This is a genomic window from Pseudomonas alkylphenolica (assembly GCF_016009175.1).
GTDB lineage: Bacteria > Pseudomonadota > Gammaproteobacteria > Pseudomonadales > Pseudomonadaceae > Aquipseudomonas > Aquipseudomonas alkylphenolica_B.
In genome coordinates, this window is the sequence record NZ_JADUCM010000016.1 from 56,869 (window position 1) to 112,521 (window position 55,653).

Sequence of the window (55,653 nt, forward strand, 5' to 3'; positions counted from 1 at the left end):
ACCGAGGTACGGCTGACCTTGAACAGTTCCGCCAGCGAAGACTCGCCCAGTTTCATGCCGGGGCGCAGGGTGCGCTTTCTGATCGCCTCGTGGACTCCCAGGTAGACACGCTCAACCGTCGAGGCGGGGAGTTTTTCCGTCATTGCCAGCTCCGTGATTCCTTGATTGCCCCAGCATGCCGGAAATGTGTCGTGACCAAAAGTTTCGTTGCGAAATGAGCGTGAGGGCATCGCGCCTGCACGCTATCTCGTGTCAGTCGTGCCGCAGTGTCACTTAACTTGATTGTGTGTACATAAGTAGCGATTAAGTGGATACATGTTTCCGCCTGGCGTTACTCATGTTCTCACTGCGGTGGGCATTCTCGCTGACCGTTTGGTCAGGTTAAAGGGGCTTTCAACAGCCTTTATCAAAATTTTAAATTGATAAAAAACAATAGTTTGCATTTGTTTTGCGCATTCTCGCAACGGCCGTTCGGTACCCGTTTGGCACACATATTGTTCCTCGAAAATCGTCATACGAAAATTGTATGCAATCTTTGCATGCAGCGCCTTCCAGGCGTCGACAGCGGTCCCAACTCTTCAAGTCCAACAATAATTTGCTGCAGCGCCACCGGTGCTGCGGCAGGAGCCCGGGGAACATGCAATTGGATACTTCCAAACCTCTGGATACCGCGTACCTGTCACCCGATCCCGCCGTTACTGTGCAGGTTCCGGGGCACGCCAGCTTGAGCCCGAAACTGCATAACGCCGACCTTGCCCCGACCAAGGCCGCCGGCCGGCGCTGGGGCGGCTACAGCATCTTCGCCTTGTGGACCAACGATGTGCACAACATCGCCAACTACTCCTTTGCCATGGGCCTGTTTGCCCTCGGCCTGTCCGGCTGGCAAATGCTCGCGGCCCTGGCAGTGGGGGCGGCGCTGGTGTACTTCTTCATGAACCTGTCGGGCTACATGGGGCAAAAAACCGGGGTGCCGTTCCCGGTGATCAGCCGCATGAGTTTCGGCATCTATGGTGCGCAGTTGCCGGCGGTTATCCGCGCCGTCATTGCCATTGCCTGGTTCGGCATCCAGACCTACCTGGCTTCGGTGGTGTTGCGGGTGCTGCTGGTGGCGATCTGGCCGCAGCTGGCAAGTTTTGACCACAACGCCATTCTCGGTCTGTCGAGCCTGGGCTGGGCCAGTTTCGTCGCCATCTGGATGGTGCAACTGGTGATCCTGACCTTCGGCATGGAGATGGTGCGCAAGTACGAGTCGTTTGCCGGCCCGGTGATCCTCTCGACCGTGCTGGTGCTGGCGGTGTGGATGTACCAGCGGGTGGATGGCAACCTCGCCTGGTCGGTGGGTGAGCCATTGACCGGGGTGAAGATGTGGACCCAGGTGTTTGCCGGTGGTGCCCTGTGGCTGGCGATCTACGGCACGCTGATCCTCAACTTCTGTGACTTTGCGCGCTCGTCGCCGTGCCGCAAGACCATTCGCGTCGGCAACTTCTGGGGCCTGCCGGTGAACATCCTGGTGTTTGCGGTCATCAGCTTTGTGTTGTCCGGGGCGCAGTTCAGCATCGACGGTACGGTGATCGACAGCCCGACCCAGATCATTGCCGCCATTCCCGACAAGACCTTTCTGGTGCTCGGTTGCCTGGCGTTCCTGATTGTCACCGTGGCGGTGAACATCATGGCCAACTTCGTCGCCCCGGCGTTCGTACTTTCCAGCCTGGCCCCCAGCCGCCTGAACTTCCGCCGCGCCGGCCTGATCAGTGCAACGCTTGCGGTGCTGATCCTGCCGTGGAACCTCTATAACAGCCCGCTGGTGATCGTCTACTTCCTCTCCGGCCTCGGCGCGCTGCTCGGCCCGCTGTACGGGATCATCATGGTCGACTACTGGCTGATCCGCAAAGCGCAGGTGCATGTCCCCGATCTCTACAGCGAGGCGGCCACCGGCACCTACCACTACACCCGCGGGATCAACTACAAGGCCATCGCCGCCCTGGTGCCTTCGGCCATTGCCGCGGTGCTGCTGGCGCTGGTGCCGGCGTTCAGCGACCTGACGCCGTTCTCCTGGCTGTTCGGTGCGGCCATTGCCGGCGGCGTGTACTACCTGATTTCCGATCGCAAAAAACATTATGTGGACTGTTCCGGCGAGCACTTTGCCGTCGACAGCGCCCAGCACTGAGCGTCACGCACAAGGAACCGACCCATGAGAATACTGGTAGTCAACGTCAACACCACCGCATCGATCACCGAGGCCATTGCCCGCCAGGCACGCAGCGTGGCTTCGCCCGGCACCGAAATCGTCGGCCTGACCCCGCGCTTTGGCGCCGAGTCGGTGGAGGGCAACTTCGAGAGCTACCTGGCGGCGATTGCCGTGATGGAGCGGGTGCTCAGCTACGACCAGCCCTATGACGCAGTGATCCAGGCCGGTTACGGCGAGCACGGTCGCGAAGGCCTGCAGGAACTGCTCAATGTGCCAGTGGTGGACATCACCGAAGCGGCCGCCAGTGTCGCCATGCTGCTGGGGCATCGCTACTCGGTGGTCACCACCCTCGATCGCACCGTGCCGTTGATCGAGGACCGCCTGAAACTGGCCGGGCTGGAGAGTCGTTGTGCCTCGGTACGGGCCAGTGGCCTGGCGGTGCTGGAGCTTGAAGAAGACCCCGAACGGGCCATCGAGGCAGTGGTGGCGCAGGCTGAGGAGGCCGTGCGTATCGACAAGGCTGAAGTGATCTGCCTTGGTTGTGGCGGCATGGCCGGGCTGGATGAGCGCATCCAGGCCCGTACCGGCGTACCGGTGGTGGACGGTGTGACGGCGGCGGTGGCCCTGGCCGAGTCGCTGGTGCGCCTGAAGTTGAGCACCTCCAAGGTCCGCACCTATGCGACGCCGCGGCCCAAGCAGATTCTGGGCTGGCCACGGGCCCTGCTCGGCTGAGCACGACCCGCTTTACCGAACACTACCCCGCTTGCCGGGGTAGTTGGCTTTCAACTCAGCGACGCAGTTTGGCGCAATGATCCTGCGCCGGCTGCGCTGCCGTGTACCAGACATAGTCGGCACTTTCGGCGCTCACGGTTTTGCCCGCTTCGGCCAGAATCAGCACCTGATTGCCGTCGCCAGCCCCCAGGTCGCTCAGGTGCAGCGGCACCCCGAGGTCCTTGCGCACATGGAACTCACCGGCCAGCAATACCGCCGGGGTCGGGGCTGCGAGCAGGCTTTCGGCCATGCGCCGGTCGCGCTGTTGTTGCACGGCAAGCATGGCCGGCATCTGGGTTTCGGGCAGCAGGCCGCAATGCGATTCGCGGATATCATCGAGCAGCGTGGCTTGCACCTCGGGGCGCGTCGAGGCTGCGCCTTCAAGCACCGGGCGCTGCTTGTAGATCTGCATGATTTGCGCACGGTTCAGGTTGGCCGACAGCAACGGATAGGGTTGGCGCAGGGCATAGGTGACCAAGGCCCCGTACACGCTCCAGTCCCAGTTGGCCTGCCAGGCCAGGGCCTGGAACGCATCGCCGGGCGGCTGGCCGGCACGGGTCGCGGCCTGCGCGGCATTGACCTTGTCCTGTTGGTCGGGGTTGATCATTTCCATCAACAGGCTGCCCTGGGCGCGCTGGCTGGCCAGTTCGCGCAACAGCCACAGCTGTACGGCATGGTGATCGGGGTTGTCATGCTGTTCGCCAACCAGCACGCGCGGCGCGCTCGCCAGACGTTCGATGAGTTGTTGTGGGGTCAGGGTACGGCCGGTGGCCAGCTCGCGGATCACGCCAAGGTCGGCGTGATCGCGCCCTTGCGGGGCAATCGGCGCCGGTGGCGGCAATACAGAATGGGATTGGCAGGCCGCCAACAGGCTGACCAGGCAAAGCAGCAGAAGGCGCATCGGGATTCCTTGCTCAGTAGTTGCCCCTCGATCTGCGGGTGACGAGGGGAGTGGTATCAGCGCGCGATGATCAAAGGGTGTCCGCGTTCCGGGTGCTGGTGAATGAGCACCTGCAAGCCGTACACCGCTGCCAGCGCATCGGCAGTCAGCACCTCGGCCGGTGGGCCGTAGGCGTGGGGCAGGCCGTCTTGCAGCAACAGCAGTTGATCGCAATAGCGCGCGGCGAGGTTGAGGTCGTGGAGGATCACCATCACAGCGGCTCCGCGTTCGGCAAAGTCGCGCACCGCTTGCAAAATGGTGTGCTGGTGCAGCGGGTCAAGCATCGAGGTGGGTTCGTCGAGCAGCAGCGTCTGCCCCTCGGCGCCCGGCCAGAGCTGCGCCAGTACTCGCGCCAGGTGGACGCGCTGGCGCTCACCGCCGGACAGTGCCAGGTAGCTGCGTTCGGCCAGGTGCTGGGCATCGGCGGCGCGCAGGGCCTCGCTGACGATTTCGGCGTCACGCACGCGGCCACTGGCATGCGGCAGACGCCCCATGCCCACCACTTCGTTGACCGAAAACGCGAAGTTCAGGCTCGAACTTTGCGGCAGTACCGCCAGCCGTCTGGCCCGCTCCTGGCCTGGCCAGTCGGCAAGCGGGCGCTGATCGAGGCTGACATGACCCTCGGTAATCGCCAGCTCACCGCACAAGGCAGCCAGCAGCGTGCTTTTGCCGGCGCCGTTAGGCCCCAGCACCCCGAGCACTTCGCCGGGGCGCAACTGGACATTGATGTTGGCCAGCACGGTGCGGCGCCCGCGCTCTACCAGCAAGTTGTCTGCTACCAGCATCAGGAACGCCCCCGTACCAGCAAGAAGAGGAAGAACGGCGCGCCAATCAGGGCGGTGACGATACCGATCGGCAGTTCGGCCGGAGCCAGCAGCAGGCGCGCGATCAGATCGGCCAGCAACAGCAGCCCGGCACCGGCCAGCAGCGAGGCGGGCAGCAACACGCGATGATCGGGGCCGACCAGCAGGCGCATCAGGTGCGGCACCACCAGGCCGATAAAGCCGATCAGGCCGGCTGCTGCGACGGCGGCGCCGACGCCCAGGGCGGTGCACAGCACCAGCTCCAGTTTGATCCGCTCGACATCAAAGCCCAGGTGACGCGCTTCCGACTCGCCAAGCAGCAACGCGTTGAGCGCTGCGGCGCGGCGTGGCAGCCACAAGGCCACCGCCACCACCACGATCAACAGTGGCCACAAACGCTGGTAGCTGGCGCCGTTGAGGCTGCCCAGGTTCCAGAAGGTCAGGGTACGCAGGGTGGCGTCATCGGCGAGGTAAGTGAACAGACCGACACCGGCACCGGCCATGGCAGTCATCGCCACTCCTGCCAGCAACATGGTGGCGACGTTGGTCTGCCCGTTGCTGCGGCCAAAGCGATACACCACGAAGGTGACGATCAGGCCGCCGCCGAAGGCGCAGACCGACAGCACATAGGGCTCGATGGCCGGCGGCATGCCGCCCATCAAACTGCCGCCGACGATCGCGATGGCAGCGCCCAGCGCTGCCCCGCCCGATACACCGACCAGCCCCGGGTCGGCCAGGGGGTTGCGAAACAACCCCTGCATGGCCACCCCGGACAGCGCCAATACCGCACCCACGGCAATACCGAGCAACGTGCGCGGCATGCGGATCTGCCCCAGGATCAGGTCGGCCTGCTGCGTGACGTCGCCGTCCAGCTTCAGGCCGGCCAGACGCAAGCCGGCCTTCAGGGTTTCGCCCAGGGGCAGGCTGACCGGCCCAAGGGCCAGGGACAGCCAGATGACCAGCAGCAACACCAGGCCCAGCGCGATCAGCATCGGCCGCGGTCGGACAATCGCCGTCATTGGCCAGCCTCGGCACTCAGCGCCTTGGCCTTCGGGTAGAAGGCTGCGGTCAGCGTTGCCAGGGCATCTGGCACCCGTGGGCCGAGGCCGCCGATCAACAACGTCGGGTCAATCACCAGCACACGACCGTCACGACCGGCCTGGGTTTGCGCCAGCACCGGGTTTTGCTCGAGCAGCGCGGCGCGTGCCGCATCGCCTTGCAGACGGCTGCCGGCCAACAGGATCACCTGGGGGTTGAGGGCCAGCATGGCTTCGCTGGACACCGGTTTGTAGCCGATGTGGTCGCCCAGGCTCTGACCGCCGGCCTGTTCGATCATCCACGCCGCCAGGGTGTCCTTGCCCGCCACCTGCAAGTTGCCGCCGGAGTGGCTGAGCAGCATCAGCACCCGTGGTGCCGGGCTTTGCTGACGTGCCTGCTGCACCGCTGCCGCCTGTTGTTGCAGGCGTTGCTGGTAGTCGTTGAGCAGGGCTTGCGCCTGGGCCTGATTGCCCAGCAACTGGCCCAGGGTGGTCAGGTTTTGCTGCAGCGCCGGCACATCGGCCTTGGCCGACAGCAACTCGATGCGCACGCCGGCGGCCTTGAGCTGTTCCAGTACCGGCGGCGGGCCCATTTCATTGCTGCCGACCAGGATATCCGGGCGCAAGGCCAGAATGCCCTCGGCCGCCAGCTGCCGTTGATAGCCGACGCCGGGCAGGTTGTGCAGCGAACGCGGGTACTGGCTGGTGCTGTCGACACCGACCAGTTTGCTTTCGCCACCGAGCGCTACTACCCATTCGCTGAACGCACCGCCAGCGCTGACCCAGCGCTGGGGGAGGGCGTCACTGGCACTGGCCAGCTGGCTGAAGAGTATGCCGGCGCAGGCCAGCAGGAGTTTCTTACGCATCTAGGGACTTCCTCAGGCGCTCATCGGGGTCGCGGATTCTGCCAGTGCACGCCAGTCGTCACGCTCGGGAACACCGGGCTTGCGCACACCGAACAGCTGGATGACCAGTTCGCCGTCGGCATCGAAGCCCTCGTAGCTGGTGACAATGCCATCGACGCTTGGCTTGCGCACACGCCACAGCTCGGTGATGCCGGTGGTTTTCAGGTGCAGGTTGAACGCAGGATCCAGCACATTGAACCAGGTGTCCATCCAGCGCAGGTTGCTGACCGGGCCGGAGTGAATCTGGATGCAGTGCTTGTTGCCGACGAACACCATGATCGGCACTTCGCGCTTGCCGGCTTCTTCAATCACATTAGTCAGTTCTACCGTGGCCAGCGGTTCGGCCCATTGCTCGCCAGCCAGGCGCAAGGCTTGGGTACGCGCGACATCGTTGCGCTTGAGCAGGGCGAAGAAGTCGTGGGTGTCCTTGAGTTGCGACCACTCGCTGCGCAGGGTCTCGGCATCCACCTCGGCATCGGTGCGCGGCGCCTTGGCGGCCGGCAGCGGTTGCAGGTCGAGCTCTGCGCTCTGCGCTTCGGCACGGAAACGCTCGACCAGCGGCGCCCAGGCGGCGGCTTCGCTGGTGGCGGTGAGGAACACTTTGTGTACGGCGGTGCCCTGGCGGTCGAAGACCTGGATGCTGCGCTGCGGGCCACGTGCGGTGTTTTCGTCGACGGCAAAAACGCTCGCCCAGCCGCTGAGGAACAGGCGCAGGTCGATGTCTGGCGACAGCACCATGCCCATCTGGCCGCTGCCCATGATCGTCACTTCGTGGTAGATGCCTTTGCGCTCGTGAACGCAATGTTCGTTGCGGGTCAGGGCCATGATGTAGCCCAGTTCGCCGAGCGCCGGCAGCAGCGTCGACCATTCCGGGCGCAGGCGCACGGTATCGACACCCAGGCGGCTGGCGGTCAGTTCGGCTTCGCTGACGCCAAGCTTTGCGGCGGCATCGCGGGCGCGCAGGCCCGATTGTTCGGCGCGCAGCTGTTGCCATTGCTGGTACAGCGCAGGGCCACTGGTTTGGGCGCGAGGGGTGGCAGTCATGGTGAACTCCTTCAGGGTCATCGGTTCGCCGTAAGGGCGAATTCTATTGGTATTTGCACGCGGCTGGGTACGGCCCGGCCATCGACAATTTCGGGGCGGAAACGCCAGCGGGTGACGGCGTCGAGTGCTGCCTGGTCGAGACTTTCAATCCCCGACGAGCGAATCAGCGTGAGCTTGAGTTGCTGGCCGCGCTCATCCAGACACACCTCGACCTGCACCACGCCTTGCTGGTTGCGGCGGCGGGCCTGCGACGGATAGCGCGGCGGCGGGGGTGGGCTGACAAAACTCGGGCGCAGGCTCAGTACCGGCGATGTCGGTGGCGCAGGGGGGGCCGGAGCACGCGCGATTGCGGTGTTTACAGGAGCTGATGCCACTGCCGGTTGGCTGGGTGCTTGCTGCAGCGGCTTCGGCGCAGTGCTGGGCTGGGCTGGGCGTTGCCTGGCTTCTGGCGGTGGCGCTTTGGCGAGTGTCGGCTGTGTCTTGGCCGGCAGTGGTTTGGCGGCGGCGACAGGCTTTGTCGGGGCGGGTGCCTTGGGCGTTGGCGGCGCGTCGGCAGCGATGGGAAGCGGACGGGCAGGGCGTACGCGCGCAGGCTCGGCGGCCGACGCCAGGCTCACCAGTTGAATGGCCATCGGTGTTTGCCACGCCAGTGGTTCGGGCGCTGCCCGTAGCGAGTACAGCAGCCAGCCAGCGCTCAGATGCAGCGCGACTGACAACAGCAGACAGCCCCAAGGTTGCTTCATGCACGGTCGGTTCTTATTAAATTAGAATGCATATGGTAATAATTTGCATTTGTAAGTCAAGCTGGTTATTGTCGCCGCCGCTGCCACATGAAGCGTTTTCAGCGACCCGCCTTTCCCTGGAAAAGGGCCAATCGCCGAGCTCATAACAAAATCAAACACATCCCCGTCAGCCCCGACGGTGAGCGCAGGCGCGCCGCTAGGCCGGCCTGCAAGCACCGCGGCCTGACCATCAGGAGTCAGTTAGATGTCGATCCGCCCGCCATTTCCCCAGCGTTCCTGGCTTGCCTTGTTGCTGCTTTCGCCATCGCTGGCCCTGGCTGCCGAGCCCGTTACCCAGTTCGATACCATCAGCGTGACCGCCACCCGCACCGAGCAGACCCTGCTGCAAGTGCCGAGTACGGTGTCGGTGCATAACGAGCGTGAAATCGATCAGCACAACGACAAGAACCTCAAGGATCTGGTGCGTTACGAACCGGGCGTTTCGGTGAGTGGCACCGGCAGTCGCTTCGGCCTCTCCGGCGCCAACATTCGCGGTATCGACGGCAATCGTGTGTTGACCCAGGTCGACGGCGTGCGGGTTCCGCAAAGCAACTTCTTCAGCCCGTTCCAGGACGTGCGCAGCAACTACGTCGACCTCGACACCATCAAGCAGGTCGAAATCATTCGCGGCCCGGCGTCTTCGCTGTACGGTAGCGATGCCATTGGCGGTGCCGTCAGCTTCCTGACCAAGGACGCCGCCGATTACCTGGAAGAGGGCGACGACGCCTATGCCCGGTTCAAAACCGGCTACGACGGCAGTGATGACAGCTGGCAGCGCAGCGCCACTTTTGCCGGCCGCACCGGCACGGTCGACGGCCTGCTGCACCTGGGGCGCCGCGACGGTCAGTCGACCGACACCTGGGGCGGCAACGGCGGGGTGGGCAGCGCGCGTGAAGAGGCCAACCCGCTCGACTACACCACTGAAAACCTGCTGGCCAAGCTCGGCTGGGACTATGCCGATGGCGACCGCCTGCAGTTCACCTACGAGCGTTATCAGGACGATGCCGACAGCAACCTGCTGAGCGACATCACCTCGCGGGCGACCCTTACCAGTCCCGCAATTCGCGGCTCGCAATCCCGAGACAGCATCGACCGCGACCGCTACAGCCTCGAGCACACCCTGAGCCTGGACAGCCTGTTGGCCGACCAGCTGAAATGGCAACTCAACTATCAGGAAAGCAACAACAGCCAGAAAACCCTGCAGCAGCGCCAGACCGTTAGTGGCGTGAACCGCGGGCGCACGCGCGACTCGCAGTACGATGAGCGCCTGTGGAGCCTGAACACCCAGGCAGACAAGCAGTTTGTTGTCGGCGATACCCGTCATCACATGATCTACGGTGCCGAAGTCAAACGCATCGAGGCCAGCAACCTGCGCAAAGGCAATGAAGTACGCCTGGACACCGGCGCCAGCGTGCCGGCCACCGAGAACTTCCCGGTGAGCGACTTCCCGGACCCGACCAGCGAATCGCTGGGCCTGTTCGTGCAGGACAACATCGAGATCGGCCGCTGGACCTTGTTGCCGGGCCTGCGTTACGACTACTACCGCCAGACCCCGCACGTTACCGACGAATTCCTAAATGGTCTGCCGTCCGAAACCGACCCGTCGCGCATCACCGACGATCACATCTCGCCGAAGTTCGCCGTCACCTACCAGCTGACCGAGCATGAAAGCGTTTATGGCCAATACGCCGCCGGCTTCCGCGCGCCGAGCCCGGTCAACATGTACGGCGAGTTCAGCAACCCGCAGTTCGGTTACCAGCAGATCGGCAACCCGGACCTGAAGCCGGAAACCAGCGACAGCTACGAAATCGGCCTGCGGGGTCGCTACGACCAGGGCAGTTTCGGTGTGGCGCTGTTCTACAACAAGTACAAGGACTTCATCGCCACCGATACCGTGCCTGATCCTGATGGCAACGGCTTGCTGACCTTCCAGCCACGCAACCTGGGCAAGGTCACCATCCGTGGTGCCGAGGCCAAGGGCGACATCAAGCTGGATGCCTTCATGCCGGTCGGTACCCGTGCCCTGGGTTCGATTGCCTATGCCCGTGGCAAGGATGAAGAAACCGGTCAGGCGCTCAACAGCGTCGACCCGCTCAAGGCTGTGATTGGCCTGGGTTACGATGCCCCGAGCGGTATCTACGGTGGCCAGCTGACCTGGACCCTGGTGCAGGCCAAAGACCGCGTCGACCACACCGGCGATGCCGATCTGCTGATCAACCGTCAGTTCGAAACCCCGGGTTACGGCGTGCTTGACCTCAATGCCTGGTGGCAGGTGACCGAGCAGGTGTCGATCAACGGCGGTCTGTTCAACGTCACCGACAAGCAGTACTGGAACTGGGGTGATGTCCAGGGGCGTGACGAAGATGCCGCAGGCCTGGGGCGTCTGACCCAGCCAGGACGCTATGCAGCGGTCAACGTGATCTGGGAAATCTGATCAGGTAAAAAAAGGCCGCCCGCCCCCTTGGGTGGCGCGGCCTTTTGTTGTCTGTAGCATTTGGCGCGGAGCTGACTGGCGCTAGCGATCAATCGTCATCGTCGTCATCGTCCCGGTCGCGACGGCGGTCGTTGTCGTAGCCGCGGTAACGGTTATCGTCGCGGTAGCGTTTGTCGTAGTTGCGGTGGTCGCGGTCATTGCGGTCGTCGTCCCAGTCGCGGGAGTAGCGGTGGTCGCGATCCCAGCGGTGATCGTCGCGGTCGTAATCGTGGTAATAGCAGCCGGCCGTGGTGGCCAGTATGGCGGTGATTACGGCAAATCGGGTCAGGTGTTTCAGCACTGTGGTTCCTTGATCCGCACAGCGGTAGATAGGGTAATAGCTCAGACTGTGTTTTCGTGGTTTTGTTTCAATACTTGGCCTTTTCGCGGGCAAGCCCGCTCCCACAGGTACAACACAGTTTTCAGAATTCCTGCAGGACCTGTGGGAGCGGGTTTACCCGCGATGGATTTCGGAAACTGGCGACAAAAAAATGGCCCACACGCGGTGGGCCGAAGAAAGTTCTGAAGGGAGCGGGCCTACAGTGATGTCCTACCGTTAAGCGAGCGTTAACGCCGATCAGTCACTGATACGCGGCAGTACGATTCGCGCCCGCAAGCCGCCACCCGGTTGATTGCTCAGCTTCAGTTCACCGCCTTGCTCACGCACCGCCGTGCGTGCCGACGGCAAGCCCAGGCCGACGCCACCGGTATTGCGGTTGCGCGAGCTTTCCAGGCGAAAGAACGGCACAAACACCTCTTCCAGTGCGGCCTCCGGTATCCCCGGGCCCTGGTCGCACACGTCAATGAACAGGCTGTGGGCGTTGCTGCTCAGGCGAACCGCGGGTGGCTGGGCATACTTCACGGCATTGTCGATCAGATTTGTAATCGCACGTTTCAGCCCCAGTGGCCGCCCGAGATACACCAGGTTCGCCGGGCCTTTGAAGTCCACGGCGATCTGCTGGTCGCGATAATCGTCGACCAGGGTCTGCAGCAGCTCGGCCAGGTCGAACGGCGTGGCGGTTTCCAGGTGGGTTTCGTCGCGAAAGAAACCCAGTGCGGCGTTGATCATGGCCTGCATTTCGTCGACATCACGAAACAGCTTGCGCTGCTGCTCGGCATCTTCGATGAACTCGCCGCGCAGACGCATGCGCGTCAGCGGGGCGCGCAGGTCGTGGGAAATGGCGGCAAGCATTTGCGTCCGCTCGGCGATGAAATGCTGGATCTGCGCCTGCATGGTGTTGAACGCGGTGATCGCCTGGCGCAGCTCATGAGGGCCCTCCAGGCGAATCGGCGGGGCGCGCAGGTCGCTGCCAAAGCGGCGTGCGGCACGGGCAAAACGCTGCAGCGGGCCGGCCAGTTGCCGGGTACCGACCCAGGCCACCAGCAAGGCGGCCAACAACGCCAGCAGGCCGATGATGGTAAAGCGCATGCCCGAACTCAGGCCCCAGCTGCGGTAAGGCGGGGTGAAGTCCAGCCAGCTGCCGTCGGCCAGTTGCATGACCAGCTTGTAGTGCGCCGAAGGGCTGTCTTCGGGCCAGTCGGCCGGTTGAAAGCCTTCCACCTGACGCGGGTGGCTTGCCAGCAGGCCGCGCAATTCCGGTACTTCACTCAGGTCAATCGGAGTACCGGGGCCGGGCAGGGCGAGGCGTTCCCGCTGCGTAGTCCAATGCACCTGTAACTGGGGATTGCTCGCGGCCCGCGCCAGGTGCTCGCGTTGATCGATGGGGGCCGCTTCGAGCATGCGGGTGGTGACGGCAATCTGTTCGAGCAGGCCGGTCTGGCTCAGGGGTGGGCGTGCCCAGACGCCCGCCAGTTGCACGAAGGCGATGTTCAGTGCCACCGAGATCAGCATCGCGGCAATGATCGTCAGGGCAATGCGCCGGCTGATGCCGTCGCGGCGCAGGTCGAGGCGGATCATGAGCGGCTGACCTTGGCGTCGAACAGGTAGCCGCCGTTACGCACCGTGCGGATCAGCGCCGGGCGCTTGCTGTCGGGTTCGATCTTGCGGCGCAGGCGGCTGACCTGCACGTCGATGCTGCGGTCGTAGGCGTCATGGCCCTGACCACGGGCGAGGTCGATCAACTGCTCGCGGGTGAGGATGCGTTGCGGGTGTTCCAGAAACACCAGCAGCAGGTCGAACTCCCCGGCCGACAGCGGCACCATCACCCCCTCTGGCGTGCGCAGTTCACGGCGCGTCACGTCCAGTTGCCAGTCGTCGAAGTGGATCAGCGGCCGGGTTTCTTCACTCGGCGGGCGCTGCTGCTCGCCGGCGCGGCGCTGCACTGCACGCAGGCGGGCCAGCAACTCGCGGGCGTCGAAGGGCTTGCCGAGGTAATCGTCGGCGCCCAGTTCCAGGCCGATGATGCGGTCGCTCAGCTCGTCCATGGCGGTGAGCATGATGATCGGAATGCTGGTGCTGCTGCGCAGTTTCTGGCACAGGTGCAGGCCGCTTTCACCGGGCAGCATCAGGTCGAGAATGATGGTGTCCGGGCGCTGCTGCTCAATGGCTGCCCACATCGCCGTGCCGTTGGCGGCCAGGTCGACCTCATAGCCATGCATGACAAAGAACTTCTTCAGCAGGGCACAAATTTCCACATCGTCATCGACGATCAGCAGTCTGCTCACGTTCAGGTCCCGTGGGGCGCGAAAAGGTGCGTATCTAAAACCATTCTGCGGCGCCGGTCATATATTTCAATCACGTAACAAAGCTGCAATCAGGAAACAAAGCGGACATCAGCCAGCAAAGGCCCTGGGCGATCCTGTCGGTCATCCAAACCAAAGGGAATTTTCCATGCCGGCACAACCTCCGATTGACGGCCTCGACTGCAGTCAGTCCCTGACCCTCGAACTGCCCGCCCAGGACCTGTGGCGCAACGCCTTGCTCAATTACCAGGACTCGCGCCTGGGGTTGTGCAACGACGGTACCCACATGATCCTCGGCCACTACTTCGAGCGTTACAGCCCGACCAACAGCCAATGGATGGAATACACCTACAAGGTGTCGCTGTCCGAGCTGGTGCACTGGATCATGGCCAATGGTCAGCTGCATGTCGAACGTTCCGGCACCCCGCCAAGAGCGTCGCAGCCACAGCAAGGGAGCGCACGTCATGCGTAAACAACTCATCGCCCCGGTGCTGTGCATGTCGCTGCTGATCGCCGGTTGCAGCCAGAACAAGGTGGCGCCCAAGGACTATTCCGGTTTTTTGCGCAACTACGACCAGCTGAGCGAGCACAAGACTGCCTCCGGTGACTCGGTGTTGCGCTGGATCAGCCCCGACGTGCGCATGGAACGCTACTCCCAAGTGTATATCGCGCCGAGCCAGTTCTACCCGCAACCCAAGGCTACAGCGCAGATCCCCGACGCGACGTTGAAGGCGGTCACCACCTATTACGATGCTGCGCTCAAGCGCGAACTGGGCAAAGTGCTGAACCTGGTCGAGCAGCCCGGACCGAATACCCTGATCGTGCGCCCGGCCATCACTTCGGTGGGCGCCCATACCCAGTCGCTGCACTACTATGAGTACCTGCCGGTGACCCTGGTGGCCGCCGGGGTCAGCAGTGCCATCGGCATCCGCGACCTGGACAGCGTGATTGCCACCGAGGCGGCTTTCCTCGACGGCGGCAGCCGTGCGGTCGTGGCCGAAGTGGTGCGCAAAGGCACCGGCCTGCCGCTGGAGAACGACGAGCAGGTGATGACCGCCGAGAACCTCAAGCTGGTGCTAGACGGCTGGGCCCAGGACTGGCGCAACGCCGCGCAGTCGCTCAAGCAGCAGAACGCCGCTGCCTTCACAGGGCAAATATCCACGGCACCATGAACACGCTGACCACCATCACCAGCAAGGTGAAGGGCACGCCGACTTTGACGAAGTCGGCAAAGCGGTATTGCCCGGGGCCCAGCACCAGGGTGTTGACCGGGGACGAGACGGGTGTCATGAACGCCGCCGAGGCCGCCAGGGCGACAATCATCGCGAACGGGTAGGGCGAGGCACCCAGCTGCTCGGCAGTGTTCACGGCCACCGGCGCCATCAGTACCGCCGTGGCGGTGTTGGAGATGAACAGGCCAATGATTGCGGTGATGGCAAACAGGCTGGCGAGAATCATGTAAGGCCCGGCGCCGCCCAGCGTCTGCACCAGCCCGTTGACCGCCAGGGCGATACCGCCGGTTTTCTGCAGTGCCAGGGCAAACGGCAACATGCCGACGATCAGCACCAGGCTCTGCCAGTGGATTGCCCGGTAGGCACTGTTCATGTCGATGCAGCGCCCGGCGCCCATCAACAGGCAGCCGATCAGGGCGGCAATGACGTTGGGCACCAGGCCACTGATCATCAAACCAACCATCACCGCCAGGCTGATCAGGGCGTAAGGTGCCTGGGTCAGTGCGGGGGCGACATTGTCGACTTCGGCGGGCAGGCTCAGTACCAGAAAGTCCCGGGGTTGCGCCTGAAGCTGGCGCACCGACTTCCACGGGCCGATCACCAGCAGGGTGTCGCCGAGCTTGAGTTTCTCTTCCACCAGTTGTTCTTCAATGGCGCTCTGACCGCGACGCAGGCCGACCACGTTCAGGTCCCAGCGGGTGCGGAAATTCAGTTCCAGGATGCTTTTGCCGATCAGCTGCGAGCCCGGCACCACGGCGACTTCGGCCATGCCCACGGCGTGGGACTGGTCGATGAAGTACGCGGCCTTGAAGTGCAGGGGTTCCAGTTTCATGCTCTGGCACAGGCTGCGCAGGTCATCGCGCGGGGCGAACAGGTCGAGCAGCAGCACATCGCCCTCGTGCACCGTGGTGCTGGAGTCGGGGCTGATCACGCGGGTGGTGAACTTGTGCTGGCGCTCGATGCCGACCACGTTGGCACCGTGCACGGTGCGCAGTTTCAGCTCGCTCAGGCTGTGCCCGATCAGCGGTGAGTCCGGGCGCACCCGCAGGCGGCGTTCGCGGCCGGCCAGCTTGTAGTCGATGATCAGGTCGAGCAGGGTGCGGCGGGTTTGCGGGGTACCGTCCTTGCGCACCTCACCGCTGAGCCAGTGGCGGGTCAGCAGCATGTAACCGACGCCCAGCACCAGGATCACCAGGCCGAACGGGGTAAAGCTGAAGAAGCTGAAGCCTGCCTCGCCGTGGCGCACCAGTTCACTGTGCACCACCACGTTGGGCGGTGTGGCGACCAGGCTGAGCATGCCGCTGATCAAGCCGGCAAAACTGAGCGGCATCATCAGGCGGCTGGGGGACACCTTCATGCGTGCGGCGATGCTCAGCACCACCGGAATGAAAATCGCGACCACCCCGGTCGAACTCATCACAGAGCCCAGCCCGGCCACACAGACCATCAACAACACCAGCAAGCGCACCTCGCTGTTGCCGGCGCGGTCGGCCATCCATTCACCGATGCGGTAGGCGATACCGGTACGCACCAGGCCTTCGCCGATCACGAACAGCGCGGCGATCAGCACCACGTTGGGGTCGCTGAAACCGGCGAGGGCTTCCTGCACACTGAGAATGCCGGTGAGGGGTAACGCCACGATCACCAGCAGGGCGACCACATCCATGCGCGGCCGGTTGGCAATGAACAGGACCACGCTGGTAAACAGCAGGCCCAGCACCCAGAACAGTTCGTCGTTCATGCAATCTTCCTGATACGTGAGTGCACAGAGTCTGGCAGAAAGCACATGACGCTTCATTGATTTGTATGGGCGTGGCTAGTTGCGCGGTTGTAGTAATGCGGCCCCCTGATTCCGCACATTCCCTACCGCCTTATCAACGCGGTACCAGGCGAACGCTTCCGACGGTTCGCCCAGGTTCAGCAGCATCTGTTCGGCCTGGGCCTTGTCGCACGCCGGGTTCAACCAGGCCCGGGCCAGGCCCGGTGCGAATACGACGGGGCGGCGGTCATGGATATCCACCATGCCGCCGACGCTGTCGGCGGTGACGATGACAAAGCCGTCGTCGTCGGCCACATCCCATTGGCCGATGCCGGCACAAAAGGCCGGCTGGCCATCGCGGCGATGAATGTAGTAGGGCTGCTTTTTGGCCTCGCCTTCGTCGACCCACTCGAACCAGCCATCCACCGGCACCAACAAGCGGTGACCCCAGATCGCCCGGAAGAACGGCGAGTGCGCGACTTTCTCTACCCGCGCATTGATCGGTGGTGCGCGATCATGCGCCCAGTGCGGGCGCCAGCCCCAGCGTAACCACCGGGCCCGGCCGGGGGTGAATACGGCGACGTTGGTGCTGGGGGCGACATTGAAGTGCGCCAATGGCTGATCACCGACTTCATTGGCCAGGGCACCGGGCATGCTCAGGGCGTCGACGAAGTCGTGGATGCCATGGTACTGGCTCAGTCTTCCGCACATGTCGGCACCCTCATTCAGGACGATTTCAGGTTCTGATACGGTATCAGAGGCTATCTTCGCTGAACGTGATGAAAAAGAACTAACAGGTATCGCCAAAAGTTATTGGTTTATAGCCGATGCTTCTTTGAATATAGCCCTCAAGACTTTGTGGCTTTATTCGCATGGAAGCGTACGTATGAACAAACATATTGTCGTCGTGGGCGGTGGGGTAGGCGGCACCCTGCTGGCCAATCAACTGGTGGTCAAGCTCTACCCGGAGATCCTCGCAGGCCAGGTGCGAGTCACCTTGCTGTCCAGCTCCCCGGATCACTTCTACAAGCCGGCGTTCATGTATGTCGCCTTCGACTTGCACTTCAACGAAGAGCTCAAGCGCCCAGAGCGCTCGTTGCTGCGCCCGGAAATCGATTTTCAGGTGCAGGAGGTGACCCGTTTCGATTTCGCCGGGCAGACGCTGCACACCCGCTCCGGCAAGCGCTTTGGCTATGATTTTCTGGTGATTGCCACCGGTTGCGTGCCGGCACCGGAGCGTATCGAAGGCTTGCAGCAGGGCGGTGACCATTTCTATCAGTATGCGCCTGCGCGCCAGCTCGCCCAGCGCCTGGCAACCATCGAGAAGGGACGGATCTTCATCACCGTGACCTTCCCGCAAACCCCCAACGTGCCGCACCAATGTGGTATCGCGCCGGTAGAAACCACCTTGATGCTCGACGACTACCTGCGCCGGCGCGGGGTGCGCGACAAGGTCGAGATCATTTACACCTATCCGACCACCGCCCAGCTGCTGCGCAACTGCCTGTTTCTGCAGCGGCCGACGGGGGAAATACTGCCGGGCATTTTCGCCCAGAAAAACATCCGCTTTGAACGCGGCTTTACCCTGGCCAAGGTTGATCCCGACCAGCGCATTGCCTACTCCGAAGAGGGCCAGGCGCAGCCGTACGACATTCTCATGGCCACACCGCCGATCCGCGCCGTGGATGCGGTGCTGCAAAGCGGTGCGTCGCAGGCGCCTAATCAGGAGGGTTGGTTGCCAACCAACCACGAGACCTTGCAGGTGTACGGGCTCGACGGCGTCTACGTGATCGGCGACACGGTCGATCTGCCGGTCAGCAAAGCGGGCGGGGCCTGCCATAACCAGGCGCCGGTGATCGTCAACAATATCGCCGGCGAGATTCGCCTGGGCAGAACCGTGGCGGTGTATGACGGCAAGGTGCAAGCCGCAGCACAGATGGGCCTGAATGCGGGCATGCCGCTGACCTACGACTATCAACGCGATGTGCTGCCCACACCGCCGACCAAGCTCGGCGGCCTGTTGCGCAACGGCTTTAACCGCGGCCTGTACTGGGCCGTCGCCCGCGGCATGCTGTGACCTGAACTGGCAAGGAGCCGATAGACATGAGCGTGATCGAAACGCCTGCTCAGCAGGTCAGCAACCCGGGCCTCGAGGCCCTGTTGAACAAACTGCAACCGTTGCTCGACGGCGGCCGGCTGGACAACCTGGTGGACCTGGCCTCGTTGCTGTCCGACCTGGTGGACCTGCTGGATGCACCCTTGGTGGAAAAGCTCTCGACACAGTTCGAGGAGGCTACGGCGCTGAGCTGGAACCTGGGCAATGCCATCCGCCAGGCCAAGGCCCAGACCCGTGAACAGCCCGTGCCGCCCGGCCTGATCGGTTTATTGGCGATGCTTCGCGACCCGGACACCCGTCAGGGGTGTGCCTTGGTGCTGCGGGTGCTGAATGCCCTGGGCAAGCAAGGCTGATTAACTGCTGAACTTTATCGCCATCACCCGGTTGAGGCGCGGGTATTGGCGCGCGGGCAGTGGTAAAGTCGGCTTTTTTTCCGACGAGGGTGAGTCATGCGGGTAGTCATGGTGATGGTCGCTGCAGCAGTATTGGCCGGTTGTGCCTCTTCGGCCATGGAGGCGGCACGGGCCAAGGCACCGACCAAGCAGCTCACCTCGAGCAAGCCCGCCGACCGCGTGGCGCAGTGCATCCAGTTTGGCTGGCAGGACGAGTCGGTGTTTGGCGTCGACGCCAGCGGCTACCTGGAGCCCGGCAAGCAGGGCGGCTTTACCGTGTACACCCGCGAAGCGGAGTCGTTCGCCGACATCCAGCCACAAGGTGGCAACACTGCGGTCAGTTACTACGCCCAGCACAACGACAGCGTTGCCCTGCGCCGCATGGCCGCGTTGGCCACCTGCCTGTAATCCGCTAGCGGGGCATGTACCTGAGCTGCCAGCGCCGCGGAATGGTCAGTGAGACCAGCGCCAGCGCGGCAGCCAGCGCGGCGCTGAACAGCAGGGCAGCAATGCCGAAGCGCTGCTCCAGCAGCGCGCCGGCAACCGCGCCGGCGAACATCCCGGCCCAGGGAATCAATTGTACGCGCCAGCCCTGACGGCGCTCGCCCAGCAGTGCCCGGCCAAGCCCGCGACCAAAGCGTGACAGTGCGCCGGTAACGTACGTCAGGCCGATGGGCAGGCCGTTCACTTCCTCAACCACCGCATTGATCATGCCCATGGCGGTTACCGCGGCAATCAGCGCCGGCAACTGCCAGGCAGCGGGCAGCAAAGCGGCCAGCGCCAGCAGGGCGGCAATCAGCGACAGCAGTGGCCAGGGCCTGCGGCCACTGAGGCGGGCAACCACCACACCCAGCGCGTTGCCCACCACGAAGGCCAGCAACAGCGCGCCGATGCGCAGCACCAGGCTGGCGTCCCCTTCACCCAGCGACACCGCCAGGCGCGTGGTGTTGCCGCTCATGAACGAGACGAAATCGCCGGTGGCCATAAAGCCGATGGCGTCGGTCATGCCGGCCAGCACCGACAGGGCGGCGACAAAGTACAGCCCGACCTTGCCGCGCAATCTGTTCGTGCGCATGGCCCGGGCTGACGCGTATGAAGATCCTGGCAGCATCCCTTGCACTCCCGATCGACAAGGTGGGTATCAGGCGCGTTGCGCCAGCCTGGCTTCGAGCCCGGCGATATGCGCCTGCAGGCGTTCGCGCTCGCCACGCTCGGTGCTGATGTCTTCAAAGACGCTGATCAGGTGTTCCGGCTCACCGTCCTGACGTCGCTGCAGCGACGTACGTGCACGCACCCAAATGTAGCTGCCGTTTTTATGCCGCACGCGCTTTTCGACTTCGTAGCGTTCTGTTTCGCCGGCCAGCATGCGTTGCAGCAACTGCAGGTTTGCCGGCAAGTCGTCAGGGTGGGTGATCTGCTGGAAGGTCATGCCGTAGAGCTCGTCGGCGCGATAGCCGAGCAGTTCGCAGAGGCTGTTGTTGACCCGCTGCCAGGTGCCGTCCGGGTCGATGTAGGCGAGGGCGCCCCAGGCCAGTTCGAAGATGGCGCGAAAGCGCTCTTCGCTGATGCGCAGGGCGTGTTCGGCTACCTGGCGTTCGGTGTTGTCCATGCTGATGCCGACCATTTTCACCGAGCGTCCGACGCTGTCGCGCACCACCGTGGCCCGTGAGGAAATCCAGCGTTGCTCGCCATCGGGGCGGGTGATGCGAAAATCACATTCGCAACCGCTGCCGTCGGCAACGGCCTGGGCGTACATGGCCTGCATGTGGGCAACGTCTTCGGCGGGCAGGTGCACCCAGAAGTCTTCGTTGCGATGTACCGGCCAGCCGTACACCTGTTCGACGTTTGGTGAGTAGGTGACTTCGTCGCTGATCAGGTTCCATTCCCAGGTGACGATGCGCGCGCCTTCCTGGGCCAGCTTCATGCGCGTTTCGCTTTCCATGATTTCGGCGGTGTAGCGTCGGCGCAGATCGGTCATCGGCAGCTCGACCACTTGTGGCTGCTGGATGTTCTGCAGGGCTTCTTCGCCGTAACGCAACCAGATCCAGTTGACCTTGAGAAAGTCCGCCAGCTTGCGCAGGTTGTCGTAATCGATTTCGCCGCCGCGGGTCCATTTGTGCACGGCCGTGCGCGAGATGCCGAGGGCCGTACCGACGGCTTGCAGGGTCAGCTTGTGGTGCTCAAGCAGCTCCTTGAGGCGGAAGGCGAAACTGTTTTCCATCATGGGCGCAGGGTGTCCTGATCGGGGCCAAGAGCCTGCCAGTATACATAACCCGTTAACTTCGGGTTGACGGTGGACGCAACGCAGGTGAGCGCTTTGCGCTCAATCGCAGGCTGTCGCCAGCGCCTACAGGTTGCTTGTGGGAGCTGGCGATAGCCTGCGATCTGCCGCGTAGCGGCAGCAAGGCGTTACAGGTCGAGGACCAGACGCGCCGAGCGGGCCCGCGAAACACACAGCATCATGCTCTGCTGCGAGGCCTTTTCTTCGTCGCTCAGGTACTGATCAAAATGTTCGGCTTCGCCTTCCAGAATCGCTGTTTCGCAGGTGCCGCACACGCCTTCGCGGCACAGGCACTCGACCTTGGCAGCCTTGGACTTCTCGATGGCCTGAAGAATGGTCATGCCTTCTTCTACCTGCAGTTCGATGCCCGACTGGGCCAGCACCACGGTAAAGGCCGCGCCGGTGACGGGGGCGGCAGCGAACTGTTCCCAGTGCACACGCTGGTCGGCGATACCGGCTTTGGCGGCAGTGGCGATCACCGCGTCAATCAACGGTTTCGGGCCGCAGACGTACAGGTGCGCATCGTCTGCCAAGGACGCGCAGAGCGCAGCCAGGTCGAGTTTGCGGTCCAGGCTGTCGATGTAGAAATGGGTGTTGTCGGCATGCGGGCCGCTGGCCAGCTGCGCCTGGAACGCACCGTGCTCCGGGGCGCGGAACGCGTAGTGCAGTTCGTAGTCGGTGGCGCCGCCTTCGAGCTCGTGCAGTTGTGCCAGGAACGGGGTAATGCCGATACCGCCGGCGATCAGCACGTGGCGACCGGCGCTGGGATCGAGGGCGAAGAGGTTGTTCGGCGAAGAGATGGTCAACTGCGTACCGACTTCAACCTGCTGGTGCATGAACGCCGAGCCGCCCTTGGACTGCTCTTCCAGGCGCACGCCGATCTGGTAGCTGCGGGTGTCGCGCGGGTCGCTCATCAGCGAGTAAGCGTTGCTGAACTGGCTGCCGTCGGCGCCCTGCATCTGCACGATGACATGGCTGCCACCGGTGAAGGCGGGCATGGGTGCACCGTCTTCACGGGCCAGGGTGAAGCGCTTGATCAGCGGCGTGGCCTGTTCCACTTCGGTTACGTGCACGCTGAACATTTCGTATTTGTTGGCCATGGTTCACCTCGACTGCAGGGGCAACGCGGCAGGCCCTGCCGCGTCCCGTAACCGGTGCTCGCTCAGACGGCGAGGCACAGGTATTTGATTTCCAGATAATCCTCGATGCCGTACTTGGAGCCTTCACGGCCCAGGCCCGATTGTTTGATGCCACCGAACGGCGCGACCTCGTTGGAGATCAGCCCGGTGTTGACCCCGACCATGCCGTATTCCAGCTGCTCGGCGACCTTGAACACGCGGGCGATATCGCGGCTGTAGAAGTACGCTGCCAGGCCGTACTGGGTGGCGTTGGCCAGGGCGATGACTTCGTCGTCGCTGCTAAAACGCACCAGGGCTGCCACCGGGCCGAAGATTTCTTCTTCCAGCAGCTCCATGCCCGGGCCGACGTTGGCCAGCACGGTGGGCTCGAAGAAGGTTCCGCCCAGGGCGTGGGCCTGTCCGCCCAGCACCAGTTCGGCGCCTTTGCCGACGGCGTCGTCGATCAGGCTGCGCACCTTGGCCACGGCCTTGTCGGTAATCAGCGGGCCGATTTGCGTGCCTGCCGCAGTGCCATGGCCGACGCCCAGCTGGCGCACGCGTTCGACGAAGCGTTCGCTGAACTGCGCGTAGACGCTGTCATGGATATAGAAGCGGTTGACGCACACGCAGGTCTGGCCGGCGTTGCGGTATTTGGCAATCAGCGCGCCTTCGACGGCGGCGTCGATGTCGGCGTCGGCGAAGACAATGAACGGTGCGTTGCCGCCCAGTTCCAGGCTGACTTTCTTGATGGTTTCAGCGCACTGGCCCATCAGCAGGCGGCCGACCGGGGTGGAGCCTGTGAAGCTCAGCTTGCGCACGGCAGGGTGGCCGGTGAACTGCGCGCCAATGGCCGGTGCATCACCGGTGACCACGCTGAACACGCCGGCCGGTACGCCGGCACGCTCGGCCAGTTCGACCAGGGCGAGGGCACAGAACGGCGTTTCGTTGGCTGGCTTGACCACCATGGTGCAGCCGGCGGCCAGGGCCGGGGCGACTTTGCGGGTGATCATCGCCGCCGGGAAATTCCACGGGGTGATCGCGGTGCACACGCCGATGCCCTGCTTGATCACCAGCAGGCGTTTGTCGTTGGCCGGGCTCGGGATCACGTCGCCATAGACGCGCTTGCCCTCTTCGGCGAACCACTCGACAAAGGAGGCGGCGTAGCGAATTTCACCCAGGGCTTCGTGCAGCGGCTTGCCCTGTTCGAAGGTCATCAGCCGGGCCAGGTCCTGCTCGTGTTCGAGCAGCAATTCGAACCAGCGGCGCAGAATCTGCGCACGGTCTTTGGCGGTGCGGGCGCGCCAGCCAGCCAGAGCGGCCTCGGCCGCTTCGATGGCACGCTTGGCTTCGGCGCCGCCCATCAGCGGTACACTGCCGAGCAACGTGCCATCGGCCGGATCGGTCACCGCCAGGGTGCGACCGTCGTCGGCATCGCACCAGCGCCCGTCGATGTAGGCTTGCTGACGCAGCAGGGTGTTGTCATTGAGTTGCATGCAAGGCACTCCGAAGATCGCCGCAGGCTGGAGGGCCTGCGGCGAGGGCTATCAGTCGTCGAGGTGGGCGACGGCGATCAGGTTGTGGAAGTGGGCGATGCCGTGCTCGCTCATGCCGCTGCGCTCACGGTCGGCCATGATCCGGCCCTGGCCACGGTAGCCGCGGGACTTCAGGCCTTTTTGCACGCTTTCCACCAGGCGCAGGTCTTCCGGACGGAACACTTCGCGGTACCAGTCGATCAGCTTCTGCTGCTCTTCGGTGATGTCCTTGTTGAGGAAGTAGATGTCGTAGTGCTGCAGGGTGGTTTCGGCATCGACCGGGAACTCGTAGATCACGGTCATGAAGTTCGCTCCTGGCGGCACGTTGAACATGGTGCACGGCCACGCCCAGAAACCGGCGAAGGACGGGTCTTTCACACTTTCGTCAAACTTGAACGACTGCTCGGAAGGCTTGGCCAGGCCGTATTGCAGGGTCCAGTTGCCGTGCATGCTGTGGCTGTACTGGCCGACGTCCACCGAGTCGGAGAAACCAGGGTGGGCCGGGGCGCAGTGGTAGCACTCGAGGTAGTTGTCGACGATCGACTTCCAGTTGGCCGGGGTGTCGCTGACAAAACGGGCCGCCAGGTGCAGGTCGTCGATCACGCCGCAGGCTTCGCGCATGCGCGTTTGCAGGCCTGGCAGCTGGTCTTCGACCGAGCCGGCTTCCATGTCCATGTTGATGAAGATGAAGCCTGCGTACTCTTCGACGCGCAGTTGCACCAGCGAGGAGTTCTCTTTGTCGAAGTTCACCACGTTGTCGCAGTTGCGCGCGTGGGCCAGGTCGCCGTCGAGCTTGAAGGTCCAGGCGTGGTACGGGCAGGTGATAACGTTCTTGGCCTTGCCGCTGCCGCTGAGCAGCTGGTGGCCGCGGTGCGGGCAGACGTTGTAGAAGGCGCGCAGCACGCTGTCGCGGCCACGTACGACAATGATGCTTTCGCCGATCACTTCGCGGGTGATGTAGGCGTTGTTTTCTGCCACTTCACTGCGGTGGCCGACACAGATCCAGCTGCGTGCGAAGATCGCTTCTTTCTCGTGCTCGAACACTGCAGCCTGGGTGTAGAAGCTGGCAGGGATGGTGAAGGCCTCTTCGGCGTTGGCGCAGAAATCGGCGGGCAGGCGTTTGAAGTCATTCATGATCGGGTCTCACAAGCTCGGTTTTTTAGTTGTCAGTTAACGCGTATCTATCAGTTAACAGGTCGGGCAAAAAAAGGTCCTGGCGCCTGCCCTTGCAGGACGCACAGGACTAACGAGGGTTTCGTTCTATTGAGCCGTAACCGGGGCAGGGGCTTCGTTCACGGCCTTGGGTTCTTCCCCGGCCATGCGCGCTGCCTCTTCTTCAATACGGTAGGCCGGCATCTGGCCGTAGTCTTCGAACATCCATTTGAAGAAGCCGTAGATCTTCACCAGCAGGATCACCATGAACGGGATCGCGGTCAGCACCACGGCGGTTTTCATGGTCGACAGCGATGCCTTGGCAAACAGCATGGCCAGCGGCACCAGGGTCAGCACCACACACCAGAACAGGCGGTGGGTTGGCGTCGGGTCGTCGCCTTCACGCAGGTTGCGGGTGCTGGTGGCTGCTACGGCGTAAGCCGCGGCGTCCATGTGCGAGGCACAGAAGATCGCCATGATGAACAGGTACACGCCGAGGAACACCTGGCCCCATGGCAGTGCCAGCAGCAGGTGGGTCACCGCTGATTCACCGCCTTGTTCGCTGAGCATTTTCGGCACGTCCACGGCACCGGTAATGAACTGGTGCATGCTGTAGCTTTCCAGTGCGCCGAAGAAGAACCAGCAACCGAAGCTACCGCCCAGCAGCAGGGCCAGGACCACTTCCTTGATCTGGCGGCCACGCGAAACGCGGGTCACGAACATTGCCACGCCAGGTGCGTAAGACACCCACCACAGCCAGTAGAACACCGTCCAGTTGCGGGTGAAGGCACCGTCGCCCCCCGGGTCGGTGAACAGGCTCATGTGCACGTAGTTCTGGATCATCAGGCCAATCGAGTTGGCGGTGTTGTTGATCGTGAACTGGGTCGGGCCGACCAGCAGCACCACGCCGGCAAACACCAGTGCGCCGATGCAGACCATCTTGCTCAGGCGCTGCAGGCCACCGTCGATACCGATGTAGGAGCTGAGCGAGAACATGATCGCCACGGCGCCAATCACCATCAGTTGCACGGTGAAGGTGTCGGGGGTGCCGGTCAGGTCATGCAGGCCGCGGGTCAGGGTCGAGGCGGTGAGGGCGAGGGAAACGGTCAGGGCGCCCATCATGGTCAGCAGGAAGATCAGGTCGACAGTACGACCGACCGGGCCGGTGGCTTTGAAACCGGTGACGGCTTCAACGATCGAGGCCAGGTTCAGGCCGCTCTTCTTGCGCACGTGGAAGTGGTAGGCCATGGCCAGGGAGGCCAGGGCGTAGATCGACCAGGCGCTCACACCCCAGTGGAAGAACGAGTAGCTGATGCTGTACTCGAGGGCTTTAGGGGTGGCGGCGGCGATGTTCAGGCCAGGCGTCTGGTAGTAGTAGGCCCACTCCATGACGCCCCAGTAGAGGGTCGAGGAGCCCATACCGGCACAGATAAACATGAACACCCAAGTCGCTGTCGCGTACTCGGGTTTGCCACTGCCCAGGCGGATATTGCCGTATTTGCTGAAGGCCAGGTACAGCACGGCCAGCGAGCTACCGAACACCAATACCTGGACACTGGTACCGAAGGTGCGGGTGGACAGCTCGAACAACTGGTTGGCGGCGCTTTCAGCTTCGCTAGGGAAGGCTGCAAGGCCAATGACGGTGAGTAGCACGGCAATCAAACTCACAGTAATCAGGAACACATCAATCTTTTTATTTTTGTGCGACATCATCGTCTCCTGGACGTTGGCGTACTTATCTATACCCGGCAGGCATTCCGGGGTGTTGCGGTGCTGCTCCTTCCTTGGGTTGTTAACTAAGGGTTAACGTGAATCTTTGGGTTAACAGATTTTGCATTCAATCCACGCCGCTCGCAAGAGGGTGGGGCCACTTTGTCAGACAATTCTGACAATTGGCCCCACTCAATCAGCCTTCGATCAACGCGGTGATCGCCTGGCCGACCTGCTGGGTCGACTGCTGGCCGCCCATGTCGCGGGTGGTCTGGCCGGCTGCGATGACCTGTTCGATGGCCTTGAGGATGTCATCGTGGGCGGCGCGGTAGCGCGGGTCGGCACCGTCGTTGCCGAGGAAGTCGAGCATCAGGGCGCCGGACCAGATCATCGCGATCGGGTTGGCGATGTTTTTGCCGAAGATGTCCGGGGCCGAACCGTGTACCGGTTCGAACAGCGACGGGAACTTGCGCTCGGGGTTGAGGTTGGCCGACGGCGCGATGCCGATGGTGCCGGCGCAGGCCGGGCCGAGGTCGGAAAGGATGTCGCCGAACAGGTTCGAGGCCACCACCACGTCAAAGCGATCGGGCTGCAGCACGAAGCGGGCGCAGAGGATATCAATGTGCTGCTTGTCCCAGCTGATTTCCGGATAATTGGCAGCCATGGCGGCAGTGCGCTCGTCCCAGTAAGGCATGCTCACGGCCATGCCGTTGGACTTGGTCGCCGAAGTCACGTGTTTGCGCTCGCGGGTCTGGGCCACGTCGAAGGCGTACTTGAGGATGCGGTCAACACCACGGCGGGTGAACACCGACTCCTGCAGGACGAACTCGTTCTCGGTGCCTTCGAACATGCGACCGCCCAGGGAGGAGTATTCGCCCTCGGTGTTTTCGCGGATCACCACGAAGTCGATATCGCCCGGCTCGCGACCGGCCAGCGGGCACGGTACGCCAGGGAACAGGCGCACCGGACGGATGTTCACGTACTGGTCGAAGTCGCGGCGGAACTTGAGCAGCGAGCCCCACAGCGAGATGTGGTCCGGCACCTTGTCTGGCCAGCCGACCGCACCGAAGTACAGGGCGTCAAAATCCTTGAGCTGTTCGAACCAGTCGTCCGGCATCATCTTGCCGTGGGCCAGGTAGTAGTCGCAGCTTGCCCACTCGAAGAATTCGAAGCTGATGTCCAGGCCGTGTTTGCGCGCCGCCGCTTCGACGACGCGGATACCTTCGGGGAGAACTTCGATGCCGATGCCGTCACCCGGGATGGCGGCGATTTTGAAAGTCTTGCTCATGGGGGCGCACTCGTTGTCTAGGGAACAGATGCTGGCCATGCTATAAGGGCTTTATTCAGAGATAATCTCGCCATTCATAGATTCTTAGTGCACGAAACGTGAATAATCTTCCGAGCCTCGACGACCTCAACATCTTTCTCCAGGTGGCCAAGCGCGCCAGTTTCGCGGCAGTGGCCGACGAACTGGGCATGTCTGCCGCATTCATCAGCAAGCGCATCCGCGTACTGGAGCAGACCCTGGAGGTGCGCCTGCTGCACCGCACCACCCGACGGGTGACAGTGAGCGAGGAGGGTGAGCGGGTTTACCAATGGGCCCAGCAGATTTTCGACGCGGTGCAGCGCATGGGCGATGACATCAGCGCCCAGCACCGCGAACCGACCGGGCAACTGCGCATCGCCAGCAGCCTGGGCCTGGGGCGGCGCTTCGTTGCCCCGGCATTGTCGGAGCTGGCCGAGCGTTATCCGCGCCTGGACATCAGGCTGGATGTGCATGACAGGCTGGTGGATCTGATCGAAGAGGGCGTCGATCTCGACATTCGCGTGGGCAACGCCATTGCGCCCAACCTGATCGCCAAGCCCCTGGCTAAAAACCGCCGGGTACTGTGCGCCGCACCGGCGTACCTGGCGCGACGTGGCACGCCGAAAGCGCTGGCCGAGCTGGCCAGCCACGATTGCCTGGTGATCAAGGAGCGTGACCATCCGTTCGGCATCTGGGAGCTGGAGGGCCCCCAAGGCGCAGAAAGCGTGCGGGTGACCGGCAACCTGTCGAGCAACCATGGCGAAGTAGCGCACCACTGGTGCCTGGATGGGCGGGGAATTTTGCTGCGCTCCTGGTGGGATGTGCACGACAGCCTGGCGGAGGGGCGACTGGTCCAGGTATTGGGCGATTACCATCAGCCCGCGGACATCTGGGCGGTGTACACCTCGCCCCTGGCCAGTTCAGCCAAGGTGCGGGTGGCGGTGGAGTTCTTCCGGCAATACTTTGCCGAGCGTTACAGCATGCCGGCCCTTGGCTGACCCCAGGGCTCAGCCCTGCTGCGTTTTGGCGCGCGGCTTACGCGGGGTTTTCGTCGCTGTTGCGCTGCGCTTGCGTTTCTTTTTCCACGGTGCGCCGCCACGACCGGCCGGTGTCGCCGGGCCGCTGATGGTCAGTTGCAGCCCGGCACAGCGCTCCACTTGCTTGCTCATCCATGCTGACTGTTTGGCGACGAAGGTTTCAAGGCTCATCTCGCCGCTCTGGACCATGTCCAGCGCCTGTTCCCAGATTGCAGTGGTGCCGGGGTCGGCGATGGCTCGGGGTACTGCATCGATCAGGCTGAAAGCGGCCGGTGTGGCGCTGAGTGCCTTGCCCTGTTTGACCAGGTAGCCGCGATCGAGCAGGCCTTGAATGATCCCGGCACGCGTAGCTTCGGTGCCGATGCCGGTGGTTTCCTTGAGTTTTTGCTTCAGGCGCGGGGCGTCCACCAGCTTGGCAACATTTTTCATCGCCTTGATCAGGTCACCCTCGGTAAACGGCTTGGGCGGCTGGGTCCACAGGTCCTTGAGGTTGACCTCGGCCACCCGGCAGTCCTGGCCCTGATGCAGGGCTGGCAGCACCTGAGCAACCGGCGCTTCACGGCCTTTGCCCGGGTTCAGGGCTTCGGGCAGGGCGCGGCGCCAGCCAGGTTCGACGATCTGTTTGCCCACCGCCCGCAAGGCCTGCCCGGCGCAGTCGAAGTCGGCCTGTGTGCGGTCATACTCGTGATTGGGCAGGAACTGCGCCAGGTAGCGGGCGCGAATCAGGGTATACACCGCCTTGTACTTGGGCGGCAGGCGCGAAGGGTCGCTGGCGGCGGCCGTGGGAATGATGCCGTGGTGGGCGCTGACCTTGGCGTCGTTCCAGGCCCGCGATTTGCGCTGGGCCTGCAAGTGCGGCTGCAGGGGGGCAAGGCCGGGGTCGGCACGCAGCAATGCCGCCAGCGTGGCCGGCGCTTCGGCGTGCTGGCTGACCGGTAGATAGCCGCAATCGCTGCGCGGGTAGGTAATCAGTTTGTGGGTTTCATACAGCGCCTGGGCGATGTCGAGGGTTTCCTGGGCGCCCAGGCCGAACTTTTTCGAGCACAGCTCCTGCAGGGTGCCGAGGTCGAAGGGCAGCGGTGCCGCTTCGCGCACGCGCTCGGTAGCCACCTTGCCCACCTGGGCGCTGTGGGCGTTGCCGATAGCTGCCGCTGCGTCTTGCGCCAACGCTTGATTCAGGCAGCGGCCCTGGTCGTCGCAGGCATCTTCACTCGCGCGCCATTGCGCGGTGAACCGGGTGCCGGCGCTGTCGAGCAGTACATCAATGGCCCAGAACGCCACCGGCACGAAGTTGGCAATGCTGCGGTCGCGGTCGACCACCAGGCGCAAGGTCGGGGTTTGCACCCGGCCTACTGGCAGCACGCCTTTATAACCGGACTGCTGACCCAGCAAAGTAAAGAGCCGGCTCATGTTCATGCCGATCAGCCAGTCGGCCCGCGAGCGACCCAGCGCCGAGTGATACAGACTGAAGGTTTCGTTGCCCGGCTTGAGTGCAGCGAGGGCCTTGCGGATCGAGGCATCGTCCAGTGCCGACAGCCACAGGCGCTGGATCGGCCCCCGGTAGCGGCAGTGTTCCACCAGCTCACGGGCGATCATTTCACCTTCGCGGTCGGCGTCGGTGGCGATCACCAGCTCACTGGCCTCGCCGAGCAGGCGTTTGACGGCCTTGAACTGGCTGGCGGTTTTCGGCTTGACCAGCATCTTCCATTGGCTCGGAATGATCGGCAGGTCGGCCAGCGCCCAGCGTTTGTAGCGGGCATCGTAGCTATCGGGCGGGGCGGTTTCGAGCAGGTGACCGATGCACCAGGTCACGGTCACATTGCTGCCCACCCAGCAGCCATCGCCGCGACGGTTGGCGCCGAGGACCTTGGCAATATCCTTGGCCTGGGAAGGCTTTTCGCAGAGAAACAGGCGCATGCCGGCGAGGTGTCATTCTATGGCTGGAGTGGGCCATAGCATGCGCAGGATTGACAGGGCTGGCAAGTTTTATCTGTATGCATATACAGCTTTTGTTGTCTGCTCAGCCCGCCTTGCGCAAAGTCAGGTTGATTCGCAGACTCCCAAGCACCGGGTGCGCACCTGGCTTGAGCGGCAATACACCGTGAAAACGCAAACGGTCTTCACCGCCCCATACCAGCACATCCCCATGTCGCAGGCCGATACGTTGGGTGGGCTCATTACGTTGGTGTCCGCCGAGCAGAAACACCGCCGGCAAGCCGAGTGACACCGACACGATCGGCTGGCTGAAGTCGCGCTCGTCGCGGTCCTGATGCAGGCTCAGGCGATTGCCAGGGCGATAGCAGTTGACCAGGCAGGCATCGGGGATGAAGTTGGCAAACCCCGCCAAGGCTGCTGCGCGTTTGGCCAGGTCGAGCAAAACCTGCGGCAATGCTGGCCATGGGCGGTTGCTCAACGGGTCGACCGGGCTGTATCGATAACCCTGGTGGTCGCTGACCCAGCCCAGCGCGCCACAGTTGGTTAGCCCCACGGCCATTTTCAGCCCGCCGGGCGTCAGCATATGGCGAAACGGCGCCGAGGCCACCACTAGGCGAAGCGCCGGCAACATCGCCTCAACCTGAGGCAGGGCAAAGCCTGGCAGCACCACCGCGTGTGAACCTACCCATTGCTGTTGCAATGGGCTGTGAGGGTCGAAAAGGTCCAGCTCGGTTTGCATCGTAAGCAACCATTAATCAAGCGGGCAGGGGAAAGACGCTTTATGATAAGACCCTTTGCCGGGCCCGCGTCACCCTGTACGTTGCGCTTGAACCCCGGCATCACGGCACTTCAGCGCCCTTGAAAGAAAAAAATAAACTTTTTGAATTCAAGGGGTTGCCAGCTCAATCGAATGAGTCCATAATTGCGTCCATCGAAAACGAGGCAGCTGAAAAGCTTAGCGTTTTCAAGGAGATAGCGGTTTTATCGAGTTGTTTCCTTAAAGAGTTGTATATGTTTGAGATTGCTGTTTAGAGGATTTCAGGCATTTGAGGCCGAGTAGCAAAGTGGTTATGCTCCGGATTGCAAATCCGTCTACGCCGGTTCGATTCCGACCTCGGCCTCCATTATTGAAAGCCCCGCAGATTAACGTCTGCGGGTTTTTTCTTTGCGTGCTAGAAAAGCTCGGAGTTCCGATACTTTGGGGCAGGAGTTCCGATACTTTTCTATTTTGAAGGCTTGGCGATTGCACCGATTCGGCGGTAAACCCGCTTTTTTCCATTGCCATTCAGGATGAAGAGCGGTGACAGGTGTTCACTGGTTCTCCGCTTGATGCGCTCCAGCAGCGTACCCAGGCTGTTGATCACTCCATCTGCCTCCAAGATGATCCTCAGTCACTTGCCTGTCTTGCCTTGATTGACCAGAAAGTAGACCCCCTTCACATCGTCCGTCCGCATGGAAAGCACATCTGCTGGCCGTTGGCCGGCGAGGTACCCGACGGCTATCGAATGGCCGGTGGCCCCCACCTGATCGTGGGGCAGCATTTCTTCCTGGCGATCAAGCGTCAACGGGCCGGAATTGTTTGCCACCCACTGTGGCCGTCGCCGTCATAACATCCGGGCTGGTTTGGAGGCGTGCCGTTGCACGAAATACCCTGAACCTCTCGCCCCCCGTCGGGCCCCCAGGAGTGGTGTGAACAGCCCATCAGTAGGGCGCACAGCACCAGGACAACAGTCATTCCCCTTTGCATAGCGATCTCCTTGAATTCAGTTCCTGTATAGCGCGCACCTCGAAAAGGCACGTAGCTGATTTCCAACGTCAGCCCGCCTAGAGCGGGCTTGTTTATGCCTGAAGATTACCATGGCTCGTATTTCTGACTTATTGGCGGCGAGCAAGAATGCGCTCGCCTTCCTCGATATGCTGGCCTGGTCGGAGGGCACATCCACCAGCAAGCACAGCCGCGACGATGGGTACGACGTTGTCGTCGGCGGACTCAATAGCCCGAACACTTTCAAGAGCTACGCCAATCACCCGGGTGCATCCAGGCAGCGGCCCGCGCCGCCATGGTGCTCTCCGACCTGCTCGCTCGGGCTGATGCTCAAGCGGGAGAGCTGGCGAAAGTGTACGACCGAGCCCGAATTGCAGTCCTTACCTGCGAGGCGTCCTATACTGCGCTGATCAAGTAGAGGGAGCTCACAATGAAGGATCTGGAGGAGGTAATGGCCGCTGGCAAGCCGCTGATGCAGCAAGCCACTGAAGCTCTTCGTATATACAACGAGGCGAAGGGAAGCGTTTCCCCTGAAGAGGAACTTCGTCTATGGCGCGAGGCTGAATATCTTTTTGAGGCAGTTCATGAGTTTCAGCGGCGAGCTCTTGGTTGGCCTGTGCATTCGCTTCATTGACTGCCAGAGGCTTGAGATGGTCAGCAAAGCTGATGCATGAGAGCGATAGCTATGGTGAGGAGGCGCTTGAATTAAACCAGCGATGGAGCGTTCAAGGCGGGCGCCTCCTGATTTAGCAGATATCCTGAAAATCGTGATGCCGGTCAGACATTAAGCGGAATCAGGGGAAATAGATGAACTCCGGACTGCGTAGTCTGAAGTCTTTAATCATGGCTTGAGATCAAGCAATGCCGCGCCGTCGGTAAAGTCGAACGGAGCTGACCAGTGCTCATGCACAGTTTTCCATTGACCATCCATCAGTTGAAAACATGCGGTCATGCGTATCCAGCAAGATGGTTGCTCTTCATCATGTCCTCCGCAATCGGCAAGCCAGTGAGCGAAGGCGACGTTACCTCCTACCGTTACCTGCAATTGAGTGAATTCAAAATTTCCAACACCGGTGTGTTCGAAGCAGCGCCCCCAATGGGTTTGATACGCGTCTCGACCATTAAACTGGAGTGAATCTACTACGTCGAAGACTACAATGTCCTTGTCGTAGAACTGGATCAGTTCTTCTATGTTCTTGGACTTGACAGCTAGTCGCCATGATTCGATCAGTGTGCGGATTTCAGCTTCGTGTTGAATGCTCATAGTTAAACTCCTTGGTGCTCGATGGTTGGTGTGTTGTAAAGGGACATGACAGTGCTGTGGTGTTGCTCCTCTTACGGTGAATTCTTTTCGTACGAACGCTCGCGCCAATAGAAATGTACTGGGGGCTTCAAGATTATTTTTAATAACGAGTGATCACTATTTGTAGGTTATCGTGAAATTTGCGGATGCGTTGGCCGTACCTGGCTCGGGACCAGTAGACAACTCGCTTGTCTGAATGTAGCGAGCCTTGAAATCCAAGTTAATGACTCCATCATTCAGGCGCGTGATAGGAATGTCGCGACCCAGTTCCAGTTTTGAACCGTCGGCTTTCAATACCTGAACAGCTACTCCCGAGGCATCTGAGTCCGTATTTAATCCAAGTATTCCTTCCTGAGCATCTAGTATGGCGGAGCCATTGCTGCCTTCGAGGCGGATGTTTGCATTGCTTGTTTGAAAGTAATTGCCCACTAGTCCGGGTGTCGGGAATGTGCCAGCAACACAGTTGGTGAGTGGTATTTGGAAATTGACATCGCTTGAAGTGCTTCCTTTGCCGTTAAATATATTGCGAGTGAAAGCTCCAATTTGGACTTCTATTTGGTTGGAGGAGGCAGGTAGTTGGCAGTCGGATACTGTTATGCTTCCATTTATTGTTAAATAAAGGTGTGAGATTGTCCTATCGCCAATAGATATAGTTTCTGCATCCAAAACGGTTTGGGGCATTGGTTTGCTGATGCTGTGATGCCCAGATGATAATCGCCCTAGGTATACCAGTTGAGCGGTAATAGTAGGTGGGTCATATCTTACGTCGTAATTCATGAGAGGGGTGTTTGCAATGGTGCCGTAATATAGTGGCATAACATTTGAAATGCTGCCTAAGTGACCTCCTTGAGGTACTGTTGAAGCGTTCTGGGCGAAAGAATCGCTTGTTAATATAACTCCAACGCCTTCCGTTGATGTCTTATATATGGGGGTTGCTCCGAGCGGGGTGGGGTGGATGTGGTTTCCATTTATAATGACTAGGGCGCTGCCAAGGGCGTTATGATTCGCAACGTGGAGCCCGATTCTCGTGCCGATACAACGAAATCCGGACGATGCTGTTGCTGACACTGATCTTCCAATGATTGAGCCGAATGGGGCGTCTCTTGGGACAAATATGTCTCCCATTTCAATATTTATTGATTCCTCAGTTCCTCCATGGTTCCATATGCAGGCCGCAGCATTTAATGGAAGTGATAGTGTTACAATTTTGCATAAAAAAATTAAAGCGCTTCTCAGTTTTAGCATACAGTTTTCCATGGGAGTGTAGTTCATATGCTCGTTTGAATGGATTCAGCGTTTGGTGGCTGTGGTTGGCCACATTGGGTGTGGTCTTTTAACTATGGGGTTGAGTTATATTCTTAAGTTTGTTTGCTTCTCTTCTCGCAAGTTACCCCCACCACCCGATACCCATCAGTAATCGGTACGCCACCAACATTCAATCGAACTTCGCACTGCTGCTCGTTCTTCTCTCCCCATTTCAGGTGATAAACCGTACCGTCAACCCCGGACAGCAGTACCTGTCCTCCAGGTCCAACCACACCTGCGCTGACACCTGCCTCGTCGAGGACGCTTGTGCCAAATGGCGGTACCGAGCCATTGGCGAGGCGCAGGTTGAGAATGACCTTTTCCGAACGACTGGCTTTGAACACTGCTTTGACCACCGCACCCCGCCGCGGTACGACATGCATCACACCTTCATGGATGTCGATAGTCGGGTCTAGATCGCTCGTGTCGAGGGTGATTCGGTTTTTGCGATAAGGCTGCACATAAGGCACCAGGGCGTAGCCACGATCGTTGGTCCGAATACCCGGGGCGTTGTTGACGCCGACACCAGGTGTGCCCTTGACCTCAATCAGGGCGACTGTTTCACCAAGGCTCTGGCCGAATTCGAGGCCGCCGGCGTGGGCTAGCATGGACCCGGAAGCACCTACGGAAACCTGCCGGTAATCTTTGCCAGCACTGACCCCGGCGCTCAACTGCGCGGCCTGAGCTTGATAGCCGAGTCGGGCGGAGCCGGCGTTACCTCCATGCTGCGCATGGCTGGCATCTACGTTGTAAGTCACCGCCTCTTTGCGTCCGCTCAAACCAGCGCGCTGGTCGAGGCTGCCATCGCTGTTGCGTGTCATCGTGAAGTTGGCAGAACTGCTGGAGCGTCCCCCTCCACCAAAGGGCATCGACAGGGATAGCCCAATCTGGGCGCCCTGGTCGTAGTTGTCGGACAGACTTTTGCTGGCATACAGGCTGTAGGAGACGCCTTTGTATTGAGTGCTGACGCCTAGCTGTACCTGCTTATCTACGTGTGAGCTGCCCCAGTAATTCTGATGGCTATAGTTGAGGTACATAGAGCCAAAACCTTGCAGCGACTGATTTACGCTGGCCTCCAGTCGCCTACGCCTGGACACTGGGGAGTAAGAGGCATTGGCCCGTTGCATGGCAACGGCTTCGCTGAAGTCGCGGTAGTCTTCGGTGGAGTAGCGATAGCCGGCAAAACGTACCGAGGTGCCGGTTTGAAATGCTTTGCCATAACGCAGGCTATAGCTTTGGCCAGTCTGTTGCGTGGCCGGGCCGTTGTCATTGCGGGGCGTATCAGTTTGGGATTGGGTGACATCCAGAGACACCGCGCCAATGTTTCCCAGGCTCTTGCTAACGCCCAGCGCTCCGGCGCGATAGAACTCGCTGCCTTGGAGGCCACCGTACAGGGTCAAGTCATAGGGCAGGCCATACGCAAGCGAAGCTTGAGCAAAGTGTGGGCGAAGATCCCCATAAGCTGAAGTGTATTCGCCAAGGGTTAGGCTATAGCGCCAGTTCTTTTCACGAAGCATGTTGCCCAAGGTGGCATAGGGCTGGGTGAAACGGCGCTCTCGACCATCGGCTTCCGTGATGATGACTTCCAGCTCACCGCTGCCAGAGGCGGCGCTGAGATCATCGATTTCAAAAGCTCCCGGAGCCACATAGGTGGTGTAGAGGGAATAGCCATTTTGTTTCACCTCGACTTTGGCCTGAGTTTCAGCCATTCCGCGGATTACGGGAGCAAAACCTTGCATGGAGTTTGGCAACATGCCGATGTCGGACGCAATTTGCGCACCGCGAAACTGCATACTGTTGAATACATCACCAGGAGTGAACGTCTCACCCAGCGTCAGGGTGCTCTTAAGGTCCGTGAGATCGCGTTGTGCATAGGTGTTGCTGCGCTGCCATTTGCGGCGACCGTACGTGCTGTGGCTCAACGAAGCATTGCTGCGGAACCGCCAATCGCCGAGGTTAATTCCCGCCGTGGTATAGAGATTGTATTGCTCTGAGGTGCCACGGGAGTTGTTGTGGCTTTGCGCCGCTGAAAACTGATAATTGAGCAACGCCGCGTTTATTCCTCTGTCCCACTCGGCAGGGTTAACGTAGCCGGCGGCGTCCCGACGTAGGGCAATTTGAGGAATGCTGATATCGACCACCATCAGGTTGCCATCGAGGCTCACGCTGGCGCCGTCAATCAAAGCTTGCAGGTCGACGCATTCCGGTAAAGGCTGATCCGGCGTTTCATAGATTTGAAGCTTGACACCCATCTCTTTCAACAAGGTTGGCGATAGACATGGGCGTGCCTCGCTGTTGTCGTCAATTTCGACGGTCAACTCACGGCGATCATAAAAGCTCTGGTTCAACCGCAGCAGCATTAGGTAGGTACCCGGCCCCACGTTGACGCCATTTGCGATTGCATCTAGGTCCAGGTTTGGGCCAGCACTGGTGCCGTTGAATGGCTGCATGAACGATGAGTCGAATCGAACCGGCTCCCCAGCCTCACTGAAGCCAGCCGCGCAACCCATCATGATCGCGCCGCTCAAACGCAGTTTCTGGAATGGGGCGCCGGAGAAAATGGGCTGCCAAGCCAAGTTGATCGTAGGTGGGGAATGACGAGACATTTTTTCACTCAATTGAAAGTCGCCTCGCCAGTTGCAGTAGCAAGTGAACGCAGCGAGGCGTAATCGGGAACACTAACTGGCTGGTAACGCAGATCTGATAGGTGCCCTGGTGGGTTCGGAATAGCCGCCGTAGTCGTTGATTACGGAGAACTGCACCTCAGTGGCCTTTCCGGCTGGGCCAGGTACCGGGTAATGCTGGCTACTCATGGGAGCAACCATGGCCGGATCTTGCACGTTCACTACCTGGTCGCCTGCCATCAGTTGCACGCCGGCAAAAGAGAGATGGAACGCCGACGGGTTCTCCACCGACAGCACTGATTGGCCTTCTTTTTTACTGATAGTCCAGTTAAGTGTTGGTAGCGCTTCGAGCATTTGCCCTTTCAGTCCTGCTGGGCGATAAAAAAGTTTGATTCGAGTGCGAATTGCAATTTTCAGGGTGTTGTTATCGCCCGCGCTGGCTTGAGGGATTTCCTGAGCATTGAGGTAGAACACTGATTCACGATCTTGTGGCAGTTCGCCGGGTACTTTCTGTACTCGGACGATCTGCTCTTTTTTTGCGTCCAGTCGAAATAGTGCAGGACTGGCGACAAACGGCACTGTTACGCTGTTATCGTCATTTTCGTTGTTGATCCACACCTGTACTGCATAAGGCAATGGTGTTGAGTTACTCGCGGTTATAGATGTGTCACGCTTGCTGCCATCGAACACCAGGCGAGTGCTACTCAGCATAAGCCCGCCCCAACTATTGGTGCTGAAAAAGCTACTGCCTACGATCGCTGCCAATAGCGGCCATCTGAGTGATGGGAGAGAAAAAAGCCTCATACTTATGATCCTTGTTGCGCGGTTGTGACAATGCAGGAGTTGGGGCGACTCCAGGAAAAGAATCGCCCAATCGGCAGCAATTAGTCGTATGCAACAGAAAAGGATACTTTCGAGTTTGCTGGGCCTGCCGTAACAGTCGAACTCGTTGCGATGTAGTGGGCGGTAAACTCCATGCCGTTAGCTAGGTTTGTATACCGCGATGAAGGTTGAGAGACGGGTACCTCAGTGTTTGTGGCGTCCATGATGCGTACGGCCACACCGGTCGCTACGCCTGTATCAGGCATTAGGCCAAAATATTGACCACTGTTTCCGGCGACACCGCTTTGAGGCAGAAAGGTAACCTTGGCACCCTGTGTGTCAGTGATGGTGCAAGCCGCACCGGAGCGGTCGACACTTAGTCTGAAACGACCACCTCCAGCGGTGTCGCCTGAGGCCCTGAATGCACCCAAAGTTATATTTCCTAAGGCAACGTCATTGTTCGTAAGGGAGGTGGCTAAGTCGGTAACAACCACTGGGCAGGTATTTGCGGTGATAGTACCTCTGAATGTTATATCTCCATCTGCAGCCATTGCGATTTGAGTGGATGCAAGGATAAGTACGAGCGCCGTCGCCCCATGAAGCGCATGTTTTTTCATATTCAAAATTCCTGTGGATTTGAGGGGGTTAAGTTTCTATCGGGGGCGCGAAATCCGGTAGTCGAAATGGTCGTAATAGCTGTACGAAAATTCCTACAAAATATTTTAATAAAAAAGCAATTTATATAAAGGTTTAGCAGTTAAGCTAAAGACAGGTTGTGGCGGTATCACTATAATCCGCACGCCGAATTAGGGTGCCATTGTCTCGGTCATCGAAGGTGCGCCGCTTTGAACTCAGTTGGAGAGCTTGCAATTCAGTAGGTCTGCATTTTTCGTATAGAGCTAAAATCAAGGAATTTCCCATGCGCAACGCCATCATCGTGGATGACCATCCTTTTATTCGTGCAGCACTAAAAGCGCTATTGGAAAAGGCAGGCTACGACGTTGTTGCGCAGGCGGAAGATGGAGCTTCAGCTATTCAGTTAGCCGCCGAGCACCGACCGAGCCTTATCGTCCTGGATATCGCCATACCCACAGTAGATGGCCTGTTGGTGTTGCGGCGGTTAAGTGAGCTGGATATCAAGAGCAAAGTGCTTGTGCTGAGCTCCTATCCAGCTGAGTTTTATGCGCTACGTTGTATGAAGGCGGGCGCAGTGGGCTTTTTATCCAAGTCGCAGGACACCACTGAGTTACTGCGGGCCATCAACGCTGTTAATTCGGGGTACTCATACTTTCCTCACGTCACGTTGCAGTCAGTGTGCGGTAGCGATGTGGGCTCCTCTGAGCAGGCGTTGATCAAAAGCCTTTCCAATCGGGAATTGGCGATTTTCATGAAGCTTGCTGCCGGGCTCGATAACAAACAGATTGGTGAGCAGTTATTGCTCAACAATAAAACTGTGAGCACCTATCGAACTCGATTGATTGAAAAGCTCGGTGTCAGTTCGGTGGTGCACCTGGCCGACATGGCCAAAAGAAACGATCTGATATGAAGGCTATGACTTCGTTTACCGGTGTCCGCCTATGCCTGGCGGTGCTACTGCTGCTTTTTGCATCGGTGAGTTTTAGCCATGGCCAATCCCTAACCCTGTTGGGGCGGTCCGAAATTGCTGTTACTGAAGATCGGCTGCACCTAAGCCTTGGCGACTGGGAGTGGCTGAAGGCCAAGCAAGTATTACGGCTGGGAGCCTCGGGGCCAGATTACCCGCCTTTCGACATCAGCGTTTCGGGCGAAGAGTACGAAGGATTGACCGCAGATTTTGCTCAATTGCTGTCAAAGTTGCTGCATGTGCCGATTGAAGTGCGCCGGTATGAGTCGCGTAAGCAGGTTATCGCAGCGCTCAAGGCTGGAGAGATCGATTTACTCGGGACCGCCAATCGCTTCGAAGCGGCCGATGCCGAGCTCGTTCTGTCGAATGCCTATGCTGAAGATCAGCCAACGATTGTAGCCAGAGCAGACATGGTCGATGCATTGGACCCGGACCTGGCGCACCAGCGCGTGGCGATGCTCAATCATTACCTACCTGCAGAGACTGTGCGCGATTTTTACCCTCAGGCTCAGGTGCAACTGTATTCGTCATCTTTGGCGGCTATGGGAGCTGTGGCGTTCGGAAAGGCTGATGTGTTTCTCGGCGACTCGGTCAGTGCCAATTATCTGATTGGTAACCGTTACATGGACACCCTGCAACTGGCTGACCTGGCCAATTTGCCAGCGAGCCATTTCTCTTTCGCCTTAGCGAAAGAGAATCTGCGGTTGTTGGCCCTGGTCAACACGGCCTTGGAAAGCATCCCGCTCAATGAGCGCAAGCGTATTCTTCGGCGCTGGAATGCCAGTGACAGTAGCACCGTAGTTAATAGACATATCCACTTTAGCGAGGCAGAGCGTCAGTGGGTGGCGCGACATCCAAGACTGCGCGTAGCCTTCAGCGATAATGCGCTGCCGATCGCATTTATTGATGACAACGGCAAATTGGGGGGGATTAGTGCCGACATATTGGCAAAGATCAGCCAGCGGACGGGTTTGAAGTTCGACGTACTGCGGGCAGACAGCAGTGAGACGCTGGTGAATTTGGTCAGGACGGGGCAGGTTGATGCGCTTGCAGCGTACACGCCGACGCCCCACAGCAAGAGCGGGCTCTCCTTCACTCGGCCTTATTTCATCAGTCCGTTTGTCATGGTCGCAGGTATTGGCTCTGATCGGCCAAGTAGTCTCGAAGACTTGGCCGGCAAGCAGCTGGCAATGATACCGAGTAGCCCGTTGTATCAGTACATCATGCGCAATTACCCAAACGTACGCCTGATCGAAACCAGTACGTTTGTGGATGCCATGGCATTGGTGGCCCAAGGTAAGGCTGACGCGATGGTCACCTCATTAATCAGTGCACGGTATGTGATCGGGCGCCATTACCAAGACTCTTTGAAAATCACGTCGACCGTTGATATGCCGCCCGCTCAGGTCTCTCTGGCGACTGCGCCCAATGCGGCGGAGCTGCAGTCAATCTTGAACAAGGCGCTCTTGAGTATTACGCCACAGGAAATGGAAAAACTCACCAACCGCTGGCGCGGAGATGTGCTGGTCGAAGACTCCTTCTGGCGCACCCACAAGGGTAATATCTTGCGCGGTCTGGCTTTGGCTGTTGTGTTGTTGGTGCTGGCTACAATCTGGATCACCTACTTGCGTCGGCTGATTCACAAGCGACAGGAAGCAGAGAGGGCCCTCGGCAACCAACTTGCGTTCATGCAAGTGATGGTAGATGGCACCCCGCATCCGATCTACGTGCGTGATCGGGAGGGCCGACTGCTCAACTGCAACGCGGCTTATGCCGAGATTTTGGGTTTAGATAAACCCAATATCCTTGGGCGGGATATCGCCGCGGTAAGCATCGTCGATCCGAATGACCTGCAGGCCTACGAGGCGGAATACCAAGCCGTTATCGGCAGTGGTATTGCCAAAGTCCAGGACAGAGCGGTCGCCACTGTCGATGGCCGACAAATGACGATCTATCACTGGATGTTGCCATTTCGCGATTGTGATGGTCGGGTGGATGGCATTATCGGTGGCTGGATCGACATCAGCGAGCGCCAGTGCTTGCTTCAGGCGTTGGAAGAGGCCAAGAACGAGGCCGACAACGCCAGCAATGCAAAATCAACATTCTTGGCGACTATGAGCCATGAAATCCGCACGCCGATGAATGCGGTAATCGGCATGCTCGAACTCGCGAATAAAAAAGCCGAGCAGGGCGTGTTTGACCGATTAGCAATCGAGGTTGCCTCTGACGCGGCGAAAGGGTTGCTGGAGCTGATTGGTGACATTCTAGACATTTCACGAATCGAGTCAGGTAAGTTGTCACTGGCGCCAGAACGTGTCTCGCTGTGTGAGCTATTTGAGTCGCTTACCCGGCTTTTTGAAGGGCTGGCCCGACAGAAGGGGTTGAAACTCACACTGCAGCTGGATCCTCGTGCTAATCGAGTTGTGCATGCCGATCCGGTTCGGCTCAAACAGATCATTTCCAACCTGTTGGGTAACGCGATCAAATTTACCGATGAGGGCTCTGTGGATTTGAGCGTTTGCATCGTGCCCAGTGGCGACGAACGAGTGCTCGCCCTGAACATAGCGATCGCGGATACCGGTTGTGGTATATCCGAGCAGGACCAGCAACTGCTGTTCAATCCCTTTGCTCAGGGGAGCAATCACGCGCATACAGTTCGCCAAGGGACGGGCTTAGGGCTGTTTATCAGCAGAACGCTTTGCGAGATGATGAACGGTGAGTTGCGACTGAGTAGCACCGTCGGAATCGGAACCGAGGTCATGGTTGCGCTCGATTTACCCTTACTTGGCGAGGTTTCAATTGTCGATCGGGTCGTGGTCGAAGCGCCGGCAGCTCACCACTCGCTTAATATTTTGGTGGTTGACGACCACTCCACCAACCGTCTGCTTCTTTCGCAGCAGCTCGATTATCTGGGGCATCGCACTGTTTTGGCAGAGGATGGTGCCGTTGGGTTTAAAGCTTGGCTTGCCCAGTCATTCGACGTTGTAATCACCGACTGCAACATGCCATCAATGAACGGATATGCCCTGGCAAATGCTATTCGAGCGCATGAGAAGGAGCACGGGAATCGACCTTGCCATCTGATTGGTCTTACCGCCAATGCACAACCCGAAGAGCGCCAGCGTTGCATGGGCGCGGGAATGGATGATTGCCTGTTTAAGCCAATTGGGCTTCAACAACTGGAAGCTGGACTGAAAGGGGAGTTCCACTCTCAGAGTCGAGCCGATTACGCGCCAGCTGAGCCTACGGCATTCAATATGTGCCAGGTTTTAAGTGTGCTGAACGATTTGACCGGAGGGAATGAAGCGGCTGTAGAAACGCTGCTTGGTGATCTGGATAACAGCAATCGCCGTGACTGTGAATCATTGGAGAGGCTCAGTCATTGCAAAGACCTGAATGGGCTCGTGCAGCTCGCGCACAAAATCAAAGGCGGGGCTCGGGTGATTCGACATCACGCGGTAATCGAAGCCTGCGAAGGGGTAGAGTTGCTCTGTGCTTCGGGTCAGTCGGACTCATCTGAGCTGGTACGGACATGCGATCAGTTGACGTACTTGCTGACCAAACTATCTGAAGAACTGCAGGAATGCATTACCAACTTCGACAAGGTCTAGAGGGTTTTTCTGAACGAGGAGGGCGATAGGCCAACGCACCGAGAAAATGCCTGGCTGAACTGGCTGGCGCTGCTGAATCCACATTCATAGCCGATCGAGTCGATTGCATCGCTTGTGTGGGCCAGCAAGATTTTGGCCCGCGCAATACGCCGCGATAAGATGTATTGATAGGGTGTTACGTTGAAAGATTGCTTGAAGAGCCGTAAAAAATGGAACTGACTGACTGCCGCGATTGCAGCAAGGCTTCCGACGGATATCTTAGTCTGTAGGTGCTCTTCTATGTAATCCGCTAGTCGCGCTTTTTTTATCGGGTTGAACCCTGTAGTAGTTTGCGGAGTGAGGGGTTTTCTTGACATGTAAACTAGAAGCGTCATCAAAATCGACTCGCGTAGCAGTGGGTCGCTGGCATGAGTAAATTGCCCGCACATCATTTGAATGAAGTTGTCATTGAGCTGAGTTTGTGCTTTTAGATCCAGTCTTCCATCCGAGCTTGGTAAAAGTTCAGCAAGTCTTGGATCTATACTCATGACTGTCGCACAAAACATGCTCCCTTCGTAGGCGGCTTTGAATTCAGACCCTTTAGGAAGGACGTCAATTTTTCCGCGTAACCGGCCGCCGTGTGGAACTATTTTTCCATCAACTCTGGCTTGTCCAAATTGGTTTTCACCCTGGCTAAAGAATACTAATGAATGAGTAGAGCGGTTTAGCTTGATGAGGTGATCACCTTGAATTTCAATTTGATCAACTCTTCCAAAGTCCCATGTTTGTGAGCTGACTTGTAGTGGGGCCTCCAACTCATAGTGGAGCCCTTCGAGGTCAATTCTCCCCCCGTTGTATCTGATTGCTTCGCTCATGCCGGATTTCCTTGTGCATCACCGATGCATCTTCAGCCCCCAGCTTAGCAGCCTGAGGGGGATGACTGCTTGCTCTAGCGCAACGACGTGTCAGTCGGCCTACCCGGCGCCGCCCTGGTTGATCACCACTGGCGTCTCAATAAACTTTCACGCCCCGGGAGGCGTATCTTCATGCTTAAATCTCGGCTACGTATCCTTATGGTAGCTCTCACGGTCACCCACCAGCCTGTCAACGCTCAACTGACACATGACACGGGTGAACAACCCGGAAATGTGCGCTGGCAGCCCTGCGTTAACAGTGACTTTCGCGCATGGTTCGACGATGAGCCGCCACAGGGACTGCTCTGTGGTCATGTTGAAGCGCCATTGGTTTATTCGACAAATGCCCAATCAAGTGATGTGCGACTGGCATTGACCCGACTCCCCGCGACAGGCGTCAAAAAGGGCAGTGTGGTTTTCGTCAGCGGTGGCCCAGGGATGCCGGGAATCAACCCTTACCTGTCTAACGACAGAACGGTTGACCGGCTAAAAGAGTCTTACGACATCATTGGATACGACCCCCGAGGTGCTGGCCAGTCAGTACCGAAGATTTCTTGTGCGTTTCCCGATCTCGATGCCCCCCCTTCATTTGCTGACGGTGGCATCGCCGAACCTGAGGCTTCGCTCCGCCAGGTTATTGCCGCGTGCATCAGCCAGTCTGGTGCCCAGGTTCTAAAGCATATTGGCACCCATGAAGCAGTCAATGACTTGAATATGATTCGTGCTGCATTGGGCGAACCTTCCTTGACCGCAGTGGCGTACTCCTATGGCACTTTGGTCGCCGGGTTGTATGCCGAGCGGTTTCCTGAAAAGACTCGCGCAATGGTGTTGGACGGCGTGGTGGATCTCTCGGAGGACAACTACACCCAGCAATTGAATCAAGCGCGCTCCTATCAACAGACGTTCCAGCGGTTCGTAACGTACTGTGCCAGAACGCCTCATTGCCCATTGCCTGGGGATGAAAGTCGTGCGGTCGATGCGTTCCACCGAATATTGCATCACCTGAACGAGGACCCGTTGATCACGCAGGAAGGTGATGAAATTAACGGCGACGACCTATTCACCGCTACTCATGGGTTGCTGCTGTGGCCGCACCGCTGGCCCGATTTGATCGCATTGTTACAGAACGCCAATGCAAGGACTGGGGATGAACAGGTGGCTGCTCTGATTGATGAAAACACCAGTTTGAATGGCGATGCACTGAGCGTTATTACCTGTGCGGATACTGCAACGCCAGACGCCGATATTAAGGTGCTTCACAAGCAACGACAGGAGATTGGCGCTGCATGGCCTTTCACGAACTACATGGCAGCAGAGGAGTGGCCCTTGGAAATGTGTGACCTGTGGCCGTTCCAGGGTACGTTTCACGCACATACGCCGGTGGTTTCTCCAATGCTGCCGCCATTGCTTTTTGTTGGCCAGCGTTACGACGCAACCACGCCCTACGTTAATGCCCAGCAGATGGCAAAAGTGTTCAGGAGTCCACTGATCACTCGTGAAGGAGACGGGCATACCTTGGTGCTTCACGGTATCGATCGCTGTGTAGACGAGGCTGTGGTGGACTATTTACTGATGCCCGAGGAGGGCGCAGGCGACAAAACCTGTCGGTGAGCTAGCCAGTGTTTTATCGCGTGTTTAGCCGTGGTGCGGCTCTGGCGGTTTCCCTCCCCATGTCGGTGAGCAGCCGCTCAATAGCTTGTTCTTCAGCTCAGTGTTCTCTACGTGAAGTCTGGACACATCCCAGGTCAATCGTTCGATCTTGCTGTTCAGCTGGATTATCTGCTCGGCCTGGCCATGATTGATCGCCACCAGCTTCGCGATGTTCTTCCGGGCTCGGGAAAGGTCGTGTTGCAATTGCTCGTTTTCCCCCTCGAGCAGGAGGGTGTGTTGCTCGAGCATTTCCATAGGCGTTGGCATGCCCAGCGAAAAGCTGTCATCGTCGATGATCACGGTGTCACCCACCAATACTGTTTGTATATACAGTAATCGAAGCCAGTGAATCTGAACAGTTCAGGGTGACGAGTTGCAGGAGGAGGGTTTTTTTTCGGTCGGCAGGACGCCGGAGGAGGGGTGAAAATCAGTTCCAAAACCAGAAAGGCCCACCCCTCTAGAACGGGACTCTCAGGCTGATGGAGAGGAATTCGTTTTGGAACTGAAAAGCGGTTCCAGGCCGCAGCGGGCGGGATTTCTTCTATCGGATTGCAAATCCGTCTACGCCGGTTCGATTCCGACCTCGGCCTCCATTATTGAAAGCCCCGCAGATTAACGTCTGCGGGGTTTTTCTTTGCGCGCTGGAAAAGCCGATCATTTCCGCATGTCTGGTTGAAATGGCGTCACTCTGCGCACATGGTGCCCGGCGGCTATATTCAGATGGGGTGGAGCCAAGGGAGGAGGAGCGCTATGGACAAGGCATTTCGAAATATCGTTTTTGTTGTCGGGGTTATGTTGCTGATAGTCGGGGCGGGTGTAACGCTGAATTTCATTTTGCGGGAAAAAGCTGATGATGCCCCGGTGATCATCATATTGATCCTTGGGGTCATCATGGTTGTCGCAGGCTGGAAACAAAGTCAGAAGGGGTAGGCCGCCCAAGCCCCTTGCTTGGCGGCCCTCGTTCCGTTGATTGAGTATCGTTACCCTATTGCAGGGTTGTATCAACACGGAAAGTCATATGCTCAAACGGCCTACCGCACTTGTGATCGTGGCGACGGCACTACCCGCATGCCAGCCGAAGTGGAAGTCGATGACAGAGTAAGAAGCTCAGCAGCAGCGGGAATTTGCTGAAGCTCTTTGGGCCAAAGACAGGGCTAGATATCCCAGCCTTGTAGAATGGCTCAGTGATCAGATCAGCCCCGGCCTTTGAGATCAGTTGATGTTGGCCAGTTCTTCTTGGTCATGCGTTTTCTTGCAAGCCTCATCCGTCAGACTATAAAGCTCAACCCGCACAGCCTCGGGAATAGGCACTGACAGGTTGCTGGCCCGCTCAACGTAAACATAAACAATATGTGCGACCGCAGAGGCGTGTGCTTCATCGCCGCGAAACAATGCCACTTCATAACGCGCACTGCTGTTGCCCAGATGAGATATCCGCACGCCAACTGCAATTCGCCCGGGAAATTCGATGGGGGAGAAGTAGGTGCAGCCTGAGTTGACGATCAGCCCGATCACCGGGCTGCCGGTGATGTCCAGCGTGCCCCGCGCTACCAGAAACTCACTGATCGCCGCTTCGCAGTAGGAGTAATAGACAACGTTATTGACGTGCCCATAAGGGTCTTGATCACCCCAGCGTGTCGTCACTTCGGTGAAGTAGTTGAATTCTGCCCGGCTCGCGGGTGAGGCGCGGTGGCTCATAGGATTTCCTGGTAGCAACGTGATTCCGGGCCACCCTATCAGCGAGCTTGCTCGGCCGACCCTCTCAAAGAGAGGGGGCGATGTGGCCTTAGGGAAAAACGGTTACCAAGGTTTGTGCTCCTGCTGGGCCAGCGAGCTTTCAGCTGATCCTTTTGCAAGTTCGACGGCTGCCGTAATGGCAGCGCGGGCTTGAGGGCTGTTCTTCCAGCAGGTCGAGCCTAATGCAGCCGCTGCTTGCGCCAGGATGTCACTGACATCCGACCTGGCGAGATCATGCAGCGATTCGATTCCCATCTGCTCAAGCCGGGTAATTACGGTAGGGCCTACACCCTTGAGGGCTAGCAGGGCAGTGCGTTCCTTCGATGGAAACGGCATCAGTGAAATCCTTTTCCAGCAGTTGGGCTGCCCTTTGTACAGGACTAACTCGGAACCAGGCAAATCACATCGGTTACCGGGCCGCAGCTGTGCTGTGCATTCATGCGGTCGCAATGCACAGTGGCTTCTTCTTTGTTCTGATAGCTGGGTTTAAGCCGGATTTTTTCCTGATTGTCGTAAATGTCGAAGCCGCCCGACACCGTGTTGCATAGTACCGGGTGCCCGCGCGGAAAGATTCCTGCTCGATTGGCACCGCCGGAACAATAACGAATCTTGGTTGCATTTTTTTGCGCCTCCCCAGGCAGACATCTAACTATTAGTCATCGATTTGCCTCACCGCAACCAGGCGCTGAGAGAAGCGACAGGAGGTATGAAAAACCGGGTCATGCAGTGCCGGTCCTCATCAGCAGATGATTCTTCTTAAGCATCCAGGCCTTTGCTTTTTAATTGGTAATGAAAACTGTTCTCAATATCTTCGCGCTCCTGTACTCTTGCCAGCGCTTTTGGCGGCAGCCCGCATTGCCGCCTGTTTGAACGGTCAGTTGGGGATGGAGATGGATGACAAAAAAGGGCCCGTTGCGATGCTGCAATGGCGTGCAACGTTCCTTGGCGAGGGTGTTTTGCAGGAAGAAGATTACGATCAGGCGTTAATGGCTGCGGCGCGGCTGGAGCAATCGGGCGCGGTCAGCGCCGGTGAATGGCTGCAGATGGTCCGTCAGGCCAATGCCGCATTGCTTTACCAGCCATGAGCAGCGCTCAACCCAGCACCCACACCAGCATCGACAGGGCCAGTGCCAGCAGTGTGCCCAGTACCGCAGCGTACTCGATCTTCGAATGCTGCGCATGCACGCGCACGTCCTCAAGGTACTCTGACTGAGCGGGGGCGTGCGCGTAATGACGCAAATCGTCGGTGAGGCTCTGCAGGCGAGCATCGACGATAGCCGCGACGGTATAGAACGAGGCGATATAGCTGGTGAGGACGATCAGCAGGTACTTCATGTTCGCTCCCTGGCGTTGACGATTTTGAATCCCTGGCTTATACAAGCGTCCCTTTTTGCCAAACGCACTGCCGCAGGTACTGATGATGCATGACGAGCTGGATATTCACGAACCTGAACACGATCACCTGCTCGATCATGAGTTCTATGACGTTGACCCTGCCCAACAGGACGAAGTCGACCCGCTGTTCGACCCTCAGGACGACGAGCCGGCCGACACCCTGGATGAAATGGACTGGGACGAAGGTGTCGACCCGCTTGACGACTTTTAGGCCGGGAGCCGACTTATCGTCCGTCCACCGAGAACCTGCCGGCGCCAGTCACTGACAGCAACAGCAAGCCGCCGCAGATGCTCAGGTTCTTGAAAAACTGCACACTGTTCGCGGCGCGGGCTGCCTCGTCGGTCATGGTCCAGAACGGGTGGCCAATCAGTGCCGTGCCGATCACGAACAAGGCGAACAGAAAGGCCAGAGGCCGGGTAAAGAAACCGATGATCAGCAGGATGGCGACAAAGAACTCCATGATCACCGCGACCCCGGCAGCCACCATGGGCATGGGAGCGCCCAGCGAAGCCAGGTAACTGACGGTGCCGTCGAAGCCGGTCAGTTTGCTCCAGCCAGACATGACAAACAGGATCATCAGCAGGATACGCGCCAGCAGAATGATTACATCGCGCTGGTTATCGAACAGGGTATAGCGCATGGCCGCCTTCCTTTGTTATGGGGCCATTTCACCATAGCAGCTGGTTATCGTCTTTGCCCCGACGGGCGGCGGCGGGCAATAAAAAAGGCGCCTGCAAGGCGCCTTTCAAGAAGATGGTGCGAGTGGCGGGACTCGAACCCGCAAGGCTCACGCCGGCAGATTTTAAGTCTGCTGTGTATACCAATTCCACCACACTCGCACAGGTTTGAAAGGGTCTGGCAACCGGGCGTGTCGTTGGATCGAAGCCCTGGGGAAAATGAGTTTCCGCCGCAATCAAGCGTGCTTTATAACTCATCGTTATATTTGAGTCAACCGCAGCCACGGCCTTGTAACCGCCATGGGCTGCGCCTTTGGGGGCGCTGCGCGGCTATTGATCCTGTGCTTTTCATTAGAAATATCGATCTGCTGGAATTGCCAGCTGCACGGGCTGTCTATGCTTGAATAAGTCTGCGTATTGCGTGGGGGTTCCATGAGTTCTTCTGATCGCACGGACACCCTGCAAACCAGTCCCTATGAGCAGTTGGTGCAGGCCGTGGTGGACTACGCCATCTACATGCTTGATCCTCAAGGGCATATCGTTTCCTGGAACGCAGGCGCGCAGCGCATCAAGGGCTGGCGCGCCGAAGAGGTGATCGGCAAGCACTTCTCGCTGTTTTTCACCGAACAGGACCGCGCTGAGGGCAGACCTGCCATGCTGCTTGAACGGGCGCTCAGTACCGGCGTTGCCCAGGACGAGGGCTGGCGTGTGCGTAAGGATGGCACGCGTTTCTGGGCCTTGGCAGCACTGGATGTGATCCGTTCGCCAGACGGAAAAATCATCGGCCTGGCGAAAATAACCCGGGATATTACCGACCGCCTCGAAGCCGCCCAGCAGCTCGACGCCATGCGCGCGCAGCTGTTTCAGGCGCAGAAGCTCGATGCCCTCGGCCAGTTGACCGGGGGCATGGCGCACGACTTCAATAACCTGCTGACCATTATCATCGGATCGGCGAAGCTGGCCCTTGGCAGTCAGGATTCGCAGCGAGTGCATCGTTTGCTCGAGCATATTATTGATGCCGGTGAACGCGGCGCGCAGATGACGCAGCAGCTGCTCAGCTTTGCCCGGCACAAGGCATTGAAGTCAGGCCGGGTACGGCTGTCGGTATTGATGGAGTCAAGTCGTTTGCTGCTGGGGCACGCGCTGCCCAAAGGGGTCGAGTTGCAGGTCCGGTTGGAAGAGGGCTTGCAGGATGTCGACGTGGATGGCGGGCAGTTGCAGATGGTGCTGGTCAATCTGATCCTCAATGCCCGTGATGCGCTGGATGGGGAAGGGGTTATTTGCCTTCAGGGATGCAACTGTCAGCTGGCAGGTGAGGTCGAAGACTTGCACGGGGCGTTTGTACGACTGGACGTCAGCGATGACGGTCGAGGTATTGCCCCCAATGTGTTGCCGCGGATCTTCGAGCCTTTCTTCACCACCAAGGCATTTGGCAAGGGAACCGGGCTGGGGTTGAGTCAGGTCTATGGCTTCATCAAACAGAGCAATGGCGCTGTCACGGTGGCCAGCGTGCAAGGGGAAGGCACGCATATAACGTTGTACCTGCCGGTATTTGAGGCGAACACTGCGGCGTCCAATTGAACGGGTGAGCGTATCGTGGAACAACTCAAGCGCCTTGTCAGCGGTATCGATGGTCTGGATGCATTGCTCAAGGGCGGCCTGATTGCCGGTGCGTCCTATATCGTTCAGGGGCCGCCGGGCTCGGGCAAGACCATATTGGCCAACCAGCTGGCATTCAATCATGTCGGGCAGGGCGGGCGCGTGCTGGTCGCCACTCTGTTGAGCGAGTCGCACGAGCGTCTGTTCCAGTACCTTTCTACCCTGAGCTTTTTCGACCCGAGCCTGGTGGGCAATCAGATCCAGTTTGTCAGTGCGTTCGATACCCTGGAGCGTGAAGGCCTGGACCCGGTGGTCAAACTGCTGCGCGGCGAAATCAGTCGTCACCAGGCCACCTTGCTGATTGTCGATGGCTTGTTGACCGCCAGGTCTCGGGCAGATACGCCGCTGGACACGAAAAAATTCATTGCCGACCTGCAGGGCCATGCAGCGTTTTCCGGTTGCACGGTGCTGTTCCTCACCAGTTCGCGACTGGATGATGGCAGCCCCGAGCACACGATGGTCGATGGTGTGATCGAACTGGGTGAGGTGCTGGTCGGCAATCGTTCGGTACGCCGTATCCAGTTACGTAAAACCCGTGGCAGCGGTGCGTTGTCAGGTCTGCATGACTGCGAAATCACCGAGGACGGCCTGCAGGTCTATCCGCGCCTTGAGTCGTTGTACAGCCACCCCAGTGGCGGCGGCAGTGACGAGCAGGGGCGCGTCAGCAGTGGTATCAATGCGCTCGATGCGCTGCTCGGTGGCGGATTGCCAGGGGCTTCAGTCACGCTGGTAATGGGGCCCTCGGGGATCGGTAAAACGTCCCTGGGTGTGAGTTTTCTGGCGTCAGCCACGCCGCAGGCGCCCGGGCTGCATTTCGGCTTTTACGAAACACCGCATCGATTACGCCTCAAGGCCAGTGCGCTGGGGCATGATTTCGCTGAACTTGAGCGCCAGGGCGCGCTGCACATCCGCTGGCAACCGACCACTGAAGGCGGGCTCGATGAAGTGGGTGCGCGGCTGCTGAGCCAGGTTGAGGCGCACGGTATTCGACGCGTGCTGATCGACAGCCTGGGGGCCTTTACCCGCCTGGCAAGCAACCCGGCGCGGCTGAACGAATTTTTTCGCGCCCTGACCGGTGAGCTACGGGCCCGGGATGTCAGCGTCATGGCTACCTGGGAGATGCGCGATATCTTCGGCTCGGAAATCAATGCACCTGCCCCGGACCTGTCGAGTATCGTCGATAACCTGTTGCTGATGCGCTTTGTCGAGCTGGAGTCGGAGCTCAAGCGTTTGTTGTCGATTCTCAAGGTGCGTGACAGTTACTACGACCCGGCGCTGCTCGAGCTGATCATCAGCGCGCAGGGTATCGATCTGCAAAAAGCCTTTACCCAGGCGACGGCAGTGCTCTCCGGCACTCCAGCGCCGGTACCGGGCGCGTGAACGTTCAGGCGGCACGGCCATGAGCACGATTCTGGTCGTCGACGACGAGTACCTGATCGCCGATATCCTCAGCTACGCCCTGGAAGATGAGGGGTATCGGGTGGAGACGGCCAGCAACGGGCAAAAAGCGCTGGATATCCTCAAAGGCAAGCGCGTGGAGCTGGTCATCACCGACTACATGATGCCGCAGTTGAACGGAGAGGAGCTGGCAGTGGAAATCCGCAAGCAACCACTGTTGCAGACCCTGCCGGTGATACTGATGAGTGGTGCCCAGGCGCATGAAGGACGAGGCAATCCTGACTTGTTCGTGGCGGTGTTCGACAAGCCGTTCGACATTCGCGAGATGATAGCCAAGGTCAAGGAGCTGGTTGGCGCGCCCAAATCGTCGTGAGGCCATTGCGGCCGGCCGCAAGGGCTGACGAGATCAGGGTCAAGCGCATCCGTGCGACTTGAATCAGCGCGCGTCACTCGTGGTGATTGTCTCCTTTCTCCGGCGCCGGGCTGCCGGCCTGAATGCGCTTGTAGATCTCTTCGCGGTGCACCTGAACATCTTTAGGCGCATCGATGCCGATCCTCACTTGCATACCTTTGACGCCCAGAATGGTGACTTTGATGTCATCGTTGATGACGATGCTTTCGCCAACCTTGCGGGTGAGTATCAGCATGTATTTCTCCTTGGTAACGTAAGTTGCTGTGCGGGCTGCGCTCGCACTAGCCGGGAACCCGCGCTGCGTGTTCCTCTTTTCCTTCATTAAAGACGTTTTCGGCGGATATTAATTCCCCCGAATACACAATCTGTGGTGAGCCTTCAGTCGCAGGTGCCCTGAGCGGCAAATCAACGCTGCAGCCCCGTGATTACGGCTCACATCCGCAAGCATAGGGGGCTTGAGCGAATATGGGAAATTTCTCTGCATGATAGGGGAATTGGGGCCTGTTGTATCGATCTTCAAGGGGGTGCCAGGCTTTTCAGGAACACTGCCAGGCGCACTTCTTCGGTATCCAGCCCCTTGCGTTTACGTGCGGGCGGCAGCCTGGCCAGTTCACCGCGGGTGAAACATTCCAGCAGGGCCGGGTGGATGTAGCAGCGCCGACACACCGCGGGTGTGTTGCCCAGGCGCAGGGCAACCTGCTTGACGGTATCGACGATCTGCCGGCGGGCTTCGGTTTCAGGCTGCCATTGCAGCTTGCGCAGCAGGTTCAACGCCAGGGCGCTGCCGGCCCAGGTGCGGTAGTCCTTGGCGGTGAAGTCACTGCCGGTCAATTGTTGCAGGTAGGCATTGATATCGGCAGAGCCAACACTGTGGCGATTGCCTTGTTCGTCCTGATACTGGAACAGGTTCTGGCCGGGCAGGTCCATGCAGCGTTTGATCAGGTTGGCCAGGCGCCGATTGCGCAGTGTCACCTGGTGTTCGATGCCGCTTTTGCCGCGAAACTGAAAACGTATGGCGATGCCCTGAACCTTGACGTGGCGGTTGCGCAACGTGGTCAGGCCGAAGGAGTTGTTGTCGCGGGCGTACTGACGGTTGCCCACGCGAATCAGGGTGGTGTCGAGCAGGCTGACCACCAGGGCCAAGACTTTCTCGCGGTCCATGCCCGGGCGTGCCAGGTGGCTGTCCAGCTGGCTGCGCAGCTTGGGCAAGAGGCTGGCGAAGGCTTGCATGCGGCCGTACTTGTGGCTGTCGCGAAAATCGCGCCAGTGCGGATGATAGCGATACTGCTTGCGGCCACGGGCATCGCGCCCGGTGGCTTGCACGTGACCTTGCGGGTCGGCGCAGATCCACACGTCGGTATAGGCCGGGGGAATGGCCAGTGCCTTGATCCGCTCCAGCGTGGTTGGGTCGCTGATGCGCTGGCCGCTGGCATCGAAGTAAACGAATCGGCCGCGCAGTGTTTTACGGCGCAGGCCCGGCTGGTTGTCATCGACGTAATGCAGGCTCTCGGGAAGGGCGACTTCGTCCATTGCACATGTCCGGTGATCGAACTTGTACTATGGACCGCACGATCAGCCCAGCAGTGCCACCGATTTTATCTGTGCGATCAGTTGCTGGCCACTGTGCAGGCCCAACTGGTCG

Annotated in this window: 55 protein-coding genes, 2 tRNA genes and 2 pseudogenes (2 of these 59 cut by a window edge); 21 read left to right on the plus strand and 38 right to left on the minus strand. The window is 59.6% G+C overall.

The features are described from left to right. Window positions 1-143, minus strand: partial view of a GntR family transcriptional regulator gene (locus I5S59_RS15205; protein ID WP_197877364.1) — the beginning only. Its footprint begins 547 nt before the window's first position; the window shows 143 of its 690 coding nt (coding positions 1-143); the start codon lies at window positions 141-143; the stop codon falls past the left edge of the window. A 494-nt stretch (window positions 144-637) separates the two neighbouring features. Here I5S59_RS15205 and I5S59_RS15210 point away from each other — a divergent pair, with 494 nt between their 5' ends. After that, window positions 638-2,167, plus strand: coding sequence for an NCS1 family nucleobase:cation symporter-1 (locus I5S59_RS15210; RefSeq protein WP_197877365.1), 1,530 nt, complete (start codon window positions 638-640; stop codon window positions 2,165-2,167). Between the two features lie 24 nt (window positions 2,168-2,191). Further along, on the plus strand, window positions 2,192-2,920 hold the full coding sequence (locus I5S59_RS15215) for an aspartate/glutamate racemase family protein (RefSeq protein WP_197877366.1): 729 nt from the start codon (window positions 2,192-2,194) through the stop codon (window positions 2,918-2,920). Between the two features lie 55 nt (window positions 2,921-2,975). Here I5S59_RS15215 and I5S59_RS15220 read toward each other — a convergent pair whose 3' ends face one another. From I5S59_RS15220 to I5S59_RS15245, 6 genes are read right to left on the minus strand one after another with little or no spacing between them, the layout of a single operon-like run. Next, complete coding sequence (locus tag I5S59_RS15220; RefSeq protein ID WP_197877367.1) at window positions 2,976-3,860, minus strand: ChaN family lipoprotein; 885 nt, start codon at window positions 3,858-3,860, stop codon at window positions 2,976-2,978. 56 nt (window positions 3,861-3,916) lie between these two features. Next, entirely contained in the window at window positions 3,917-4,684 is a 768-nt protein-coding gene (locus I5S59_RS15225) for a heme ABC transporter ATP-binding protein (protein ID WP_197877368.1), read from the minus strand. Further along, a complete protein-coding gene (locus I5S59_RS15230; RefSeq protein ID WP_197877418.1) occupies window positions 4,684-5,667 on the minus strand; it encodes a FecCD family ABC transporter permease in 984 nt (327 codons plus the stop codon). Before I5S59_RS15230 ends, I5S59_RS15225 begins: the two co-directional genes overlap by 1 nt. 50 nt (window positions 5,668-5,717) lie before the next feature. Further along, window positions 5,718-6,605 (minus strand): heme/hemin ABC transporter substrate-binding protein, encoded by an 888-nt coding sequence (locus I5S59_RS15235; RefSeq protein ID WP_197877369.1) that lies wholly within the window; start codon window positions 6,603-6,605, stop codon window positions 5,718-5,720. A 12-nt stretch (window positions 6,606-6,617) separates the two neighbouring features. Beyond that, window positions 6,618-7,688 carry a hemin-degrading factor gene (locus tag I5S59_RS15240; RefSeq protein WP_197877370.1) on the minus strand — a complete coding sequence of 357 codons (1,071 nt, stop codon included), beginning with the start codon at window positions 7,686-7,688 and terminating at the stop codon, window positions 6,618-6,620. 17 nt (window positions 7,689-7,705) lie between these two features. After that, on the minus strand, window positions 7,706-8,431 hold the full coding sequence (locus I5S59_RS15245) for an energy transducer TonB (protein WP_197877371.1): 726 nt from the start codon (window positions 8,429-8,431) through the stop codon (window positions 7,706-7,708). Window positions 8,432-8,675: 244 nt separating this feature from the next. Between I5S59_RS15245 and I5S59_RS15250 the strand changes: the two genes are divergently transcribed. Beyond that, window positions 8,676-10,904 carry a TonB-dependent hemoglobin/transferrin/lactoferrin family receptor gene (locus tag I5S59_RS15250; RefSeq protein WP_197877372.1) on the plus strand — a complete coding sequence of 743 codons (2,229 nt, stop codon included), beginning with the start codon at window positions 8,676-8,678 and terminating at the stop codon, window positions 10,902-10,904. Window positions 10,905-10,992: 88 nt separating this feature from the next. On the opposite strand, the gene I5S59_RS15255 is transcribed toward I5S59_RS15250, so the two are convergent. The 3 genes from I5S59_RS15255 to I5S59_RS15265 form a co-directional block, all read right to left on the minus strand. Continuing rightward, window positions 10,993-11,244, minus strand: coding sequence for a hypothetical protein (locus I5S59_RS15255; RefSeq protein ID WP_332262079.1), 252 nt, complete (start codon window positions 11,242-11,244; stop codon window positions 10,993-10,995). A 276-nt stretch (window positions 11,245-11,520) separates the two neighbouring features. Beyond that, window positions 11,521-12,861 (minus strand): ATP-binding protein, encoded by a 1,341-nt coding sequence (locus I5S59_RS15260; RefSeq protein ID WP_197877373.1) that lies wholly within the window; start codon window positions 12,859-12,861, stop codon window positions 11,521-11,523. After that, entirely contained in the window at window positions 12,858-13,568 is a 711-nt protein-coding gene (locus I5S59_RS15265; protein WP_197877374.1) for a response regulator, read from the minus strand. Before I5S59_RS15265 ends, I5S59_RS15260 begins: the two co-directional genes overlap by 4 nt. 166 nt (window positions 13,569-13,734) lie before the next feature. On the opposite strand from I5S59_RS15265, the gene I5S59_RS15270 reads away from it, so the two are divergent. Then, on the plus strand, window positions 13,735-14,058 hold the full coding sequence (locus tag I5S59_RS15270) for a hypothetical protein (protein ID WP_197877375.1): 324 nt from the start codon (window positions 13,735-13,737) through the stop codon (window positions 14,056-14,058). Next, window positions 14,051-14,758, plus strand: coding sequence for a DUF3313 domain-containing protein (locus tag I5S59_RS15275; protein ID WP_197877376.1), 708 nt, complete (start codon window positions 14,051-14,053; stop codon window positions 14,756-14,758). The genes I5S59_RS15270 and I5S59_RS15275 overlap by 8 nt, the downstream gene beginning before the upstream one ends. Here I5S59_RS15275 and I5S59_RS15280 read toward each other — a convergent pair. Next, window positions 14,730-16,559 carry an SLC13 family permease gene (locus I5S59_RS15280; RefSeq protein WP_197877377.1) on the minus strand — a complete coding sequence of 610 codons (1,830 nt, stop codon included), beginning with the start codon at window positions 16,557-16,559 and terminating at the stop codon, window positions 14,730-14,732. The genes I5S59_RS15275 and I5S59_RS15280 overlap by 29 nt on opposite strands. A 75-nt stretch (window positions 16,560-16,634) precedes the next feature. Continuing rightward, a complete protein-coding gene (locus tag I5S59_RS15285; protein ID WP_197877378.1) occupies window positions 16,635-17,288 on the minus strand; it encodes an SOS response-associated peptidase in 654 nt (217 codons plus the stop codon). 175 nt (window positions 17,289-17,463) lie between these two features. Between I5S59_RS15285 and I5S59_RS15290 the strand changes: the two genes are divergently transcribed. The 3 genes from I5S59_RS15290 (at window position 17,464) to I5S59_RS15300 (ending at window position 19,493) form a co-directional block, all read left to right on the plus strand. Next, window positions 17,464-18,654: an NAD(P)/FAD-dependent oxidoreductase gene (locus I5S59_RS15290; RefSeq protein WP_197877379.1), complete on the plus strand. Its 1,191-nt coding sequence runs from the start codon at window positions 17,464-17,466 to the stop codon at window positions 18,652-18,654. A gap of 26 nt (window positions 18,655-18,680) precedes the next feature. Beyond that, window positions 18,681-19,046: a DUF1641 domain-containing protein gene (locus I5S59_RS15295; RefSeq protein WP_197877380.1), complete on the plus strand. Its 366-nt coding sequence runs from the start codon at window positions 18,681-18,683 to the stop codon at window positions 19,044-19,046. 96 nt (window positions 19,047-19,142) lie between these two features. Continuing rightward, the gene (locus I5S59_RS15300; protein ID WP_128323711.1) at window positions 19,143-19,493 is read left to right on the plus strand and encodes a hypothetical protein; all 351 of its coding nucleotides are present in this window, start codon (window positions 19,143-19,145) and stop codon (window positions 19,491-19,493) included. A 4-nt stretch (window positions 19,494-19,497) separates the two neighbouring features. Here the strand turns inward: I5S59_RS15300 and I5S59_RS15305 are convergent, their stop codons facing one another. The 7 genes from I5S59_RS15305 to I5S59_RS15335 form a co-directional block, all read right to left on the minus strand. After that, entirely contained in the window at window positions 19,498-20,196 is a 699-nt protein-coding gene (locus I5S59_RS15305) for a YoaK family protein (protein WP_197877381.1), read from the minus strand. Window positions 20,197-20,226: 30 nt separating this feature from the next. Beyond that, window positions 20,227-21,309 (minus strand): PAS domain-containing protein, encoded by a 1,083-nt coding sequence (locus tag I5S59_RS15310; protein ID WP_197877382.1) that lies wholly within the window; start codon window positions 21,307-21,309, stop codon window positions 20,227-20,229. Between the two features lie 185 nt (window positions 21,310-21,494). Further along, complete coding sequence (locus I5S59_RS15315) at window positions 21,495-22,466, minus strand: PDR/VanB family oxidoreductase (protein ID WP_197877383.1); 972 nt, start codon at window positions 22,464-22,466, stop codon at window positions 21,495-21,497. A 62-nt stretch (window positions 22,467-22,528) separates the two neighbouring features. Next, on the minus strand, window positions 22,529-23,977 hold the full coding sequence (locus I5S59_RS15320) for an NAD-dependent succinate-semialdehyde dehydrogenase (protein ID WP_197877384.1): 1,449 nt from the start codon (window positions 23,975-23,977) through the stop codon (window positions 22,529-22,531). A gap of 51 nt (window positions 23,978-24,028) precedes the next feature. Further along, on the minus strand, window positions 24,029-25,150 hold the full coding sequence (locus I5S59_RS15325; RefSeq protein WP_197877385.1) for an aromatic ring-hydroxylating oxygenase subunit alpha: 1,122 nt from the start codon (window positions 25,148-25,150) through the stop codon (window positions 24,029-24,031). Between the two features lie 126 nt (window positions 25,151-25,276). After that, complete coding sequence (locus I5S59_RS15330) at window positions 25,277-26,878, minus strand: BCCT family transporter (RefSeq protein ID WP_197877386.1); 1,602 nt, start codon at window positions 26,876-26,878, stop codon at window positions 25,277-25,279. 196 nt (window positions 26,879-27,074) lie between these two features. Next, a complete protein-coding gene (locus I5S59_RS15335; protein ID WP_197877387.1) occupies window positions 27,075-28,166 on the minus strand; it encodes a tartrate dehydrogenase in 1,092 nt (363 codons plus the stop codon). Window positions 28,167-28,264: 98 nt separating this feature from the next. On the opposite strand from I5S59_RS15335, the gene I5S59_RS15340 reads away from it, so the two are divergent. Next, window positions 28,265-29,182: a LysR substrate-binding domain-containing protein gene (locus I5S59_RS15340; RefSeq protein WP_197877388.1), complete on the plus strand. Its 918-nt coding sequence runs from the start codon at window positions 28,265-28,267 to the stop codon at window positions 29,180-29,182. A gap of 9 nt (window positions 29,183-29,191) precedes the next feature. On the opposite strand, the gene I5S59_RS15345 is transcribed toward I5S59_RS15340, so the two are convergent. Together I5S59_RS15345 and alkB are read right to left on the minus strand one after the other, a co-directional pair. After that, window positions 29,192-31,138, minus strand: coding sequence for a DNA topoisomerase III (locus I5S59_RS15345; protein ID WP_197877389.1), 1,947 nt, complete (start codon window positions 31,136-31,138; stop codon window positions 29,192-29,194). A gap of 103 nt (window positions 31,139-31,241) precedes the next feature. Next, window positions 31,242-31,895 (minus strand): DNA oxidative demethylase AlkB, encoded by a 654-nt coding sequence (gene alkB / locus I5S59_RS15350; protein ID WP_197877390.1) that lies wholly within the window; start codon window positions 31,893-31,895, stop codon window positions 31,242-31,244. 311 nt (window positions 31,896-32,206) lie between these two features. On the opposite strand from alkB, the gene I5S59_RS15355 reads away from it, so the two are divergent. Beyond that, window positions 32,207-32,280: transfer RNA gene (locus tag I5S59_RS15355), tRNA-Cys, on the plus strand. A gap of 99 nt (window positions 32,281-32,379) precedes the next feature. Here the strand turns inward: I5S59_RS15355 and I5S59_RS26470 are convergent. Continuing rightward, window positions 32,380-32,520 (minus strand): hypothetical protein, encoded by a 141-nt coding sequence (locus tag I5S59_RS26470; RefSeq protein WP_232239779.1) that lies wholly within the window; start codon window positions 32,518-32,520, stop codon window positions 32,380-32,382. Between the two features lie 675 nt (window positions 32,521-33,195). Here I5S59_RS26470 and I5S59_RS15365 point away from each other — a divergent pair. After that, window positions 33,196-33,339 (plus strand): annotated as a pseudogene (locus I5S59_RS15365) (DUF2514 family protein); the annotation flags it as partial. Window positions 33,340-33,351: 12 nt separating this feature from the next. After that, window positions 33,352-33,555 carry a hypothetical protein gene (locus I5S59_RS15370; RefSeq protein WP_197877391.1) on the plus strand — a complete coding sequence of 68 codons (204 nt, stop codon included), beginning with the start codon at window positions 33,352-33,354 and terminating at the stop codon, window positions 33,553-33,555. A gap of 207 nt (window positions 33,556-33,762) precedes the next feature. On the opposite strand, the gene I5S59_RS15375 is transcribed toward I5S59_RS15370, so the two are convergent. From I5S59_RS15375 to I5S59_RS26735, 5 genes are all read right to left on the minus strand, one after another. Beyond that, window positions 33,763-34,185 carry a YybH family protein gene (locus tag I5S59_RS15375; RefSeq protein ID WP_197877392.1) on the minus strand — a complete coding sequence of 141 codons (423 nt, stop codon included), beginning with the start codon at window positions 34,183-34,185 and terminating at the stop codon, window positions 33,763-33,765. Between the two features lie 156 nt (window positions 34,186-34,341). After that, the gene (locus I5S59_RS15380; RefSeq protein WP_197877393.1) at window positions 34,342-35,496 is read right to left on the minus strand and encodes a fimbrial protein; all 1,155 of its coding nucleotides are present in this window, start codon (window positions 35,494-35,496) and stop codon (window positions 34,342-34,344) included. Window positions 35,497-35,582: 86 nt separating this feature from the next. Continuing rightward, window positions 35,583-38,147: a fimbria/pilus outer membrane usher protein gene (locus I5S59_RS15385; RefSeq protein WP_232239780.1), complete on the minus strand. Its 2,565-nt coding sequence runs from the start codon at window positions 38,145-38,147 to the stop codon at window positions 35,583-35,585. Window positions 38,148-38,207: 60 nt separating this feature from the next. Continuing rightward, window positions 38,208-38,957, minus strand: a complete 750-nt coding sequence (locus I5S59_RS15390; protein WP_197877394.1) for a molecular chaperone — start codon at window positions 38,955-38,957, stop codon at window positions 38,208-38,210. Window positions 38,958-39,037: 80 nt separating this feature from the next. Beyond that, window positions 39,038-39,592 carry a fimbrial protein gene (locus tag I5S59_RS26735; protein ID WP_197877395.1) on the minus strand — a complete coding sequence of 185 codons (555 nt, stop codon included), beginning with the start codon at window positions 39,590-39,592 and terminating at the stop codon, window positions 39,038-39,040. Window positions 39,593-39,894: 302 nt separating this feature from the next. Here I5S59_RS26735 and I5S59_RS15400 point away from each other — a divergent pair, with 302 nt between their 5' ends. After that, window positions 39,895-40,521 carry a response regulator gene (locus tag I5S59_RS15400; protein ID WP_197877396.1) on the plus strand — a complete coding sequence of 209 codons (627 nt, stop codon included), beginning with the start codon at window positions 39,895-39,897 and terminating at the stop codon, window positions 40,519-40,521. Beyond that, window positions 40,518-44,189, plus strand: a complete 3,672-nt coding sequence (locus tag I5S59_RS15405) for a transporter substrate-binding domain-containing protein (protein WP_197877397.1) — start codon at window positions 40,518-40,520, stop codon at window positions 44,187-44,189. Before I5S59_RS15400 ends, I5S59_RS15405 begins: the two co-directional genes overlap by 4 nt. On the opposite strand, the gene I5S59_RS15410 is transcribed toward I5S59_RS15405, so the two are convergent. Beyond that, on the minus strand, window positions 44,186-45,043 hold the full coding sequence (locus I5S59_RS15410) for a helix-turn-helix domain-containing protein (protein ID WP_197877398.1): 858 nt from the start codon (window positions 45,041-45,043) through the stop codon (window positions 44,186-44,188). The two genes, I5S59_RS15405 and I5S59_RS15410, sit on opposite strands and share 4 nt — an antisense overlap. Window positions 45,044-45,214: 171 nt before the next feature. Here I5S59_RS15410 and I5S59_RS15415 point away from each other — a divergent pair, with 171 nt between their 5' ends. Then, window positions 45,215-46,693, plus strand: coding sequence for an alpha/beta hydrolase (locus tag I5S59_RS15415; RefSeq protein ID WP_232239781.1), 1,479 nt, complete (start codon window positions 45,215-45,217; stop codon window positions 46,691-46,693). A gap of 24 nt (window positions 46,694-46,717) precedes the next feature. On the opposite strand, the gene I5S59_RS15420 is transcribed toward I5S59_RS15415, so the two are convergent. Next, complete coding sequence (locus I5S59_RS15420; protein WP_197877399.1) at window positions 46,718-47,032, minus strand: hypothetical protein; 315 nt, start codon at window positions 47,030-47,032, stop codon at window positions 46,718-46,720. Window positions 47,033-47,482: 450 nt separating this feature from the next. Here I5S59_RS15420 and I5S59_RS15425 point away from each other — a divergent pair, with 450 nt between their 5' ends. After that, entirely contained in the window at window positions 47,483-47,662 is a 180-nt protein-coding gene (locus tag I5S59_RS15425; RefSeq protein ID WP_197877400.1) for a hypothetical protein, read from the plus strand. A 282-nt stretch (window positions 47,663-47,944) separates the two neighbouring features. Here I5S59_RS15425 and I5S59_RS15430 read toward each other — a convergent pair whose 3' ends face one another. The 3 genes and pseudogenes from I5S59_RS15430 to I5S59_RS26475 all read right to left on the minus strand — a co-directional run bounded on the left by I5S59_RS15430 (window position 47,945) and on the right by I5S59_RS26475 (window position 49,088). Beyond that, on the minus strand, window positions 47,945-48,430 hold the full coding sequence (locus I5S59_RS15430; protein ID WP_197877401.1) for an acyl-CoA thioesterase: 486 nt from the start codon (window positions 48,428-48,430) through the stop codon (window positions 47,945-47,947). A gap of 102 nt (window positions 48,431-48,532) precedes the next feature. Then, window positions 48,533-48,805 (minus strand): helix-hairpin-helix domain-containing protein, encoded by a 273-nt coding sequence (locus I5S59_RS15435; RefSeq protein ID WP_197877402.1) that lies wholly within the window; start codon window positions 48,803-48,805, stop codon window positions 48,533-48,535. Between the two features lie 44 nt (window positions 48,806-48,849). Continuing rightward, a pseudogene (locus I5S59_RS26475) lies at window positions 48,850-49,088 on the minus strand (hypothetical protein). Between the two features lie 127 nt (window positions 49,089-49,215). Between I5S59_RS26475 and I5S59_RS26590 the strand changes: the two are divergent. Further along, window positions 49,216-49,554, plus strand: a complete 339-nt coding sequence (locus I5S59_RS26590) for a hypothetical protein (protein ID WP_332262080.1) — start codon at window positions 49,216-49,218, stop codon at window positions 49,552-49,554. A 7-nt stretch (window positions 49,555-49,561) separates the two neighbouring features. Here I5S59_RS26590 and I5S59_RS15445 read toward each other — a convergent pair whose 3' ends face one another. Beyond that, window positions 49,562-49,804 (minus strand): hypothetical protein, encoded by a 243-nt coding sequence (locus I5S59_RS15445; RefSeq protein WP_197877403.1) that lies wholly within the window; start codon window positions 49,802-49,804, stop codon window positions 49,562-49,564. 55 nt (window positions 49,805-49,859) lie between these two features. On the opposite strand from I5S59_RS15445, the gene I5S59_RS15450 reads away from it, so the two are divergent. Next, window positions 49,860-50,075: a hypothetical protein gene (locus I5S59_RS15450; RefSeq protein ID WP_232239782.1), complete on the plus strand. Its 216-nt coding sequence runs from the start codon at window positions 49,860-49,862 to the stop codon at window positions 50,073-50,075. A 13-nt stretch (window positions 50,076-50,088) separates the two neighbouring features. Here the strand turns inward: I5S59_RS15450 and I5S59_RS15455 are convergent, their stop codons facing one another. Together I5S59_RS15455 and I5S59_RS15460 are read right to left on the minus strand one after the other, a co-directional pair. Beyond that, window positions 50,089-50,505 carry a DoxX family protein gene (locus I5S59_RS15455; protein WP_197877404.1) on the minus strand — a complete coding sequence of 139 codons (417 nt, stop codon included), beginning with the start codon at window positions 50,503-50,505 and terminating at the stop codon, window positions 50,089-50,091. Window positions 50,506-50,619: 114 nt separating this feature from the next. Further along, window positions 50,620-50,704 (minus strand) — tRNA-Leu (locus I5S59_RS15460). Between the two features lie 270 nt (window positions 50,705-50,974). On the opposite strand from I5S59_RS15460, the gene I5S59_RS15465 reads away from it, so the two are divergent. The 3 genes from I5S59_RS15465 to I5S59_RS15475 are packed head-to-tail and all read left to right on the plus strand — an operon-like array spanning window position 50,975 to window position 53,972. Beyond that, on the plus strand, window positions 50,975-52,123 hold the full coding sequence (locus tag I5S59_RS15465) for a two-component system sensor histidine kinase NtrB (RefSeq protein ID WP_197877405.1): 1,149 nt from the start codon (window positions 50,975-50,977) through the stop codon (window positions 52,121-52,123). Between the two features lie 12 nt (window positions 52,124-52,135). Beyond that, a complete protein-coding gene (locus I5S59_RS15470) occupies window positions 52,136-53,581 on the plus strand; it encodes an ATPase domain-containing protein (protein ID WP_197877424.1) in 1,446 nt (481 codons plus the stop codon). Between the two features lie 19 nt (window positions 53,582-53,600). Further along, on the plus strand, window positions 53,601-53,972 hold the full coding sequence (locus I5S59_RS15475) for a response regulator (RefSeq protein WP_197877406.1): 372 nt from the start codon (window positions 53,601-53,603) through the stop codon (window positions 53,970-53,972). Window positions 53,973-54,045: 73 nt separating this feature from the next. Here the strand turns inward: I5S59_RS15475 and csrA are convergent, their stop codons facing one another. From csrA to modC, 3 genes are all read right to left on the minus strand, one after another. After that, window positions 54,046-54,246 carry a carbon storage regulator CsrA gene (gene csrA / locus I5S59_RS15480; RefSeq protein WP_197877407.1) on the minus strand — a complete coding sequence of 67 codons (201 nt, stop codon included), beginning with the start codon at window positions 54,244-54,246 and terminating at the stop codon, window positions 54,046-54,048. Window positions 54,247-54,527: 281 nt separating this feature from the next. Then, window positions 54,528-55,541, minus strand: coding sequence for a DNA topoisomerase IB (locus tag I5S59_RS15485; protein WP_197877408.1), 1,014 nt, complete (start codon window positions 55,539-55,541; stop codon window positions 54,528-54,530). 42 nt (window positions 55,542-55,583) lie between these two features. After that, window positions 55,584-55,653, minus strand: the 3' end of a protein-coding gene (gene modC, locus I5S59_RS15490; RefSeq protein WP_197877425.1) for a molybdenum ABC transporter ATP-binding protein. It continues 1,010 nt past the right edge of the window; 70 of the gene's 1,080 nt are visible here — the last part of the coding sequence; its start codon lies beyond the right edge, outside the window — the gene reads right to left on this strand; it ends in the stop codon at window positions 55,584-55,586.

Bases quoted from the DNA above. Each gene is read 5' to 3' on its own strand.
- csrA (WP_197877407.1), bottom strand. From the start codon at position 54,246: ATGCTGATACTCACCCGCAAGGTTGGCGAAAGCATCGTCATCAACGAT.
- I5S59_RS15290 (WP_197877379.1), top strand. From the start codon at position 17,464: ATGAACAAACATATTGTCGTCGTGGGCGGTGGGGTAGGCGGCACCCTG.
- I5S59_RS15330 (WP_197877386.1), bottom strand. From the start codon at position 26,878: ATGTCGCACAAAAATAAAAAGATTGATGTGTTCCTGATTACTGTGAGT.
- alkB (WP_197877390.1), bottom strand. From the start codon at position 31,895: ATGCAAACCGAGCTGGACCTTTTCGACCCTCACAGCCCATTGCAACAG.
- I5S59_RS15380 (WP_197877393.1), bottom strand. From the start codon at position 35,496: ATGAACTACACTCCCATGGAAAACTGTATGCTAAAACTGAGAAGCGCT.
- I5S59_RS15310 (WP_197877382.1), bottom strand. From the start codon at position 21,309: ATGATGGAAAACAGTTTCGCCTTCCGCCTCAAGGAGCTGCTTGAGCAC.
- I5S59_RS15240 (WP_197877370.1), bottom strand. From the start codon at position 7,688: ATGACTGCCACCCCTCGCGCCCAAACCAGTGGCCCTGCGCTGTACCAG.
- I5S59_RS15425 (WP_197877400.1), top strand. From the start codon at position 47,483: ATGGACAAGGCATTTCGAAATATCGTTTTTGTTGTCGGGGTTATGTTG.
- I5S59_RS15345 (WP_197877389.1), bottom strand. From the start codon at position 31,138: ATGCGCCTGTTTCTCTGCGAAAAGCCTTCCCAGGCCAAGGATATTGCC.
- I5S59_RS15390 (WP_197877394.1), bottom strand. From the start codon at position 38,957: ATGAGGCTTTTTTCTCTCCCATCACTCAGATGGCCGCTATTGGCAGCG.
- I5S59_RS15465 (WP_197877405.1), top strand. From the start codon at position 50,975: ATGAGTTCTTCTGATCGCACGGACACCCTGCAAACCAGTCCCTATGAG.
- I5S59_RS15300 (WP_128323711.1), top strand. From the start codon at position 19,143: ATGCGGGTAGTCATGGTGATGGTCGCTGCAGCAGTATTGGCCGGTTGT.
- I5S59_RS15220 (WP_197877367.1), bottom strand. From the start codon at position 3,860: ATGCGCCTTCTGCTGCTTTGCCTGGTCAGCCTGTTGGCGGCCTGCCAA.
- I5S59_RS15325 (WP_197877385.1), bottom strand. From the start codon at position 25,150: ATGAATGACTTCAAACGCCTGCCCGCCGATTTCTGCGCCAACGCCGAA.
- I5S59_RS15335 (WP_197877387.1), bottom strand. From the start codon at position 28,166: ATGAGCAAGACTTTCAAAATCGCCGCCATCCCGGGTGACGGCATCGGC.
- I5S59_RS15305 (WP_197877381.1), bottom strand. From the start codon at position 20,196: ATGCTGCCAGGATCTTCATACGCGTCAGCCCGGGCCATGCGCACGAAC.
- I5S59_RS15370 (WP_197877391.1), top strand. From the start codon at position 33,352: ATGAAGGATCTGGAGGAGGTAATGGCCGCTGGCAAGCCGCTGATGCAG.
- I5S59_RS15455 (WP_197877404.1), bottom strand. From the start codon at position 50,505: ATGCGCTATACCCTGTTCGATAACCAGCGCGATGTAATCATTCTGCTG.
- I5S59_RS15280 (WP_197877377.1), bottom strand. From the start codon at position 16,559: ATGAACGACGAACTGTTCTGGGTGCTGGGCCTGCTGTTTACCAGCGTG.
- I5S59_RS15445 (WP_197877403.1), bottom strand. From the start codon at position 49,804: ATGAAGTACCTGCTGATCGTCCTCACCAGCTATATCGCCTCGTTCTAT.
- I5S59_RS15250 (WP_197877372.1), top strand. From the start codon at position 8,676: ATGTCGATCCGCCCGCCATTTCCCCAGCGTTCCTGGCTTGCCTTGTTG.
- I5S59_RS26590 (WP_332262080.1), top strand. From the start codon at position 49,216: ATGATTCTTCTTAAGCATCCAGGCCTTTGCTTTTTAATTGGTAATGAA.
- I5S59_RS15410 (WP_197877398.1), bottom strand. From the start codon at position 45,043: ATGAGCGAAGCAATCAGATACAACGGGGGGAGAATTGACCTCGAAGGG.
- I5S59_RS15320 (WP_197877384.1), bottom strand. From the start codon at position 23,977: ATGCAACTCAATGACAACACCCTGCTGCGTCAGCAAGCCTACATCGAC.
- I5S59_RS15245 (WP_197877371.1), bottom strand. From the start codon at position 8,431: ATGAAGCAACCTTGGGGCTGTCTGCTGTTGTCAGTCGCGCTGCATCTG.
- I5S59_RS15285 (WP_197877378.1), bottom strand. From the start codon at position 17,288: ATGTGCGGAAGACTGAGCCAGTACCATGGCATCCACGACTTCGTCGAC.
- I5S59_RS15210 (WP_197877365.1), top strand. From the start codon at position 638: ATGCAATTGGATACTTCCAAACCTCTGGATACCGCGTACCTGTCACCC.
- I5S59_RS15215 (WP_197877366.1), top strand. From the start codon at position 2,192: ATGAGAATACTGGTAGTCAACGTCAACACCACCGCATCGATCACCGAG.
- I5S59_RS15415 (WP_232239781.1), top strand. From the start codon at position 45,215: ATGCTTAAATCTCGGCTACGTATCCTTATGGTAGCTCTCACGGTCACC.
- I5S59_RS15405 (WP_197877397.1), top strand. From the start codon at position 40,518: ATGAAGGCTATGACTTCGTTTACCGGTGTCCGCCTATGCCTGGCGGTG.
- I5S59_RS15400 (WP_197877396.1), top strand. From the start codon at position 39,895: ATGCGCAACGCCATCATCGTGGATGACCATCCTTTTATTCGTGCAGCA.
- I5S59_RS15270 (WP_197877375.1), top strand. From the start codon at position 13,735: ATGCCGGCACAACCTCCGATTGACGGCCTCGACTGCAGTCAGTCCCTG.
- I5S59_RS15225 (WP_197877368.1), bottom strand. From the start codon at position 4,684: ATGCTGGTAGCAGACAACTTGCTGGTAGAGCGCGGGCGCCGCACCGTG.
- I5S59_RS15485 (WP_197877408.1), bottom strand. From the start codon at position 55,541: ATGGACGAAGTCGCCCTTCCCGAGAGCCTGCATTACGTCGATGACAAC.
- I5S59_RS15295 (WP_197877380.1), top strand. From the start codon at position 18,681: ATGAGCGTGATCGAAACGCCTGCTCAGCAGGTCAGCAACCCGGGCCTC.
- I5S59_RS15260 (WP_197877373.1), bottom strand. From the start codon at position 12,861: ATGATCCGCCTCGACCTGCGCCGCGACGGCATCAGCCGGCGCATTGCC.
- I5S59_RS15430 (WP_197877401.1), bottom strand. From the start codon at position 48,430: ATGAGCCACCGCGCCTCACCCGCGAGCCGGGCAGAATTCAACTACTTC.
- I5S59_RS15275 (WP_197877376.1), top strand. From the start codon at position 14,051: ATGCGTAAACAACTCATCGCCCCGGTGCTGTGCATGTCGCTGCTGATC.
- I5S59_RS15435 (WP_197877402.1), bottom strand. From the start codon at position 48,805: ATGCCGTTTCCATCGAAGGAACGCACTGCCCTGCTAGCCCTCAAGGGT.
- I5S59_RS26735 (WP_197877395.1), bottom strand. From the start codon at position 39,592: ATGAAAAAACATGCGCTTCATGGGGCGACGGCGCTCGTACTTATCCTT.
- I5S59_RS15375 (WP_197877392.1), bottom strand. From the start codon at position 34,185: ATGAGCATTCAACACGAAGCTGAAATCCGCACACTGATCGAATCATGG.
- I5S59_RS15475 (WP_197877406.1), top strand. From the start codon at position 53,601: ATGAGCACGATTCTGGTCGTCGACGACGAGTACCTGATCGCCGATATC.
- I5S59_RS15315 (WP_197877383.1), bottom strand. From the start codon at position 22,466: ATGGCCAACAAATACGAAATGTTCAGCGTGCACGTAACCGAAGTGGAA.
- I5S59_RS15235 (WP_197877369.1), bottom strand. From the start codon at position 6,605: ATGCGTAAGAAACTCCTGCTGGCCTGCGCCGGCATACTCTTCAGCCAG.